Origin of the sequence: Pseudomonas syringae (assembly GCF_021606685.1) — a bacterium.
GTDB lineage: Bacteria > Pseudomonadota > Gammaproteobacteria > Pseudomonadales > Pseudomonadaceae > Aquipseudomonas > Aquipseudomonas syringae_R.
In genome coordinates this window covers 57,672-103,176 of record NZ_WKCB01000012.1, presented here as the reverse complement: position 1 = coordinate 103,176, position 45,505 = coordinate 57,672, and the positions used below count along the sequence as shown (strand labels likewise).

At 61.2% G+C, this 45,505-nt stretch carries 41 protein-coding genes and 1 pseudogene; 22 read left to right on the top strand and 20 right to left on the bottom strand.

Annotation, left to right across the window (positions count from 1 at the left end; translation table 11 throughout):
• The 6 genes from GIW02_RS07690 to GIW02_RS07665 all read right to left on the bottom strand — a co-directional run.
• Positions 1-413 (bottom strand): Hpt domain-containing protein (locus tag GIW02_RS07690; RefSeq protein ID WP_236421814.1); only part of this gene is annotated, 413 nt, incomplete at its 3' end.
• Positions 410-1,111 carry a chemotaxis protein CheW gene (locus GIW02_RS07685; protein ID WP_236413707.1) on the bottom strand — a complete coding sequence of 234 codons (702 nt, stop codon included), beginning with the start codon at positions 1,109-1,111 and terminating at the stop codon, positions 410-412. The genes GIW02_RS07690 and GIW02_RS07685, both read right to left, overlap by 4 nt.
• Positions 1,108-2,385, bottom strand: coding sequence for a CheR family methyltransferase (locus tag GIW02_RS07680; protein ID WP_236413709.1), 1,278 nt, complete (start codon positions 2,383-2,385; stop codon positions 1,108-1,110). The genes GIW02_RS07685 and GIW02_RS07680 overlap by 4 nt, the downstream gene beginning before the upstream one ends.
• Positions 2,382-2,894 carry a chemotaxis protein CheW gene (locus GIW02_RS07675; protein WP_236413712.1) on the bottom strand — a complete coding sequence of 171 codons (513 nt, stop codon included), beginning with the start codon at positions 2,892-2,894 and terminating at the stop codon, positions 2,382-2,384. Before GIW02_RS07675 ends, GIW02_RS07680 begins: the two co-directional genes overlap by 4 nt.
• Positions 2,894-4,516: a HAMP domain-containing methyl-accepting chemotaxis protein gene (locus tag GIW02_RS07670; RefSeq protein WP_236413714.1), complete on the bottom strand. Its 1,623-nt coding sequence runs from the start codon at positions 4,514-4,516 to the stop codon at positions 2,894-2,896. Before GIW02_RS07670 ends, GIW02_RS07675 begins: the two co-directional genes overlap by 1 nt.
• Before the next feature lie 216 nt (positions 4,517-4,732).
• Positions 4,733-5,440 (bottom strand): tellurite resistance TerB family protein, encoded by a 708-nt coding sequence (locus GIW02_RS07665; protein WP_236413716.1) that lies wholly within the window; start codon positions 5,438-5,440, stop codon positions 4,733-4,735.
• 167 nt (positions 5,441-5,607) lie between these two features.
• Here GIW02_RS07665 and GIW02_RS07660 point away from each other — a divergent pair, with 167 nt between their 5' ends.
• The 9 genes from GIW02_RS07660 to GIW02_RS07620 all read left to right on the top strand — a co-directional run bounded on the left by GIW02_RS07660 (position 5,608) and on the right by GIW02_RS07620 (position 17,842).
• Positions 5,608-6,519: a LysR family transcriptional regulator gene (locus tag GIW02_RS07660; RefSeq protein ID WP_012722545.1), complete on the top strand. Its 912-nt coding sequence runs from the start codon at positions 5,608-5,610 to the stop codon at positions 6,517-6,519.
• 133 nt (positions 6,520-6,652) lie between these two features.
• Positions 6,653-8,110 (top strand): gamma-aminobutyraldehyde dehydrogenase, encoded by a 1,458-nt coding sequence (locus GIW02_RS07655; RefSeq protein WP_236413717.1) that lies wholly within the window; start codon positions 6,653-6,655, stop codon positions 8,108-8,110.
• A 71-nt stretch (positions 8,111-8,181) separates the two neighbouring features.
• Complete coding sequence (gene ydcS / locus GIW02_RS07650; protein ID WP_236413719.1) at positions 8,182-9,333, top strand: putative ABC transporter substrate-binding protein YdcS; 1,152 nt, start codon at positions 8,182-8,184, stop codon at positions 9,331-9,333.
• Between the two features lie 199 nt (positions 9,334-9,532).
• Positions 9,533-10,567, top strand: coding sequence for an ABC transporter ATP-binding protein (locus tag GIW02_RS07645; RefSeq protein WP_236413721.1), 1,035 nt, complete (start codon positions 9,533-9,535; stop codon positions 10,565-10,567).
• A gap of 1 nt (position 10,568) precedes the next feature.
• On the top strand, positions 10,569-11,498 hold the full coding sequence (locus tag GIW02_RS07640; RefSeq protein WP_032891733.1) for an ABC transporter permease: 930 nt from the start codon (positions 10,569-10,571) through the stop codon (positions 11,496-11,498).
• Complete coding sequence (locus GIW02_RS07635; protein WP_236413723.1) at positions 11,488-12,297, top strand: ABC transporter permease; 810 nt, start codon at positions 11,488-11,490, stop codon at positions 12,295-12,297. Before GIW02_RS07640 ends, GIW02_RS07635 begins: the two co-directional genes overlap by 11 nt.
• Positions 12,298-12,456: 159 nt before the next feature.
• Complete coding sequence (locus GIW02_RS07630) at positions 12,457-13,881, top strand: gamma-aminobutyraldehyde dehydrogenase (RefSeq protein WP_236413725.1); 1,425 nt, start codon at positions 12,457-12,459, stop codon at positions 13,879-13,881.
• A 135-nt stretch (positions 13,882-14,016) separates the two neighbouring features.
• Positions 14,017-15,879, top strand: a complete 1,863-nt coding sequence (locus GIW02_RS07625; protein ID WP_236413727.1) for an NAD(P)/FAD-dependent oxidoreductase — start codon at positions 14,017-14,019, stop codon at positions 15,877-15,879.
• A gap of 337 nt (positions 15,880-16,216) precedes the next feature.
• Complete coding sequence (locus GIW02_RS07620; protein ID WP_236413729.1) at positions 16,217-17,842, top strand: glucan biosynthesis protein D; 1,626 nt, start codon at positions 16,217-16,219, stop codon at positions 17,840-17,842.
• 67 nt (positions 17,843-17,909) lie between these two features.
• On the opposite strand, the gene GIW02_RS07615 is transcribed toward GIW02_RS07620, so the two are convergent.
• From GIW02_RS07615 to GIW02_RS07605, 3 genes are all read right to left on the bottom strand, one after another.
• Positions 17,910-18,095, bottom strand: a complete 186-nt coding sequence (locus GIW02_RS07615; RefSeq protein ID WP_236413731.1) for a hypothetical protein — start codon at positions 18,093-18,095, stop codon at positions 17,910-17,912.
• Between the two features lie 270 nt (positions 18,096-18,365).
• Entirely contained in the window at positions 18,366-19,472 is a 1,107-nt protein-coding gene (locus GIW02_RS07610; protein WP_236413733.1) for an NADH:flavin oxidoreductase/NADH oxidase, read from the bottom strand.
• A gap of 126 nt (positions 19,473-19,598) precedes the next feature.
• The gene (locus tag GIW02_RS07605) at positions 19,599-21,500 is read right to left on the bottom strand and encodes a potassium transporter Kup (RefSeq protein WP_236421813.1); all 1,902 of its coding nucleotides are present in this window, start codon (positions 21,498-21,500) and stop codon (positions 19,599-19,601) included.
• 289 nt (positions 21,501-21,789) lie between these two features.
• Here GIW02_RS07605 and rimO point away from each other — a divergent pair, with 289 nt between their 5' ends.
• The 5 genes from rimO to tsaA all read left to right on the top strand — a co-directional run bounded on the left by rimO (position 21,790) and on the right by tsaA (position 25,848).
• Positions 21,790-23,130 (top strand): 30S ribosomal protein S12 methylthiotransferase RimO, encoded by a 1,341-nt coding sequence (gene rimO / locus GIW02_RS07600; protein ID WP_003231334.1) that lies wholly within the window; start codon positions 21,790-21,792, stop codon positions 23,128-23,130.
• Positions 23,131-23,235: 105 nt separating this feature from the next.
• Complete coding sequence (locus tag GIW02_RS07595; protein ID WP_236413737.1) at positions 23,236-23,703, top strand: GNAT family N-acetyltransferase; 468 nt, start codon at positions 23,236-23,238, stop codon at positions 23,701-23,703.
• A gap of 206 nt (positions 23,704-23,909) precedes the next feature.
• The gene (locus GIW02_RS07590) at positions 23,910-24,620 is read left to right on the top strand and encodes an rRNA pseudouridine synthase (protein ID WP_078047152.1); all 711 of its coding nucleotides are present in this window, start codon (positions 23,910-23,912) and stop codon (positions 24,618-24,620) included.
• Positions 24,621-24,687: 67 nt separating this feature from the next.
• Positions 24,688-25,149: a YehS family protein gene (locus tag GIW02_RS07585; protein ID WP_032893248.1), complete on the top strand. Its 462-nt coding sequence runs from the start codon at positions 24,688-24,690 to the stop codon at positions 25,147-25,149.
• Between the two features lie 3 nt (positions 25,150-25,152).
• Complete coding sequence (gene tsaA / locus GIW02_RS07580) at positions 25,153-25,848, top strand: tRNA (N6-threonylcarbamoyladenosine(37)-N6)-methyltransferase TrmO (protein ID WP_236413739.1); 696 nt, start codon at positions 25,153-25,155, stop codon at positions 25,846-25,848.
• A 147-nt stretch (positions 25,849-25,995) separates the two neighbouring features.
• Here tsaA and fpr read toward each other — a convergent pair whose 3' ends face one another.
• Positions 25,996-26,775, bottom strand: a complete 780-nt coding sequence (gene fpr / locus GIW02_RS07575; protein WP_003189055.1) for a ferredoxin-NADP reductase — start codon at positions 26,773-26,775, stop codon at positions 25,996-25,998.
• A 124-nt stretch (positions 26,776-26,899) separates the two neighbouring features.
• Here fpr and GIW02_RS07570 point away from each other — a divergent pair, with 124 nt between their 5' ends.
• Positions 26,900-27,826, top strand: a complete 927-nt coding sequence (locus GIW02_RS07570; RefSeq protein WP_236413741.1) for a LysR family transcriptional regulator — start codon at positions 26,900-26,902, stop codon at positions 27,824-27,826.
• Positions 27,827-27,829: 3 nt separating this feature from the next.
• Here GIW02_RS07570 and GIW02_RS07565 read toward each other — a convergent pair whose 3' ends face one another.
• From GIW02_RS07565 to GIW02_RS07555, 3 genes are all read right to left on the bottom strand, one after another.
• Positions 27,830-28,192, bottom strand: a complete 363-nt coding sequence (locus GIW02_RS07565) for a diacylglycerol kinase (RefSeq protein ID WP_034096172.1) — start codon at positions 28,190-28,192, stop codon at positions 27,830-27,832.
• A gap of 75 nt (positions 28,193-28,267) precedes the next feature.
• Positions 28,268-28,918 carry a response regulator transcription factor ErdR gene (gene erdR, locus GIW02_RS07560; protein WP_236419556.1) on the bottom strand — a complete coding sequence of 217 codons (651 nt, stop codon included), beginning with the start codon at positions 28,916-28,918 and terminating at the stop codon, positions 28,268-28,270.
• Positions 28,919-29,170: 252 nt separating this feature from the next.
• Positions 29,171-29,890, bottom strand: coding sequence for a tRNA-uridine aminocarboxypropyltransferase (locus GIW02_RS07555; protein WP_236419557.1), 720 nt, complete (start codon positions 29,888-29,890; stop codon positions 29,171-29,173).
• A 179-nt stretch (positions 29,891-30,069) separates the two neighbouring features.
• On the opposite strand from GIW02_RS07555, the gene GIW02_RS07550 reads away from it, so the two are divergent.
• Both GIW02_RS07550 and GIW02_RS07545 read left to right on the top strand, forming a co-directional pair.
• Positions 30,070-30,510, top strand: a complete 441-nt coding sequence (locus tag GIW02_RS07550) for a PA3611 family quorum-sensing-regulated virulence factor (protein WP_236419559.1) — start codon at positions 30,070-30,072, stop codon at positions 30,508-30,510.
• Positions 30,511-30,884: 374 nt separating this feature from the next.
• On the top strand, positions 30,885-31,997 hold the full coding sequence (locus tag GIW02_RS07545; RefSeq protein ID WP_236419561.1) for an LOG family protein: 1,113 nt from the start codon (positions 30,885-30,887) through the stop codon (positions 31,995-31,997).
• A 139-nt stretch (positions 31,998-32,136) separates the two neighbouring features.
• Here the strand turns inward: GIW02_RS07545 and recX are convergent, their stop codons facing one another.
• From recX to GIW02_RS07515, 6 genes are all read right to left on the bottom strand, one after another.
• Entirely contained in the window at positions 32,137-32,604 is a 468-nt protein-coding gene (recX, locus tag GIW02_RS07540; RefSeq protein ID WP_236419564.1) for a recombination regulator RecX, read from the bottom strand.
• An 8-nt stretch (positions 32,605-32,612) separates the two neighbouring features.
• Positions 32,613-33,671: a recombinase RecA gene (gene recA / locus GIW02_RS07535; RefSeq protein WP_003189042.1), complete on the bottom strand. Its 1,059-nt coding sequence runs from the start codon at positions 33,669-33,671 to the stop codon at positions 32,613-32,615.
• 83 nt (positions 33,672-33,754) lie between these two features.
• On the bottom strand, positions 33,755-34,255 hold the full coding sequence (locus GIW02_RS07530) for a CinA family protein (protein ID WP_236418376.1): 501 nt from the start codon (positions 34,253-34,255) through the stop codon (positions 33,755-33,757).
• Positions 34,256-34,379: 124 nt separating this feature from the next.
• Positions 34,380-34,895, bottom strand: a complete 516-nt coding sequence (locus GIW02_RS07525; protein WP_236418377.1) for a hypothetical protein — start codon at positions 34,893-34,895, stop codon at positions 34,380-34,382.
• 21 nt (positions 34,896-34,916) lie between these two features.
• Positions 34,917-35,261: a phage holin family protein gene (locus tag GIW02_RS07520; RefSeq protein WP_236418378.1), complete on the bottom strand. Its 345-nt coding sequence runs from the start codon at positions 35,259-35,261 to the stop codon at positions 34,917-34,919.
• Between the two features lie 594 nt (positions 35,262-35,855).
• Positions 35,856-36,590, bottom strand: a complete 735-nt coding sequence (locus GIW02_RS07515) for an XRE family transcriptional regulator (RefSeq protein ID WP_268935393.1) — start codon at positions 36,588-36,590, stop codon at positions 35,856-35,858.
• A 197-nt stretch (positions 36,591-36,787) separates the two neighbouring features.
• Here GIW02_RS07515 and mutS point away from each other — a divergent pair, with 197 nt between their 5' ends.
• A complete protein-coding gene (mutS, locus tag GIW02_RS07510) occupies positions 36,788-39,379 on the top strand; it encodes a DNA mismatch repair protein MutS (protein WP_236418379.1) in 2,592 nt (863 codons plus the stop codon).
• Positions 39,380-39,521: 142 nt separating this feature from the next.
• Positions 39,522-39,845 carry a ferredoxin FdxA gene (gene fdxA, locus GIW02_RS07505; protein ID WP_003208688.1) on the top strand — a complete coding sequence of 108 codons (324 nt, stop codon included), beginning with the start codon at positions 39,522-39,524 and terminating at the stop codon, positions 39,843-39,845.
• Positions 39,846-40,339: 494 nt separating this feature from the next.
• On the opposite strand, the gene apbC is transcribed toward fdxA, so the two are convergent.
• Positions 40,340-41,434, bottom strand: coding sequence for an iron-sulfur cluster carrier protein ApbC (gene apbC / locus GIW02_RS07500; RefSeq protein ID WP_236418380.1), 1,095 nt, complete (start codon positions 41,432-41,434; stop codon positions 40,340-40,342).
• A gap of 171 nt (positions 41,435-41,605) precedes the next feature.
• Between apbC and metG the strand changes: the two genes are divergently transcribed.
• The 3 genes and pseudogenes from metG to rsxB all read left to right on the top strand — a co-directional run.
• On the top strand, positions 41,606-43,657 hold the full coding sequence (gene metG / locus GIW02_RS07495; protein WP_236418381.1) for a methionine--tRNA ligase: 2,052 nt from the start codon (positions 41,606-41,608) through the stop codon (positions 43,655-43,657).
• A 413-nt stretch (positions 43,658-44,070) separates the two neighbouring features.
• Positions 44,071-44,643: an Rnf-Nqr domain containing protein gene (locus GIW02_RS07490; protein WP_236415972.1), complete on the top strand. Its 573-nt coding sequence runs from the start codon at positions 44,071-44,073 to the stop codon at positions 44,641-44,643.
• 17 nt (positions 44,644-44,660) lie between these two features.
• Positions 44,661-45,026, top strand: a pseudogene (gene rsxB / locus GIW02_RS27220) (electron transport complex subunit RsxB); the annotation flags it as partial.
• Between the last annotated feature and the right edge of the window lie 479 nt (positions 45,027-45,505).

Genomic DNA, 45,505 nt, shown 5'->3' with positions numbered 1-45,505 from the left:
GGTGCGACTTTGGCAGTCAGTTGCGATGGATCCAGCAGGCGCTCCATCAGCGCCACATAGCCTTCGATATCCGCCGGCCCCACATCATTGCCGGGCGTGGCGATGCGCATCAGCAGGTCTGTGCCTTGCAGCAGCGCGTCGATGTGCTCGGGTTGCAAGTACAGGCGGCCCTCCTGGGCACTGACCAGGCAATCCTCCATGACATGGGACACACTGACCCCGGCGTCCACCCCCACGATGCGCGCCGCGCCCTTGAGCGAGTGCGCCGCGCGCATGCAGGCTTCGAGCTGGTCGGCCTGGGTCGGGTTGCGCTCCAGGGCCAACAGGCCCGCGCTCAATACCTGGGTCTGCGCATCGGCTTCCAGGCTGAACAGTTCCAGCAGCGAGGCATCACGCATCTGGTCGGGGGTCATGTGAGGCTCCGGGTCACGGCGGACAACAATTGCGCCTCGTCCAGCCAGCGCAGGCTGCGGCCTTTCCATTGCAATACACCCTGGGTGAAGCGGGCGCTGGCCTGGGTGCCTGAAACCGACGCAGCCTTGAGGGTGCGTTCATCGATGGCATGGATGCCGTCCACTTCGTCCACCGGTACCACGACCGGCCCGTCCTGCGCGGCGATGATCAACATGCGCGGCATGATGCGCCCGCCCGTAGCGCCATTGCTGGTGCTGTCCAGGCCCAGCAGTTCCACCAGCGACAGGCACGCCACCAGCGCGCCGCGCACATTGGCCACGCCGAGCAGCGCCCGCGAGCGCTGGTGCGGCAGCGAGTGGATCGGCTGCAACGGCGCCACTTCCACCAGGCAACGGGTGGCGATGCCCAGCCATTCCTCGCCCAGACGGAACATCAGCAGCGAGCGGGTGACCACTTCCTCATCCCGCTCGACGGCAGCCTGCGGGTGGCGATCATCCTGCTGCAAGGCGTAGCGGTCCAGCAGGCGCGTGGCTGCAGCGGAGTACACCGAGCAGTTGCGGCAGTGGATGTGGTCCACCAGCAGCGGGCAGGACTTGTCGCCATGGATGCCGATGCGGTTCCAGCAGTCGTCGATGGCGTGGGTGTCGGCCAGGGTCAGGTTAAGGCCTGCGGTGTCGAGCGCGTCTGGGCTACTCATCGTTTGTGCTCACTGTCAGCTCGCTCGCTACGCGCGGCCCGCGCCTGCAAGCGGCGCGCCCCCGCGCTGTCGCCCTGGGACTCAAGCAACGCGGCCAGGTGCATCAAGGCCTGCGAATGCTGGGGCTCCAGGTACAAGGCTTTTCGATAATAACCCTGGGCTTCCAGGGCGCTGCCGGCCACATCGCTGAGCAGCCCCAGCCAGTAAAACACCTGGGCCGCCGGCGGATGGTTGTTCAGGTACTGTTCGCACGCAGCCCGGGCCTCGGCGCTTTTGCCTTCGTTGGCCAGGGCCGCGATGCGGCTGAGTAAGGTATCGGCATCCGAGGCCGGCGCCTGAAGGGGCGCCACCGGCGTGCTGGCCGTGCTGAACGGCCGGGGCTTGAGCGCAATCGGGGCCGCACTGCGTTGCGGCGTCGGCATGGGCATTGGCATTGGTATTGGCATTGGCACAGATACCGGTTCAGGCGGCACCGGTTCTGCATGCCGGCTGAAGGCAAACGACTGCGGCACGCCAATCGAACGCATGCCATGGCGCCCCAACAGGCTGCCCTCGGCGGGGCCGATAAACAGCACACCGTCTACGTGCGTCAGGCCCTTGAGCACATCAAAGACTTGCTTCTGGGTGGGCTGGTCGAAATAGATCAACAGGTTGCGGCAGAACACGAAATCATAGGCTTGCTCATTGGCCAGCAAGCCTGGGTCGAGCAAATTGCCGACTTGCAGGCGCACTTGCTCACGCACGCGGTCGGCGATGTGGAAGCCATCACCGGACTCAGTGAAGTGACGGTCGCGAAAGGCAATGTCGCCGCCGCGAAACGAATTCTTCCCGTACACCCCGCGCCGGGCGCGCTCCACCGAAAGCGGGCTGACGTCCATGCCCTGCACCTTGAACTGGTGCGGCGCGAGGCCGGCGTCCAGCAGCGCCATGGCAATCGAATACGGCTCTTCGCCGGTGGAGCATGGCAGGCTGAGGATGCGCAACGCGCGCATGTGCTTGATCTCGGCCAGACGCGCGATGGCCAGGCGGGCCAGGGTCGCGAAGGATTCGGGGTAACGGAAAAACCAGGTTTCGGGGACGATCACCGCTTCGATCAGCGCCTGCTGCTCGTCATGCGAGCTTTGCAGGTGCTGCCAGTAATCCTGCGCGGTCTGTGCCTTGATGGCCTGGCTGCGCTGGCGCAGGGCGCGCTCGATGATCGCTTCGCCCACCGAGGCGACGTCCAGGCCGATGCGTTCTTTCAAGAAGGCAAAGAAGCGCGGGTCGTGGCTCATAGGCTCAACTCGGCAGAGAACAACAGGGTGCGCACCGGTTCGGTGAGCAGCTCGTTGACGCCGATCCACTGCATCAAACCCAAGGCATCCTCGCGCACCGGCCCCAGGTAGGGCGATTCGCGGTTGTCCAGGCCATAGGCCTTGAACTCTTCAAGGCTGCACCGCAGGGTATCGGTGGCCTGCTCCAGGATCAGCCCCAGCCAGCGCGCCTCGATCCAGGGTTGCGGCTGGTAATTGACCAGCACCAGCCGCGTGCTGGTGCGCGCCTGGGCCGGCGTGCCGAAGGTCAGCGCGCTCAAGTCGATGACCGGCACCAATGCACCACGATGGGCGAAGATCCCCGCCACCCACACGGGCGCATGGGCGATGGGTTTGAGGGGCACGCGCGGCAGCACTTCGGCCACTTCCGTGGCCCTGAGGGCAAAGCGTTCGGTGCCGATGTGAAACACCAGGAACAACGCCTTTTTCGCTGCCGGGACGGCGCCGCGTTTAGCCGCGAGGTCGCTCATCAGACTTTGAAACGCGACACGCCGCTGCGCAGACCGACTGCAACCTGGCTCAGTTCATCGATAGCAAAGCTTGCTTGACGAAGGGACTCCACCGTCTGGCTGCTGGCATCGCCCAACTGCACCAGCGCGTGGTTGATCTGCTCGGCGCCCGTGGCCTGGGCCTGCATGCCTTCGTTGACCATCAACACCCGTGGCGCCAGCGCCTGCACCTGGTGGATGATCTGCGAGAGTTGCTCGCCCACTTGCTGCACTTCGAACATACCGCGACGCACTTCTTCGGAGAACTTGTCCATGCCCATCACACCCGCCGACACGGCTGACTGGATCTCGCGCACCATCTGCTCGATGTCATAAGTGGCCACGGCGGTCTGGTCGGCCAGGCGGCGCACTTCGGTGGCAACCACCGCAAAACCACGCCCATATTCACCGGCCTTTTCGGCCTCGATGGCCGCGTTCAGCGACAGCAGGTTGGTCTGGTCCGCGACCTTGACGATGGTCACCACCACTTGGTTGATGTTGCCCGCCTTCTCATTGAGGATCGCCAGCTTGGCGTTGACCAGGTCGGCGGCGCCCATCACCGAGTGCATGGTTTCTTCCATGCGCGCCAGGCCTTGCTGGCCGGAACCTGCGGCCACCGAGGCCTGATCGGCGGCGGTGGAGACTTCGGTCATGGTGCGCACCAGGTCCTTGGACGTGGCGGCGATTTCCCGCGACGTGGCGCCGATTTCGGTGGTGGTCGCTGCCGTTTCGGTGGCGGTGGCCTGTTGCTGCTTGGAGGTGGCGGCAATCTCGGTGACCGACGTGGTGACCTGCACCGACGACCGCTGAGCCTGGGACACCAGCGCTGTCAGCTCGGTCATCATGTCGTTGAAGCCGGTTTCCACCGCGTTGAATTCGTCCTTGCGCTCCAGGTTCAGGCGCTTGCTGAGGTCGCCGGTGCGCATGGTTTCGAGGATTTCGACGATGCGCTGCATCGGCGCCATGATCGCGCGCATCAACAGCAGGCCACACAGGCCCGCCGCGAAGATGGCCACGGCCAGCGACACGAACATGCTGATTTTGGCGGCGGAAACTGCATCATCGATGGCGTTGGTCGCACGGTCGGCGACGTTCTTGTTTTCGGTGATGATGTCGTTGAGCTTCATGCGGCCTGCGGTCCAGGTCGGCGTCAGCTGTGCATCGAACTCTTTGCGCGCGCCAGCCAGGTCGCCGCGCTGCAGGCTATCCAGCACAGTCGTCAAACTCTTGTTGTAGGCCTGGTGCAGGGCTTCGAATTTGTCGAACTCGGCACGGTCGTTGCTGCCGGCGATGGTTTGTTCGTAGTTATCCATCTGCTTGAGGATGCGTGCTTCGAAGGACTTGAACTCGGCCCTGTCGTTATCGCTGAGCTGCTTGTCTTCACGCAGACCAAGCAATTCGAGGGTTTGCAGGTAACTGTCGACCCACGCGCTGCGGATCATCGAACTGAGGTACACCCCCGGCACCGCGTCATCACGGACCGCGACCTCGCTGGTTTCGATCTTGAGCAACCGTGAATAGGAGACCACAACCATTAACAGCATGATGGCGATAATGACCGCAAAGCTTGCCAAGATCCGTTGGCGCAAGGTCCAGTTCTTCACAGTAATTCCTCGAAGTGCCATTCAAATGAGGGGGAGTATAGCTGAGCAGAAGCCCTCATTTATCAACGAGTTTTGCTGGAATGCTCACAGACTGCAAAAACACCTGTGGGAGGGGGCTTGCTCCCGATAGCGCAGTGTCAGTCAACCTGTCCTTGGCTGATACACCGCTATCGGGAGCAAGCCCCCTCCCACATTGGATGTGCATGAACCTCGTGATTACTGGCTCAGGCGCACTTGTTTTTCCAGTTCGGCTTTCAATCCGGGTTCAAGCTTGAGTTGGCGGGCCAACTCATCCAGATAGGCCTTCTCCATAAAGTTTTCCTCATCCACCAGCATCACGCTGGCGATGTACATCTCGGCAGCCATTTCCGGCGTGCCGGCAGCCCGTGCCACGTCGGCCGGGTCGAGGGGTTTGTTGAGTTCGGCGTGCAGCCAGCTTTGCAGTTCGCGATCGTTGTCCAGCTTGGTGAACTCGCCTTCGATCAATTCGCGCTCGCGCTCGTCCACATGGCCGTCGGCCTTGGCGGCGGCGACCAGCGCCTTGAGGATGCCCTGGCTATGTTGCTCGACCTGCGCCGGGGGCAGACGGTCGATGGTTTGCGGCTCGCCCTGGGGCGCGTTGGCCTGATTGGCCTGCCAGTTACCGTAGGCTTTGTAGGCGATCACGCCCAACGCTGCCAAACCGCCGTAGGTCAGGGCCTTGCCGCCGAATTTGCGCGCCTTTTTATTGCCCAGCAGCAGGCCCATCGCCCCGGCCGCCAGGGCGCCGCCGCCCGCACCACCGAGCAAGCTACCCAGGCCGCCACCGCCGAGCAGGCCGCCAAGGGCGCCCTTTTCATCGGTTTTACGCTGGCCGCCTGCCTTGTTTTGCAGCATGTCCTGGCCGGATTTAAGCAGTTGATCGAGCAATCCACGGGTATTCATTCGTAGCCTCCAGACACTGGGTTCGTAGGACCAATAGGCCTCCAGCGTAAAACTAAGTGCCAAAAAGCCCCGATCTAGAGTGCTTCCAGATGTAACGTCACTGCCCTTCGCTTAAATCGATATACACTCGAACACATCTATAAAAATACCTCACTGGTAACTCCAGCATGATGACCTTGCGTCAAATCCGGCATTTCATCGCCGTTGCCGAGACGGGCTCAATCTCCGCCGCCGCGCAAACCGCGTTCATTTCCCAGTCGACGCTGACCCTGGCGATCCAGCAACTGGAGCAGGAAATCGGCGTCAACCTGTTCAACCGTCACGCCAAGGGCATGACCCTGACCCACCAGGGTCACCAGTTCCTGCGCCAGGCGCACTTGATCCTCGCCACAGTCGACAACGCCAAGCGCAGCCTGCAACAGAGCACCGACCAAGTGGCCGGCCAACTGATCATCGGCGTGACCAGCCTGGTGGCCGGCTATTACCTGGCGGACCTGCTGACGCGCTTCCAGCGCGCCTACCCCAATGTGGAAATCCGCGTGATGGAAGACGAGCGCCCGTATATCGAGCATTTGCTGGTCAGCGGCGAAATCGACGTAGGCGTGCTGATCCTCTCCAACCTCGAAGACCGCCACGCCTTGCAGACCGAAGTCCTCACGCATTCGCCGCATCGCCTGTGGTTGCCAGCGCAACATCCGCTGCTGGAGCACGACAGCATCAACCTGGCCGATGTGGCGCGCGAACCGCTGATCCAGCTGAACGTCGATGAAATGGGCCACAACGCCCAGCGCCTGTGGGCCGGTGCGGGCCTGCAACCGCGCGTGACCTTGCGCACCGCGTCGACCGAAGCAGTGCGCAGCCTGGTGGCCGCGGGCCTTGGCGTATCGATCCAACCGGATATGACCTACCGCCCCTGGTCGCTTGAGGGCGACATTATTGAAGCGCGGCCGATTGCCGACCTCAGCCAGACCCTCGACGTAGGCCTGGCCTGGCGCCGTGGCACCGCACGCCCGGCCTTGGTCGACCCGTTCCTGACCGTGGCCCGCGAACAGCCGCACCCGCGCAAGCCATCTATTTAATCGAATGCTGCATTCAGTATTTAGTATTTGTTGACCTCGCGCCTGACCTCTACTCTCAGTTCATTCCTATAGAGAAGGTCTGGCGCCTCGTAAGAGAACGCCCATGGCCACACAAGAAAAGAGATCGCGAAAAATGTCCGGCGCGCCCACCCCGCTGCTCACTGCGTTGCTGATCGACGGCGAACTGGTCCAGGGCCAGGGGTTTGCCGAGCCGATCCTCAACCCGGCCACCGGTGAAGTGCTCACCCAGATCGCCGAAGCCAGCACCGAGCAAGTCGAAACCGCCATCCTCGCCGCCCACCACGCCTTTGCGGGTTGGTCGCGCACCACGCCGCAACAACGCTCGAACATCCTCTTGGGCATTGCCGATGCCATCGAAAAGCAGGCCGACTACCTGGCCCGCCTGGAAGCGCTGAACTGCGGCAAGCCGCTGCACCTGGCGCGCCAGGATGACTTGAGCGCCACCGTCGATGTGTTCCGCTTCTTCGCCGGCGCGGTGCGTTGCCAGACCGGGCAACTGAGCGGTGAATACCTGCCGGGCTACACCAGCATGGTGCGCCGCGATCCGATTGGCGTGGTGGCCTCGATTGCGCCCTGGAATTACCCGTTGATGATGGCCGCTTGGAAGATCGCACCCGCCCTGGCCGCCGGTAATACGCTGGTGTTCAAACCGTCGGAACACACGCCACTGTCGATCCTGGCCCTCGCCCCGGTGCTTAAAGACCTGTTACCGCGCGGGGTGATCAACATCCTGTGTGGCGGCGGTGAAGGCGTCGGCAGCCACTTGGTCAGCCATGCCAAGGTGCGCATGGTGTCGTTGACCGGCGATATCGTCACCGGGCAGAAAATCCTCCAGGCCGCGTCCAAAACCCTGAAACGCACGCACCTCGAGCTGGGTGGCAAGGCTCCCGTGATCGTGTGCAACGACGCCGACCTGCAGGCGGTGGTCGAGGGCGTGCGCGCCTACGGCTACTACAACGCCGGCCAGGATTGCACCGCCGCGTGCCGCATTTATGCCCAGGCGGGCATCCACGACAAATTGGTCGCCGAGCTGGGCGCGGCAGTCAGCAGCCTGCGCTTTGCCGGCAAGCGCGATGCCGACAACGAACTCGGCCCGCTGATCAGCACACGCCAGCGCGACCGCGTCGCCAGCTTTGTCGAACGCGCCCTCGGCCAGCCGCATATCGAGCGCATCACCGGTGCCGCCGTGCATTCCGGTGCGGGCTTCTATTACCAACCTACCCTGCTCGCCGGCTGCAAACAGAACGACGAAATCGTGCAGCGCGAAGTGTTCGGCCCGGTCGTCACGGTGACCCGCTTCGACGAGTTGGAACAGGCGGTGGACTGGGCCAACGACTCCGAATACGGCCTGGCCTCGTCGGTGTGGACCCAAAACCTGGACAAGGCCATGCAGGTGGCAGCGCGCCTGCAATACGGCTGCACCTGGATCAACAGCCATTTCATGCTGGTCAGCGAAATGCCCCACGGCGGCTTGAAACGCTCGGGGTATGGGAAAGATCTGTCCAGCGATTCGCTACAGGACTACAGCGTGGTGCGACACATCATGGCGCGCCACGGCCAGCATCTTTAAAACAACAACTAAGCTCATGCGTTACGGCTTCACACACTGCCCCGACCATAATTAAAGAAGAGGGAACCCCCATGTCTGCGCACAAGACCGCACTGCTCAGTGCCCTGACCACCGCGCTGCTGGCCAGCGCCAGCCTCCAGGCCGCCGAACCGCTCAAAGCGGTGGGCGCGGGCGAGGGCCAGTTGGATATCGTCGCCTGGCCCGGCTACATCGAACGTGGCGAAAGCGACAAGGCCTACGACTGGGTCAGCGGTTTCGAGAAGGAAACCGGCTGCAAGGTCAACGTGAAAACCGCCGCCACCTCCGACGAAATGGTCAGCCTGATGGCCAAGGGCGGCTACGACCTGGTCACCGCCTCTGGCGATGCGTCGCTGCGGTTGATCGTCGGCAAGCGTGTTCAGCCGATCAACACCGCCTTGATCCCCAACTGGAAGAACATCGACCCGCGCCTAAAAGACGCGCCGTGGTACGTGGTTGGACAGCAAACCTACGGCACCCCGTACCAGTGGGGCCCGAACGTGTTGATGTACAACACCAACGTGTTCAAGACCGCGCCCACCAGCTGGGACGTGCTGTTCAACGCGCAGAACCTGCCCGACGGCAAGCCGAACAAAGGCCGCGTGCAGGCGTATGACGGCCCGATCTACATCGCCGACGCGGCGCTGTACCTCAAGTCGACCAAGCCGGAGTTGGGCATTCAAAGCCCGTACGAACTGACCGAAACCCAGTACAAGGCCGTGCTCGAATTGCTGCGCGCGCAACAGCCGCTGATCCACCGCTACTGGCACGACACCACCGTGCAAATGAGTGACTTCAAGAACGAAGGCGTGGTGGCCTCCAGCGCCTGGCCGTATCAGGTCAACGGTTTGCAGAACGAGAAGCAGCCGATTGCGTCGACAATTCCCAAGGAAGGCGCCACCGGCTGGGCCGACACCACCATGCTGCACACCGAGGCCAAGCACCCCAACTGCGCTTACAAGTGGATGGACTGGTCGCTGCAACCCAAGGTGCAGGGCGATGTCGCCGCCTGGTTCGGCTCGCTGCCGGCCGTACCGGCGGCCTGCAAGGAGAGCGAACTGCTCGGCGCCGAGGGTTGCAAGACCAACGGGTTCGACCAGTTCGAGAAGATCGCCTTCTGGAAAACCCCGCAGGCTGACGGCGGCAAGTTCGTGCCGTACAGCCGCTGGACCCAGGATTACATCGCGATCATGGGCGGCCGCTGAGGCCTTCCAGACGATCTAGGTCCCCTGTGGAAGGGGGCTTGCTCCCGATAGCGGTACATCAGACAAACCTGTGTTGCCTGACACACCGTCATCGGGAGCAAGCCCCCTCCCACCTTGACCGCATTCACAGATGTTTTGTTTTTTCAGAAGTCCAGGCCGGGCCGCTGCGACGACCCGCGCCTTTTCGGAGCACCGCACCATGACGCTTGCAGTCCAATTCACCCACGTTTCCCGTCAGTTCGGCGAAGTGAAAGCCGTTGACCGGGTGTCCATCGATATCCAGGACGGCGAGTTCTTTTCCATGCTCGGCCCTTCCGGCTCGGGCAAAACCACGTGCCTGCGCCTGATTGCCGGTTTCGAGCAGCCGAGCGCAGGCTCGATCCGTATCCATGGCGAAGAAGCCGCCGGCTTGCCGCCGTATCAGCGCGACGTGAACACCGTGTTCCAGGATTACGCGCTGTTTCCCCATATGAATGTGCGTGACAACGTCGCCTATGGCCTCAAGGTCAAGGGCGTGGCCAAGGCCGAACGCCTGAACCGCGCCGAAGAGGCCTTGGCCATGGTCGCCCTCGGCGGTTACGGCGAGCGTAAGCCGGTACAGCTCTCCGGCGGCCAGCGCCAACGGGTGGCCCTAGCCCGCGCGCTGGTCAACCGCCCACGCGTTTTGCTGCTGGATGAGCCGCTGGGCGCGCTCGACCTCAAGCTGCGCGAGCAGATGCAAAGCGAGCTGAAAAAGCTGCAGCGCCAGTTGGGCATCACCTTTATTTTCGTGACCCATGACCAGACTGAAGCGCTGTCGATGTCCGACCGCGTGGCGGTGTTCAACAAGGGCCGCATCGAGCAGGTCGACACGCCGCGCAACCTGTACATGAAGCCCGCCACCGCGTTCGTCGCCGAATTCGTCGGCACCTCCAACGTGATTCGCGGTGAGCTGGCGCAGCGCCTCAGCGGCAGCACACAGGCGTTTTCGATCCGCCCCGAACACGTGCGGTTTGCCGATGGCCCGCTGGGCGCCGGCGAAGTCGAAGTCAGCGGCCTGCTCCACGATATCCAGTACCAGGGCAGCGCCACCCGCTACGAACTGACACTGGAAAACGGCCAGGCGCTGAACATCAGCCAGGCTAACAACCAGTGGCTGGACATCAGCAGCGGCCATGTGGTCGGCCAGCCGATCACCGCCCGCTGGGCACGGGAAGCCATGACCCCGCTGACTGACAGCGCAGGCGAGGTGTGACATGAGCCTGGCCCTTTCCCAACCGCCGATGCGCAGGTTTTCCAACCTGCTGTACCGCAAGCCCAACCTGTACCTGGCGATGCTGCTGATTCCGCCGCTGATCTGGTTCGGCGCGATCTACCTCGGCTCGTTGCTGACCCTGCTGTGGCAAGGTTTCTACACCTTCGACGACTTCACCATGGCGGTCACGCCGGACCTGACCCTGGCCAACTTCGCCGCGCTGTTCCAGCCGTCGAACTTCGACATCATCCTGCGCACCTTGAGCATGGCAATTGTGGTGTCGATCGCCAGCGCCATCGTCGCCTTCCCCATCGCTTACTACATGGCGCGCTACACCACGGGCAAGACCAAGGCCTTCTTCTATATCGCGGTGATGATGCCGATGTGGGCCAGCTATATCGTCAAGGCCTACGCCTGGACCTTGCTGCTGGCCAAGGGCGGCGTGGCGCAGTGGTTCGTGCAGCACCTGGGCCTGGAGCCGGTGTTGCAGTTCGTGCTGGGCATCCCCGGCGTGGGCGGCAGCACCTTGAGCACCTCGCACCTGGGGCGCTTCATGGTCTTCGTTTACATCTGGCTGCCGTTCATGATCCTGCCGATCCAGGCCTCGCTTGAGCGTTTACCGCCGTCGCTGCTGCAAGCCTCCGCCGACCTGGGCGCCAAGCCGCGCCAGACTTTTATGCAGGTGATTTTGCCGCTGTCGATTCCGGGGATTGCCGCCGGTTCGATCTTCACGTTTTCGCTGACCCTGGGCGACTTCATCGTGCCGCAACTGGTGGGCCCGCCGGGCTACTTCGTCGGCGGCATGGTGTACGCGCAGCAAGGCGCCATCGGCAACATGCCCATGGCCGCTGCATTCACCCTGGTGCCGATCGTGCTGATCGCGGTTTACCTGTCCATCGTCAAACGCCTGGGGGCCTTCGATGCACTCTGAAAAAGCCTCACTGAGTTTAAAAATCGCGGCCTGGGGTGGGTTGGTTTTCCTGCACTTCCCGATCCTGATCATCTTCCTTTACGCCTTCAACACCGAAGAAGCCGCGTTCAGCTTCCCGCCCCAGGGCTTTACCCTGAAGTGGTTCAGCGTGGCGTTCGCCCGACCGGACGTGCTGGAAGCGATCAAGCTGTCGCTGCAGATCGCCGCCATCGCCACCCTGATCGCCATGGTGCTCGGTACATTGGCCTCGGCGGCCCTGTATCGCCGCGAGTTCTTTGGCAAGCAAGGCGTGTCGTTGATGCTGATCCTGCCGATTGCGCTGCCGGGGATCATCACCGGTATCGCGCTGCTGGCGACGTTCAAGACCCTGGGGATCGAGCCGGGGATGTTCACCATCATCGTCGGCCACGCGACCTTTTGCGTGGTGATCGTCTACAACAACGTCATCGCGCGTTTGCGTCGCACGTCCCACAGCCTGATCGAAGCCTCGATGGACCTGGACGCCGACGGCTGGCAGACCTTCCGCTACATCATCATGCCCAACCTCGGCTCGGCGCTGCTGGCCGGCGGCATGCTGGCGTTTGCGCTGTCGTTTGACGAAATCATCGTCACCACCTTCACCGCCGGCCACGAGCGCACCCTGCCGCTGTGGCTGCTCAACCAGCTCAGCCGCCCACGCGATGTGCCGGTGACCAACGTGGTGGCGATGCTGGTGATGCTGGTGACGATGTTCCCGATTCTCGGTGCCTATTACCTGACCCGCGGCGGTGAAAGCGTGGCCGGGAGTGGCGGTAAATAACTGACAACACATAGCCACTGTTGAAACACGGTCAATGTGGGAGCTGGCTTGCCTGCGATAGCGGTATCGACTGAACCACCGCTATCGCAGGCAAGCCAGCTCCCACAGTTGAGCCGGTTTCCCCAGAGATAGAACTGTCGTTTTGAGGAGGACTGAACCATGCAAACCAAACTCTTGATCAATGGCCAACTGGTCGAAGGCGAAGGCCCGGCCCAAGCCGTATTCAACCCGGCACTCGGCCGCGTGCTGGTGGAAATCAAGGAGGCCAGCGAAGCCCAGGTGGACGCCGCCGTGCGTGCCGCCGACGCCGCCTTTGAAAGCTGGTCGCAAACCGCGCCCAAGGATCGCTCACTGTTGCTGCTGAAACTCGCGGACGCAATCGAGGCCCATGGCGAAGAGCTGGCCAAGCTGGAATCGGACAACTGCGGCAAGCCCTACAGCGCCGCGCTGAACGACGAGATCCCGGCGATTGCCGACGTGTTCCGCTTCTTCGCCGGCGCCAGCCGCTGCATGAGCGGCTCGGCCGGCGGTGAGTACCTGCCCGGCCACACCTCGATGATCCGCCGCGACCCGGTGGGCGTGATCGCCTCCATCGCGCCGTGGAACTACCCGCTGATGATGGTCGCGTGGAAAATCGCCCCGGCCCTGGCCGCCGGTAATACCGTGGTGCTCAAGCCGTCGGAGCAAACCCCGCTGACCGCGCTGCGCATGGTTGAACTGGCGTCGGAGATCTTCCCGGCCGGTGTACTCAACCTGGTGTTTGGCCGTGGGCCTACCGTGGGCAGCCCGCTGGTGACTCACCCGAAAGTGCGCATGGTGTCGCTGACCGGCTCCATCGCCACGGGTGCGAATATCATCGCCAGCACTGCCGACAGCGTGAAACGCATGCACATGGAGCTGGGCGGCAAGGCCCCGGTAATCATCTTCAACGACGCCGACATCGACGCGGCCGTGGAAGGCATTCGCACCTTCGGCTTCTACAACGCCGGCCAGGATTGCACCGCCGCGTGCCGCATCTATGCGCAAGCGGACATCTACGACGCGTTTGTCGAGAAGCTCGGCGCGGCGGTCGCCAGCATCAAGTACGGCCTGCAGGACGACCCGAGCACCGAGCTGGGCCCGCTGATTACCGCACAACACCGCGACCGCGTGGCCGGGTTTGTCGAGCGCGCCGTGGCACAGCCGCATATCCGCCTGGTCACGGGTGGCAAAGCGGTGGAAGGCAACGGTTTCTTCTTTGAACCGACCGTGTTGGCCGACGCGCAACAGGACGACGAGATTGTGCGGCGCGAGGTGTTTGGCCCCGTGGTGTCGGTGACCAAGTTCACCGATGAGGCGCAGGTATTGGGCTGGGCCAACGATTCGGACTACGGCCTGGCGTCATCCGTATGGACCGCCGACGTAGGCCGCGCTCACCGCCTGGCCGCCCGTTTGCAGTACGGCTGCACCTGGGTGAATACCCACTTCATGCTTGTCAGCGAAATGCCCCACGGCGGTCAGAAACTGTCGGGTTATGGCAAGGACATGTCCATGTACGGGCTGGAGGACTACACCACGGTTCGGCATGTGATGTTCAAGCACTGACGCATTACCCCTTTGGCAGCGGGCTTGCTCGCGAATGCGGTACATCAGACACATCTGTGTCGACCGTATTCGCGAGCAAGCCCGCTCCCACAGGGGATCTCCTTCATAACAACAAAAAATCGTAGGTTCTTCCCCATGGACATCACCCGCCGCGACTTCCTCAACGGCGTCGCCATCACCATTGCCGCCGGCATGACCCCGCTGCAAATTCTGCAGGCCGCGCCCGACGGTCGCTACTACCCGCCCGCCCTCACCGGCCTGCGCGGCAGCCATGTCGGCTCGTTCGAAGTGGCGCACCAGATGGGGTGGGAAAAGAAAGTGTTCGACACCGACAAGCTGCCGATCAGCGAGGACTACGACCTGGTGGTGGTCGGCGGCGGCCTGAGTGGTTTGGCGGCGGCGTGGTTCTACCGCGAGAAGCACCCCAAGGCGAAGATCCTGATCCTGGAAAACCACGACGACTTCGGCGGCCACGCCAAGCGCAACGAGTTCCAGGCCGGTGGCCGCATGATTATCGGCTACGGTGGCAGCGAGGCGTTCCAGTCGCCCAACCATCTGTACAGCAAGCAAGTGAACGGGCTGTTGAAGAAGCTCGGGGTGAATATCAAACGTTTCGAAACGGCCTTCGACCGCCAGTTCTACACGGGCCTGGGGCTGTCGCGTGGGGTGTTTTTCGACAAGGAAAACTTCGGCGAAGACAAACTGGTGACCGGTGACCCGACGCCAATGGTGGCCGACGACATCGCCCCGGACCAACTGCATGCGCGTGCCATCAGTGATTTCATCAATGACTTCCCGCTGCCGCCCGCCGACCGTCAGGCCCTGATCGCGCTGCACACGGCGCCCAAGGATTACCTGCCGGGCAAGAGCGCCGAAGAAAAGGCCGACTACCTGGCCGCCACCAGCTACCGCGATTTTCTGCTAAAGAACGTAGGGTTGTCGGAAGGTGCGGTGAAGTACTTCCAGAGCCGTACCAATGACTTCATGGCCTTGAGCATCGATGCAGTCGCCTCGTCCGATGCCTACAGCGTAGGTTTCCCAGGCTTTGCCGGGATGAACCTGGCGCCGATCAGCGAAGAAGCGGCGGCGGAAATGGAAGAGCCCTACATCTATCACTTCCCGGACGGCAACGCGTCGCTCGCTCGGCTGCTGGTGCGCAGCCTGATCCCGGGTGTGGCACCGGGGCACACCATGGACGATATCGTGCTGGCGGCCTTTGACTACGCCAGGCTTGACCAGCCCAAAGCACCGGTGCGCGTGCGCTTGAACAGCACGGCGGTCAGCGTGCGCAATGTGGGGGATGGCGTGCATATCGGCTACAGCCGGGGTGGGCAACTCGCACAGGTAAGTGGCAAACGCTGCATTCTGGCCTGCTACAACATGATGATCCCCTACCTGCTCAAGGACCTGCCGGCGCCCCAGGCGCATGCCTTGAGCCAGAACGTGAAATTCCCGCTGGTGTACACCAAGGTGGTGATCCGCAATTGGCAGTCATTCCAGAAACTGGGGGTGCACGAGATTTACGCAGCCACCCAGCCGTACAGCCGGATCAAACTGGACTACCCGGTGAGCATGGGCGGCTACGACCACCCGCGCGACCCGACGCAGCCGATCGGCTTGCACATGGTCTACGTGCCCACCAGCCCCAACAGCGGCATGAACGCCCGCGACCAGGCGCGCGCCGGGCGGGGCAAGTTGTATGGCCAGACGTTCGAGCAGTTGGAAGCGCAGTTGCGTGATCAACTGCAACGCATGCTCGGCCCGGGCGGCTTCAACCACCAGACCGACATTCTCGCGATCACGGTGAATCGCTGGTCCCATGGCTACGCGTATTTTTCCAACAGCCTGTTTGATGATGCCGATGAAAGTGAGGCGCTGATGAACCTCGCGCGCAAGCCGCTGGGGCATGTGAGCATCGCCAACTCGGATGCGGCGTGGAGCGCGTATGCGCATGCGGCGATTGATGAGGCGTATCGGGCTGTGGGTGAAGTGGCCTGAAATACGGTTTAAATGTGGGAGGGGGCTTGCTCCCGATGGCGGTGTGTCAGTCACTTAATGGTTGGCTGACATACTGCCATCGGGAGCAAGCCCCCTCCCACATTGGATCTTCATAATGTTCAGGTACAGTGCTCGCACACAGAGCTGGAAATGTCTTGTTTCACATGCAACGCCATCATCCCGCTATCAATCATTTTTCCTACGTCACCGAACCGCTTAATCTATTCGGCGTCTGTTTAATGTCCGTTGCGTTTGGCCGAAGGCATGTCCGAACCGTAATTTCTGATCCAGCACGTGCCAGGAACGGCGCGGGATTTGCTCACGACAGGTTGTCTCTATGCACCGCAGGAATTTGCTCAAAGCGTCCATGGCCATTGCGGCTTACACCGGTTTATCGGCCAGCGGCCTGCTCGCCGCGCAGGCTTGGGCCGGCAACCGTGCCGCCGACGGGAAGGCCGTGGCGTTCGACTTCGAAACGCTCAAGGCCCAAGCCAAGCAGCTCGCCGGGACCGCGTACAAAGACACCAAACAGGTGCTGCCGCCCACGCTGGCGACCATGACACCACAGAATTTCAACGCCATCGGCTACGACGGCAACCATTCGCTGTGGAAGGAACTGAACGGCCAGCTCGACGTGCAGTTCTTCCACGTCGGCATGGGTTTCAAGACGCCGGTGCGCATGCACAGCGTCGACCCCAAGACCCGTGAGGCCCGCGAAGTGCACTTCCGCCCTTCGCTGTTCAACTATGAAAAAACCACGGTCGACACCAAGCAACTGACCGGCGACCTGGGTTTCTCCGGTTTCAAACTGTTCAAGGCGCCGGAACTGGATCGCCATGACGTGCTGTCGTTTCTCGGTGCCAGCTACTTCCGCGCGGTGGATTCCACCGGCCAATACGGCCTTTCCGCACGTGGCCTGGCGATTGACACCTACGCGAAGAAACGCGAAGAGTTCCCCGATTTCACGCAGTTCTGGTTCGAAACCCCGGACAAGAACGCCACCCGCTTTGTGGTCTACGCCCTGCTCGACTCGCCGAGCGCCACCGGCGCCTACCGCTTCGATATCGACTGCCAGGCCAACCAAGTGGTGATGGCCATCGACGCGAATATCAATGCGCGCACCACCATCGAGCAACTCGGCATCGCGCCGATGACCAGCATGTTCAGCTGCGGCACGCACGAGCGTCGCATGTGCGACACCATCCACCCGCAAATCCACGATTCGGACCGCCTGGCGATGTGGCGCGGCAACGGCGAGTGGATCTGCCGCCCGTTGAACAATCCGGCCAAGCTGCAGTTCAACGCGTTTGCCGACACCGACCCGAAAGGCTTCGGTCTGGTGCAGACCGACCACGAATTCGCCAGCTACCAGGACACCGTCGACTGGTACAGCAAGCGCCCGAGCCTGTGGGTAGAACCGACCACCGCCTGGGGCGAAGGCTCGATCGACCTGCTAGAGATCCCCACCACCGGCGAAACCCTCGATAACATCGTGGCCTTCTGGACCCCGAAAAAACCCGTGGCCGCCGGCGACTCGCTCAACTATGGCTACAAGCTCTACTGGAGCGCCCTGCCGCCTGTGAGCACGCCGCTGGCGCAAGTCGATGCGACGCGCTCCGGCATGGGCGGCTTCACCGAAGGTTGGGCACCGGGCGAGCATTACCCAGAGGTCTGGGCGCGCCGCTTTGCCGTGGACTTCAAGGGCGGTGGCCTGGACCGCTTGCCAGCGGGCACCGGGATCGAGCCGGTTGTGACCTGCTCCCACGGTGAAGTGAAAGACTTCAGCGTGCTGGTGCTCGACAACATCAAGGGCTACCGCATCCTGTTCGACTGGTACCCGACCAGCGACAGCGTTGAGCCCGTAGAGCTGCGGCTGTTCATCCGCACCCAGGACCGCACCTTGAGTGAAACCTGGTTGTATCAGTACTTCCCGCCAGCGCCGGAGCTGCGTAAGTACACCTGATAGCCAATCGGGTAGCAGGCTTGTGTGGGAGGGGCACCGCCCCTCCCACATTTGTTCTGCATCGATTCTAGAACCGCGACACACTTTTCATCGCCCCTATCAGATACCGCATCGCCACCTGGTCACTCTCGGTCAGGGCGCGATACTGCGCGAGCAATTCGGCTTCATCCGAACTCAACCTGCTGGCGCGCAAGAACCCTCTGCGCGACAGAAACGACGCCACTGCACCCGCAACACCGTAAGACTTGGCCATGGACTGCTTCTCCTGATAACGATCAAAAACTCCTGGCGCCCATCCCCGCATCCCATGAAGCGCAATGCCTGCGTGGGCAAAAAGACTGACTGCCTGGGCCAGTCGTCAGACTTACCCTAAGCGTAGAAACAATCTCATCACGCGTGGGATTTTTTTAGAGTATTCACTTAAAAAAACGCTTGGGTAACAAATACCTACAGGCATTTCTCACGACTCGCCCAAGAAAAAACCCACCGGTTCAGGGTGGGTTTCGCTGGAGCACACGGCAGATCAATCCCTCAGGTCAGACTCATGAATCGGCTGATCCCGATGGGTCGCGCGTTGGTACTGCGCCGGCCAGGTCGCCTTGCGCCCGCCCAGGTCGTCGTCGGCATGCAGCGGCCAGTACGGGTCGCGCAGCAGCTCGCGGGCCAGGAAGATGATATCGGCCTGGCAGGTGCGCAGGATGTGCTCGGCCTGGGCCGGTTCGGTGATCATGCCGACGGTGCCGGTGGCGATACCCGATTCCTTACGCACCCGTTCGGCGAAACGCGTTTGGTAGCCGGGCCCGGTGGGGATCTCGGCATTGGCGGCGGTGCCGCCGGAGGACACGTCGATCAGGTCCACGCCCAGGCTTTTGAGGCGGCGCGCCAGTTCCACGGTTTCATCGGGGTTCCAGCCGTCTTCCACCCAGTCGGTGGCCGACACCCGCACAAACAGCGGCAGCTCCTGGGGCCAGACTTCGCGCACTGCCTCGGTCACTTGCAGCACCAGACGGATACGGTTTTCAAACGAGCCGCCGTACTGGTCCTGGCGCTGATTGCTGATCGGCGAGAGGAATTGATGCAGCAGGTAACCGTGGGCCGCATGAACTTCCACCACTTCAAAACCGGCGGTGAGTGCGCGCTTGGCGGCGGCGACAAAGTCGGCGATCACCTGTTGGATCTGCCCTTCGTCCAACTGCCGGGGTTGGGTGTGCTGCGGGTCAAAGGCAATCGGCGACGGCCCTACCGGCACCCAGCCGCCGTCTTCTGGCTTGACGCTGCCGTGCTTGCCGATCCACGGGCGATGGGTGCTGGCCTTGCGCCCGGCGTGGGCCAATTGGATGCCCGCCACCGCGCCTTGGGCGGCAATGAACCGGGTGATGCGTTGCAGCGGTTCGATCTGTTCGTCGTTCCACAGCCCCAGGTCTTCGGCAGTGATGCGGCCATCGGCAGTCACGGCGGTGGCTTCAGTGAAAATCAGGCCGGCGCCGCCGACTGCACGGCTGCCGAGGTGGACGAGGTGCCAGTCATTGGCCAGGCCATCGACACTGGAGTATTGGCACATCGGCGACACCGCAATGCGGTTGAGCAGGGTCAATTGGCGCAGGGTATAGGGTTCGAGCAGCTGACTCATGGCGCACCTCTTCTGGGTTCTGTGGGCACTATTCAAACAGTGCTTAGAGCCTAGTCGACAACAACCGATTGCACAGGGTTCAGAAGCAAAGCGGGAGCCGATTGCCGGCCCCCGTGCTGCACAGGTTTACATTTCGACCTGGGTACCCAGCTCGATCACCCGGTTTACCGGGAGCTTGAAGAAGCGCAGGTTACCGTTGGCATTCTTCAACATGAAGGCGAACAAGGCCTCGCGCCAACGGGCCATGCCCTTGATGCGCGAGGCGATCACGGTTTCACGGCTGAGGAAATACGTGGTGCGCATCGGGCTGAAATCCAGGTCATCCAGGTGGCACAACTTCAACGCCTCAGGCACGTCCGGCTCGTCGGTAAAGCCGAAGTGCAGGATCACCCGGAAGAACCCTTCTCCGTAGGAATCCACCTCAAAACGCCGCGCAGCCGGCACACGCGGGATGTCTTCGTACACCACCGTCAGCAGCACCACTTGCTCATGCAGCACCTGGTTATGCAGCAGGTTGTGCAACAACGCATGAGGCACAGCGTCCGGGCGAGCAGTGAGGAACACCGCGGTGCCCTGCACGCGATGGGGCGGCTGCACGCGGATACTGCTGATAAAGATCGGCAGCGGCAGACCGCCTTCGTCGAGGCGCTCCACCAGCAATTGCTTGCCGCGTTTCCAGGTGGTCATCAACACAAACAGCACGATCCCCGCCAATACCGGGAAGGCACCACCCTGGATGATCTTGGGCACGTTGGCCGCAAAGTACAGGCCGTCTACCAACAAGCAGCAGACCAGCACCGGCACGGCCAGCACCGGTGGCCACTTCCACAGCAGCAGCATCACGGCCGACACCAGGATAGTGGTCATCAGCATGGTCCCGGTCACCGCCACGCCGTAGGCCGACGCCAGGGCATTGGAGGACTCGAAGCCCAGCACCAGCAGGATCACACCGACCATCAGCGACCAGTTCACCGCGCCAATGTAGATCTGGCCCTGTTCGGCGCTGGAGGTGTGCTGAATGTGCATGCGCGGGATATAACCCAACTGGATCGCCTGGCGCGTCAACGAGAACGCCCCGGAAATCACCGCCTGGGAGGCAATCACCGTGGCCAGGGTCGACAACACTACCAGGGGGATCAGCGCCCAGCTCGGCGCCAGCAGGTAGAACGGGTTGCGCGCGGCTTCCGGGTCGCCCAGCAGCATGGCGCCCTGGCCGAAATAGTTGAGCACCAGCGCCGGCAGCACCAGGATGAACCAGGCACGCGCGATGGGTTTGCGGCCGAAGTGACCCATGTCGGCATACAGCGCCTCGGCTCCGGTCAACGCCAGCACCACCGCGCCCAGGATGGCCACGCCAATGCCGGGGTGCGCCTCGAAGAAGCGCACGGCCCACATCGGGTTCATCGCCTGGAGCACTTCAGGGTGCAGGGTGATGCCATACACACCGAGGCCGCCCAACACCAGGAACCAGGTGACCATCACCGGCCCGAACAGCTTGCCGATGCGATCGGTGCCGTGTTTCTGGATCAGGAACAGCGCCACCAGCACCACCAGGGCGATGGGCACCACCCATTTTTCCAGGCCGTCGAAGGCCAGTTCCAGGCCTTCCACCGCCGACAACACGGAAATCGCCGGCGTGATCATACTGTCGCCATAGAACAGCGCCGCGCCACACAGGCCGCACACCACCAGAAAACTGCGCAGCTTCCTGCGCTCACCCGCCGCGCGTCGCGCCAGCGCCGTGAGGGCCATGATGCCGCCTTCGCCCTGGTTGTCGGCGCGCAGTACGAACAGCATGTATTTGATCGATACCACCCAGATCAGCGACCAGAAGATCAGCGCCAGGATCCCCAATACCCCGTCATGGTTGACCTGCACCCCATAACCGCCGTTGAACACCTCTTTAAGGGTGTAGAGCGGGCTGGTGCCGATATCGCCATACACCACCCCGACCGCTGCCACCAGCATGCCAATCGGCTTGGCGTTTGACTGCTCGGCACCTGCTGCCTGACTACTCGCGTGACCCATCAACCACTCCTGCCCTTTGACCTGCGGTCTTTTATAAACAACGCGTCTAAGCTGACCCTAGCATGCGCTGTTTTACTTCTCGTAACAGACGTTTTATTGACCCAGGAGTTTTACCCGTGCGCAACGGCGCGAAGCATAGCGCAGCACTCGTCGCATTTCCCTGCATAAAGCTGGTCAAGTGCGTTGCCCGTCGCTAGAATTGCGCACTTTTTGATCAGAGGCGCACCAAGCGCCCGTCCGCAGCCCTGTCGTGCCCGACTGGCGGCGTCATTCAATACCGAGGTTAGACATGTCCACCACCATCGCAAAGGCCAACCCCAAGGTTGGCTTTGTTTCCCTGGGTTGCCCAAAGGCCCTGGTCGACTCCGAACGCATCCTGACCCAACTGCGCATGGAAGGTTATGACGTGGTGTCCACCTACCAGGACGCCGACGTGGTGGTGGTCAACACCTGCGGCTTCATCGACTCGGCCAAGGCGGAGTCGCTGGAAGTGATCGGCGAAGCCATCAAGGAAAACGGCAAGGTCATCGTGACCGGCTGCATGGGCGTGGAAGAAGGCAATATCCGCAACGTGCACCCAAGCGTGCTGGCCGTGACCGGCCCGCAGCAGTACGAGCAGGTGGTCAACGCCGTGCACGAGGTAGTGCCGCCGCGTCAGGACCACAACCCGCTGATCGACCTGGTGCCGCCGCAAGGCATCAAGCTGACCCCGCGCCACTATGCCTACCTGAAGATTTCCGAAGGCTGCAACCACAGCTGCAGCTTCTGCATCATCCCGTCGATGCGCGGCAAACTCGTCAGCCGCCCGGTCGGTGACGTACTGGACGAGGCCCAGCGCCTGGTCAAATCCGGCGTCAAAGAGCTGTTGGTGATCTCCCAGGACACCAGCGCCTACGGCGTCGACGTGAAATACCGCACCGGTTTCTGGAACGGCGCGCCGGTGAAAACCCGCATGACCGAGCTGTGCGAAGCCCTCAGCAGCCTGGGTGTGTGGGTGCGCCTGCACTACGTTTACCCGTACCCGCACGTGGACGAGCTGATCCCGCTGATGGCCGCCGGCAAGATCCTGCCGTACCTGGACATCCCGTTCCAGCACGCCAGCCCAAAAGTGCTCAAGGCCATGAAACGCCCGGCCTTCGAAGACAAGACCCTGGCGCGCATCAAGAACTGGCGCGAGATCTGCCCCGAGCTGATCATCCGCTCCACGTTCATCGTCGGCTTCCCTGGCGAAACCGAAGAAGACTTCCAGTACCTGCTGGACTGGCTGACCGAAGCGCAGCTGGACCGCGTGGGTTGCTTCCAGTACTCGCCGGTGGAAGGTGCTCCGGCCAACCTGCTGGACCTGGCCGTAGTGCCGGACGACGTCAAGCAGGACCGTTGGGAGCGTTTCATGGCGCACCAGCAGGCGATCAGCTCGGCGCGCCTGCAACTGCGCATCGGCAAGGAAATCGAAGTGCTGATCGACGAAGTCGACGAGCAAGGCGCGGTCGGCCGTTGCTTCTTCGATGCGCCGGAAATCGACGGTAACGTGTTTATCGACGATGCCAGCGGCTTGAAGCCGGGCGACAAGGTCTGGTGCACCGTGACCGACGCCGACGAATACGACCTGTGGGCTGAAAAGCGCGACTGATCGGTGTAAAAATTTGAAAAAGCCCTGCTTCTGGACAAGATGCGGGGCTTTTTTAGGTCTATCGTTTTGCTCATCGACGCCAATCATCGGCAAGGGGCAGCGGGCATGCGTCAGCATTCGGTCATCCACACACCTAAAACCAGCGACTACGCCGAACTGGCGCGAATCTGGGAGGCTTCGGTACGCGCCACGCATGATTTTCTGCCGGACAGTTACATTGTGCTGCTGAAAAATCTGGTGCTGACCCGCTACCTGGATGCCGTGATGCTGATCTGCACCAAGGATGCGCGCCAACGTATCACCGGCTTTGCCGGGGTCGCGGCGGGCAAGGTCGAGATGCTGTTCATCGACCCGCAGCACCGCGGCCAGGGCCTGGGCCGCCAATTGCTTGGGTATGCGATCGAACACATGAACGCCGACGCGCTGGACGTCAACGAACAGAATCCGCAGGCGCTGGGCTTTTACTTCAAGCAAGGCTTCGAGGTGATCGGGCGCACCGAGCATGATGGCCTGGGCCAGCCGTACCCGTTATTGCATCTGCGGGTGCGCCAACAGCATCTGCGCAGTGGCTGACACACACCGAACAAATATGGCGCTTGCTCGCGAAGGCGGTGTGTCAGCCACCTGATGGGCTGCCTGGTCTATCGCTTTCGCGAGCAAGCCCGCTCCCACATTTTGAACCCTGTACCTACCGATAAAGCTACGGCACTGAAATGGAGCCGGGATTAACCGGCGCCAGGCAGGTACAATAGCCGCCCCCTTTTGTTACGGCCCTTGTCATGACTGACCCCATACGCCTCTCCAAACGCCTTATCGAACTGGTCGGTTGCTCCCGTCGGGAGGCTGAGCTGTTTATCGAAGGCGGCTGGGTCTCGGTGGACGGTGAAGTGATCGACGAGCCGCAGTTCAAGGTCACCACCCAAAAGGTCGAACTCGACCCCGAGGCCAAGGCCACCGCACCGGAGCCGGTGACCATCCTGCTGCACGCCCCCGCTGGCGTGGACGCCGAGACAGCGATGGCCTCGATCAGCGCCGAAACGCTGTCTGAAGAACACCGCTTCGGCAAGCGCCCGCTCAAGGGCCATTTCCTGCGCCTGACCGCCAGCGCCGACCTGCAAGCCAAGGCCAGCGGCCTGTTGGTGTTCACTCAGGATTGGAAAATCCTGCGCAAGTTGACGGCCGATGCCGCCAAGATCGAGCAGGAATACGTGGTGGAGGTCGAAGGCGACATGGTTGCCCATGGCCTTAACCGCCTGAACCACGGCCTGACCTACAAAGGCAAAGAGCTGCCGGCGGTCAAAGCCAGCTGGCAGAACGAAAACCGCCTGCGCTTTGCGATGAAAAACCCGCAGCCAGGTGTGATCGCGCTGTTCTGCGAAGCGGTCGGCTTGAAAGTCATCGCCATCCGCCGCATCCGCATCGGCGGCGTGTCCATCGGCAAGGTGCCCGTGGGCCAATGGCGTTACCTGTCCGGCAAAGAGAAGTTCTAAGCCGCTCCCCTTTTCTCGACACCGCCTGATGGGCGGTGTCCTCAGTTGAATACCAGGATTGCCCACCATGATTCACAACGACGTACTACGCAGCGTGCGCTACATGCTCGACATCAGCGACAACAAGATGGTCGAGATCATCAAGCTCGGTGGCATGGACGTGACCAAGGACGACCTGCTGACCTACCTCAAGAAAGATGAGGAAGAAGGTTTTGTGTTTTGCCCGGACGAGGTGATGGCGCACTTCCTCGATGGCCTGGTGATCTTCAAGCGCGGCAAGGACGAAAGCCGTCCGCCGCAGCCGATCGAAACCCCGGTGACCAACAACATCATCCTGAAAAAGCTGCGCGTGGCCTTCGAACTCAAGGAAGACGACATGCACGCCATCCTCAAGGCCGCCGAGTTCCCGGTGTCCAAGCCTGAGCTGAGCGCGCTGTTCCGCAAGTTCGGCCACACCAACTACCGCACCTGTGGCGACCAGTTGCTGCGCAACTTCCTCAAGGGCCTGACCCTGCGGGTTCGCGCGTAAGCCATGAGCTACAACGTCTCCCCCGTCGGCTTCGTGCGCTCCTGCTTCAAGGAGAAGTTCGCCATCCCACGCCAACCGCAACTGGCGCCCGCCGCCCGCGGCGTGCTGGAGTTGGTGGCGCCGTTCGACGGGGGTGAGGCGGTGCAGGGTCTGGAACAGGTCAGCCATGTGTGGCTGTTGTTTCTGTTCCATCAGGCGCTGGAAGACAAGCCCCGCCTGAAAGTGCGCCCGCCCCGCCTGGGCGGCAACGCGTCCATGGGCGTATTTGCCACCCGCGCGACCCACCGGCCCAACGGCATCGGCCAGTCAGTAGTGAAGCTGGACAAGGTAGAGCCGGGCCGGCTGTGGATATCCGGGATTGATCTGCTCGATGGCACACCGGTGTTGGATATCAAGCCGTACGTGCCGTATGCCGACATTATCGACACGGCCACCAACAGCATCGCCAGTGGCGCGCCGCAGCTGATTCCGGTGCAGTGGCTCAAGACTGCGCTGCAACAGGCACAAGGCCATGCTCAGCGCCTTGGCGAGCCGTTGGTAGCGTTGATTGATCAGTGCCTGGCACAGGACCCACGGCCGGCGTATCAGACGCCGGGGCCTGAACGCGAATACGGTGCGCAGTTCTGGGATGTGGATGTGCGTTGGCACTATCCCGAGGCCGGGATGATTTGTGTGCTGGAAGTGGTTCCGGCGGGATAAACCGCAAACCAAATGTGGGAGGGGGCTTGCTCCCGATTGCAGTGTGTCAGTCAACAGAGATGTTGAATGTACAACCGCTATCGGGAGCAAGCCCCCTCCCACATTTGGATCTACTGTGTTGCAAAGTCAGCACATGGCCAGACTGTCTTACTTCTCGACGAACGCACGCTCGATCAAGTAATCACCCGGCTCACGCATACGAGGCGAAACTTTCAGACCGAAGCTGTTCAACACTTCGCTGGTTTCGTCCAACATGCTCGGGCTGCCGCACAGCATGGCGCGGTCGTCCTCGGGGTTGATCGGCGGCAGGCCGATGTCGCTGAACAGCTTGCCGCTGCGCATCAGGTCGGTCAGGCGGCCTTCGTTTTCGAACGGCTCGCGGGTCACGGTTGGGTAGTAGATCAACTTGTCACGCAGCGCCTCGCCGAAGAATTCGTTCTGCGGCAGGTGCTCGGTGATGAATTCGCGGTAAGCGACTTCGTTGACGTAACGCACGCCGTGGCACAGGATCACTTTTTCGAAACGCTCGTAGGTTTCCGGGTCCTGGATCACGCTCATGAATGGAGCAAGGCCAGTACCGGTGCTGAGCAGGTACAGATGCTTGCCCGGCTTCAAATCGTCAAGCACCAGGGTGCCTGTCGGTTTTTTGCTGATGATGATCTCGTCGCCTTCCTTCAAGTGCTGCAATTGGGAAGTCAGCGGGCCATCGGGCACCTTGATGCTGAAGAACTCCAGATGCTCTTCCCAGTTCGGGCTGGCAATGGAGTAAGCGCGCATGAGCGGGCGGCCGTTAGGCTGTTGCAGGCCGATCATCACGAACTGACCGTTCTCGAAGCGCAGGCCCGGATCGCGGGTGCACTTGAAGCTGAACAGAGTGTCGTTCCAGTGATGAACACTGAGGACACGCTCGTGGTTCATGTTGCTCATGTACGGGGGACTCCTGGAAATGGGTCTGCGCCAAAGATGAGGTGCGCAATTGCACAGCATTCTAATGGCGGCGACAATATCTGTTAACTGGATTATTAAGATAAGGGTTATCGGTTATATCGATATGCGATTTACTCTCCGTCAACTGCAAGTATTCGTCGCCGTCGCCCAGCAGGAAAGCGTCTCGCGCGCTGCTGGCCTTCTGGCCTTATCTCAATCCGCCGCCAGCACCTCGATCACCGAGCTGGAGCGCCAATCCAGCTGCCAATTGTTCGACCGAGCCGGTAAACGCCTGAGCCTCAACGCCCTTGGTCACCAGCTGTTGCCCCAGGCGGTGGCGCTGTTGGACCAGGCCAAGGAAATCGAAGACCTGCTCAACGGCAAGTCTGGCTTCGGCTCCCTGGCGGTCGGCGCCACCCTGACCATCGGCAACTACCTGGCCACCCTGCTGATCGGCAGCTTCATGCAGCAGCACCCCGAGAGCCAGGTGAAACTGCATGTGCAGAACACGGCGAATATCGTGCACCAGGTTGCGCATTACGAAATTGACCTGGGTCTAATCGAAGGCGACTGCAGCCACCCGGACATCGAGGTACAAACCTGGGTCGAAGACGAACTGGTGGTGTTCTGCGCGCCGCAGCATCACCTGGCCAAGCGCGGCGTGGCCACCCTGGAAGAGCTGACCCATGAAGCGTGGATCCTGCGCGAGCAAGGCTCCGGCACCCGCCTGACCTTTGATCAGGCCATGCGCCATCACCGCAGCTCGCTGAACATTCGCCTGGAGCTTGAACACACCGAGGCGATCAAGCGGGCGGTGGAGTCGGGGCTGGGGATTGGCTGTATTTCCCGGCTGGCGCTGCGCGACGCGTTCCGCCGTGGCAGCCTGGTGCCGGTGGAAACCCCGGACCTGGACCTGGCCCGGCAGTTCTATTTCATCTGGCATAAACAGAAGTACCAGACCTCGGCCATGCGCGAGTTCCTGGAACTGTGCCGCACCTTCACCGCCGGGGTTCAGCGCAGCGACGAAATCGTGCTGCCGAGCATCGCCTGAGCCTTAGATCAGGATCACGGCCCACACCAGGGTGATCATGGTCAGCGCCACAAATTGAGCGGCGCTGCCCATGTCCTTGGCATTCTTGGACAGTGGGTGACGGTCCAGGGAAATACGGTCGATGGCCGCTTCTACCGCCGAATTGAGCAACTCGACGATCAACGCCAGCAGGCACACGGCGATCAGCAACGCACGCTCGACCCGGCTGACACTCAGGAAAAAGCTCAGCGGGATCAGGATAACGTTGAGCAACACCAACTGACGGAACGCCGCCTCGCCCGTGAACGCCGCGCGCAAGCCATCCAGGGAGTAACCCCCTGCATTGAAGATACGTTTGATACCGGTTTGACCCTTGAAAGGCGACATAGACGTAGTCAACTGAACTGAAAGAGTGGGAAAACTAGATCACGCAAAGTCAAAAAAGCGTGAACAGGTAACAGCTTAATGCTGGGAAATTGACTCAAGTTGTTGCAACAACAGCGCGGCCTGGGTGCGCGTGCGCACGCCCAGCTTGCGGAAGATCGCCGTCACGTGGGCCTTGATGGTCGCTTCCGACACGCTCAGCTCGTAGGCAATCTGCTTGTTCAGCAACCCTTCGCACACCATGGTCAGCACCCGGAACTGCTGGGGTGTCAGGCTGGCCAGGCCATCACGCGCAGCCTTGGCTTCGTCGGAGACGTTGACTTCTTCAAACGCTTGCGGCGGCCAGGACACGTCACCATCCAGCACGGTGCGCACCGCCTTCTGGATATCTTCCATCGCGCTGGACTTGGGAATGAAGCCACTGGCGCCAAACTCCTTGGAGCGCACCACCACGTCGGCTTCTTCCTGGGCCGAAACCATCACCACGGGGATCTGTGGGTACTGCCCGCGCAGCAAAACCAGGCCCGAAAAACCATAGGCACCCGGCATGTTCAGGTCGAGCAGCACCAGGTCCCAGTCGGATTTTTCGGTAAGACGGGCTTCCAACTCGGCAATGCTGGCCACTTCGACCAGCCGCACGTCCGGGCCGAGGCCCAGGGTTACCGCTTGATGCAGCGCACTGCGAAACAGCGGATGGTCGTCGGCTATCAGGATTTCGTATGTGGCCATCGATTAAATGATCCTGTTTTTTATGGCAGCCCTGATGGGTTCAGGGTTCGCCAATACACAAGGCAACGGCCAGGCAGCCATCACCACAGGGTACGCTCAACGCCAAAAGCACTGGAAACGACGTCGAAAATTCACGCTTGCACCCCAATCGGCGCCCAGCATGCCCAGCGTAGCCTGGGGGGTCAAGCACTACGCCCGTGGGCATTTTAGCGAGTTGCCAGTGTTGGGTGCCATCATGCAAACGTCGTCTGGCTATACCGCCGCTATATAGGGCGCAAGACGAGTATGGACGATGTCTGTCGAGGCCAGCGGCAACTGGAACTTGGCAGCCAGATAATGGGTGCTGAATACATCAAGGTAGGCGTCCAGCACTTCACTGGCCGCGCCATCGTCGGCCAACTCCAGGCACAGCGCCGCGACTTCGGCGGTGCAGAAATGGTCATCGCGTTTGGAGCGGCGCAGTTTGTAGCGCGAGAGCTGCTCGGGCGCCAGGCTCAAGACCGGCAAGTGCTCAAGATAGGGGCTTTTGCGGAACATCTTGCGCGCTTCACTCCAGGTGCCGTCCAGCAGGATGAACAACGGGCGCTTGCCCTCATTCACCGTCACTTCGCTGACCACGCGCTCGGGCGCAACGAATTCACCGGGGAACACGATGTAAGGCTGCCACTGCGGGTCGGCCAGCAAGGTGAGCAAGTCCGGGTCGACCTCGGTACGCGACCAGGCAAAGGCCGTGGTGTCGTCGATCACATCGGCGATCAGCCAGCCGGTGTTGCTGGGTTTCATCGGCTCGACGTCATGCATCAGCAGGCACATGGCAGACCTGGCCTCGACCTGAGGGCGCCAGGCACACAGGCAATACTCAGGGATCACGCGGCAGCCAGGGCAGCGTTCGGCACGCGAGCCCCGATTGAGAAAGGGCCGCACGGCGCGAGCCAAACGTTGGGTACGCAGGCGGGAAACGGCGTGGCTCATCGGAGGCGCCGCAGGGAGAGGTAACTCGACACGTAAAAAACTCGTGGAAGGCTGAAGTGGCCGCAGTTTACCAGCGATACGCCTGGCTGTAGTGGCAAGCCGTCACCTATAATCGCGCGCCACTGAACGCACAGCGCAGTGGCTGGTCTATGCACCAGTAACCGAATCAGGAGAGTTTCATGCTGCGTTCCATGCTGCGCCTTGCTGCCCCATCCGTCGCCCTTGCGCTGGTTCTGCCCGTGGGCGCCCAGGCGGCCTCGCTGCTGGAGGCTCAAATGAACAAGAAGCTGCAAAGCGTCGCGGCGGAAAGCAACAAGGACCTGCCACGTGAAATCGACGAAAAAACCCTGGAAGTTGCTTACACCGTTGAGGGCATGCAACTGATCGATCACCTGAGCGTCATGTCCGACCGCGCCGAACAGATGCGCGCCAACCCCAAGGCTGTGTATTTCCAGCTGGGTCAGAGCGTGTGCCTGAACAAAGGTTACCGCGAGCTGATGGCCAAGGGCGCAGTGATGCGTTACGAAATCACCGAGAACAAGACCAACCGCCCGGTGGCGTCGGTCAAGTTTGTCGAAGCGGACTGCCCGGCACCGGCTGCGGCGAAGAAGAAAAAGTAAGCACCGTTTGACCTCCGCGCGCTGCTGCCCAGTGGCGCGCCCTCCCCCCGCTTCAATTACCCCTGCTGCTGATCGCCGTGTCGCATGACCAATAAGCGGTTGCCAGCCAAGGGTTTTTCGGCCCATGATCAGCTCATCCCAACCTCGCGTTCACAACGGTTTCCACGCCGTTCTGTAACAATTTCAGGGCAAAAGAGGGTTGCCCTCCTGCGAGTTGCAGTGCAATGGTTTTTTAAATCACAAGGAACATACAGAGCGCGCTTTGCCGCCTGGCAACCAGGTGCTATGCCTTGGGCATGCAACGACACATGCAGTGTCGTGGCCGAACGAATCTCTCGCCGTCGGCCCAGCCTCTGTGAAGAAGGAGACGTTGAATGCCTTACGAACCGAATGACAGCCTGCTCCAGCATTTTGAAAAAGACGGCGCCGACCTCACGCAAGAGGTCGAAGCCCAACTCCAGCTGATCGCCCCTGACAGCCCGAATATCCCCCTGTATCGCGACATGATCCTCACCGTGCTACGCATGGCCCAGGACGACCGTAACCGTTGGAACGCCAAGATTACCTTGCAGGCCATCCGCGAACTGGACCACGCGTTCCGTGTGTTGGAGCAATTCAAGGGCCGACGCAAAGTCACGGTATTTGGCTCTGCACGTACGCCCGTGGAAAGCCCGCTGTATGCACTGGCCCGTGAAGTGGGCGCCGCCCTGGCGCGCTCGGACCTGATGGTGATCACCGGCGGCGGCGGCGGCATCATGGCAGCGGCGCACGAAGGCGCGGGCCTGGAACACAGCCTGGGCTTCAACATTACCCTGCCATTTGAACAGCATGCCAACCCGACCATTGATGGCACCGAGAACCTGCTGTCTTTCCATTTTTTCTTCACTCGCAAGCTGTTTTTCGTCAAAGAAGCCGATGCGCTAGTGTTGTGCCCCGGCGGTTTCGGCACCCTGGATGAAGCACTGGAAGTGCTGACCCTGATCCAGACCGGCAAGAGTCCGCTGGTACCCGTGGTATTGCTGGATGCGCCAGGGGGTGGTTTCTGGCAAGGCGCACTAGACTTCATTCGCAGCCAGCTGGAGGCCAATCGCTACATATTGCCCACCGACCTCAAGCTCGTGCGGCTGGTGTACAGCGCTGAAGAAGCGGTGGAGGAGATCAACCAGTTTTATGCCAACTTCCATTCCACGCGCTGGTTGAAACGCCAGTTTGTGGTGCGCATGAATCACCCGCTCAGTGATCGCGCTCTGGCCCACTTGCAAGTCGAATTTGCCAGCCTGCGGCTGAGTGGGGAGTTCCAGCAACTCGCCTATACGGGGGAGGAGCATGATGAGCCGAGGTTCAGCCATTTGACGCGCTTGGTGTTCAACTTCAATGGCCGGGATCAAGGCCGACTGCGGGAATTGGTGGACTACATCAACTTGCCCGAGAACTGGGCACAGGCTCAGGGCAAAGCACAGCAGCGCGTGGCGCCGGAACCGGCGTGAATTTTTAGGTAAAAAAAAAGCCCCACTATTTTCATAGTGGGGCTTTTTTGTGGTGTTGCGGTAGACCGGTGCTAACACGATTGGGCCGCTACTCAGCCCAGCGGAAGCCAGCTCTCTCGCCGCATTAGCGCGCGCCTGCTCAGTCGTCCATGCTCCGACCACTCAATAGGCGACTGATCATCTCCATCGAAAACCCGCGATAGCTCAGAAAGCGGCCTTGCTTCGCACGTTCCCTGGCATCAATGGGTAGATGGCCAGCAAACTTGCGCCGCCAAGTGTCTTCCAACTGCGCCTGCCAACTGATACCACACTCTCGCAAGGCAAGGTCAATATCGGCGCGTTGCAGGCCGCGCTGGCTCAGCTCTTCACGAATCCGCGCCGGGCCATAGCCCGAGCGGGCTCGGTAGGACACAAAACTTTCGAGATAACGGGACTCCGACAGCAACCCTTCTTCCGTCAAACGGTCAAGGGCAGTGTCGATCATCTCGGGGTCCGCACCGCGCTGACGCAGTTTACGCGTCAGCTCGACTCGACCATGCTCGCGGCGAGCGAGCAAGTCCATCGCAGTGCGCCGAACGGCGACGAGTGTATCCAGTACAACAGTCATCGCTTGGTTCAGATATCAGTGTCGGCTTCTTCTACTTCTTCAACCGGCTCGCGGTTGGCAGCAGCCTTCACGTCTGGTGCTGCGGTCAGCAGCTTGTCGCGAATCTGCTTCTCAAGCGTAGCGGCGATATCCGGGTTGTCCGCCAGGAACTTGGCCGAGTTGGCCTTACCTTGGCCGATCTTGCTGCCGTTGTAGGCATACCAGGCACCGGACTTCTCGACGAAACCGTGCAACACGCCCAGGTCGATCATCTCGCCGTTCAGGTAGATACCCTTGCCGTAGAGAATCTGGAATTCGGCCTGACGGAAAGGCGGAGCTACTTTGTTCTTCACGACTTTAACGCGGGTTTCGCTACCAACCACCTCGTCGCCTTCCTTCACCGCGCCGGTACGGCGGATGTCGAGACGGACCGACGCGTAAAACTTGAGCGCGTTACCACCGGTGGTGGTTTCCGGGCTGCCGAACATCACGCCGATCTTCATACGGATCTGGTTGATGAAGATCACCAGGCAGTTCGCGTTCTTGATGTTACCGGTGATTTTACGCAGCGCCTGGGACATCAGACGGGCTTGCAGGCCCACGTGCATGTCACCCATTTCGCCTTCGATTTCAGCCTTGGGTACCAGGGCAGCCACGGAGTCGACCACGATCACATCGATGGCGTTGGAACGCACCAGCATGTCGGTGATTTCCAGGGCTTGCTCACCGGTGTCCGGCTGGGAAACCAGCAGGTCGTCAACGTTGACACCCAGTTTGCCGGCGTATTCAGGGTCGAGGGCGTGCTCGGCGTCGACGAACGCGCAGGTGGCGCCCATTTTTTGCGCCTGGGCAATCACCGACAGGGTCAGGGTGGTTTTACCGGAAGATTCAGGACCGTAGATTTCAACGATACGGCCTTTTGGCAGGCCGCCAATGCCGAGTGCGATGTCCAGACCCAGAGAGCCAGTGGAAATAGCCGGGATCGCCTGACGGTCGTGATCGCCCATACGCATTACGGCACCCTTGCCGAATTGACGTTCGATCTGACCCAGGGCCGCAGCCAAGGCTTTCTTCTTGTTGTCGTCCATTAAAGTCCTCACGTAATCAATAAGGCCTGACGGCCAACACCTGTATAAGTAGACAGTATTGTTCCACAAAGATCGGAGATCGCCTACCCCTGATTGTCTATTTCTGCTGCAGCTCGTCGCAACAACCCCTCCAGCGCAGCCTTCACCGTTTGTCGACGGACCTCGTCGCGGTTGCCGGTGAAGTGCTGTAACTCCGCCGTGACCTCGTCGCCTACGCCAAAGGCCAACCATACAGTGCCCACCGGCTTGTCCGGCGAACCGCCATCGGGGCCTGCCACGCCGCTGACCGCCACGGCAAAGCGCGCCAGGCTTTTTTCCTGCGCGCCGCGAACCATGGCTTCCACTACTTCCTGGCTGACAGCGCCGACTTTTGGAAACAACGCCTGCGGCACATTCAACTGCCGGGTCTTCTGGCGATTGGAATAGGTGACATACCCCGCCTCGAACCAGGCAGAACTCCCCGGAATCCGCGTGATGGCTTCGGCGATACCGCCGCCGGTGCAGGATTCGGCAGTGGTGACGTGCGCATTGAGCACCTGCAAGCGGCGGCCCAGATCAGCGGCAAGTTGAGTGATTTCCTTCACGGTCATCTCCAGATAGGGGCGGGGGTTTGCCTACCCTACAGGAGCAAATCGCGCATGCAAGCGACAGACTGGCACAAGAGGTTAACGGCCCCAATTACAGGTGTAACGGTGCATCCAACATGGACTACTCCTGCAACGGGCGATATTGGCCGGCGTCGTCGATATTCGACACTCCCCAAGCGCAGGCAAACAGCGGCATGCCTGTGGGACGTTCGAACAGCGACGGTCTTAGAAAGAAGTTTTGAATGAAGGAAACAGTCCAAATGTCGTAGTCCGTTTCCGCCCCAATGGGCGCGCAAGGTGCCGCGACGATCATCGTCGGCCGGCCGCACTGGTCAGGCGCCAGGCCCCAGCGGTTATCCAGGGCTAGGTCCATCATCTGGCTGGCAAGGCCGCAGGCATTAAAGGGCGCTGAGCCGCTGGCAACCATGGCCTTGAGCGAAACCGACCAGGCATGCGCTTTGCCCCCTGCAAGGGAGCGAACGCCTGGACCACTGCGCTCGACGCTGACCGAGATTCCGGTGTTATCACCCATGCCCGGGAAGTCATGGTGATTGCCTACGCGCAGGTGTGGGAACGCGCTCTTCAGCGCGTCCGCAATCGCCACCTGCAGTTGGGAAGGTTTTTCGAGAAGGGCCATGTGCTTGCATCCTTGCAGCGGTTACTGCTGGTCCGGGCGAGAGGTCGGGGGGTCGTTGACCCCGATACGCTTGGCCGCCCAGCGTTCATAAAGGCCGATTGCCACGTCCGCGCCGGCCATGGCCGTGAGGCAGCCGATGGCGCCCGCGGTCCAGATCGACATGCCGGCGGCGTAGCACAGCATCAATGCCGAGACGCCGCAGACCATGCACGCGCCGGACCGCAGCGCCAGGCGCCGTACCAGCGACCAACCGCGGGCGCCCTCCTTGTCGGCGCGCCACATTTCCCCAGACACCCCACCGATCAGGGCCAGTACGATCACCAGCCAGATAGGCAGTTCCGCTAACGCTTGCTGCTCGTTTGTCATGTCACGCCTCCTGGCTGAGCACTGCCGGCGAAGGGCCGGCTCTTGGGTGAATCCATGGGTAGGTAGGCATTCCAAAAAGCCCGATTGCCCGGGCTTTTCAGTAATGATGTCCTCGGTCTTTCGGCGCTACTGGCGCGGTACGGACCTTTCCTCGATGTTTTTCCGACCACGATCCTTGTCTGCCGGATAACTGCTTGTGGTGTTTTACGCTGCACACCCGGGTCAGTTGCCAACCCTCTGAACCGTTATCAGGCCGGTTCATTGCTGCCTTTTTTGAAGCATTGAAACTAAAGAGCGTCGGCATCCTTGCCGGTGTTGCCTGGCTTCCCTGCCATCGCTCTGATGGCGTCCTTGCCGATGTCGCGTGCCTTCCTTGTCTTCCTAAGCAGCATCCTTGCCGCCTCCACCCGCCTTGTTTGGCTGGCTTGAGATGAAGAATATGCATGTATGCATATACAGTCAATGCATCAATGCATTTATTTTCCACCAACAAATGCATTTATGCATTTTACTCCTTGCGGGTCAGGGGTTTACCGATTTTCCACAGGCGAAAAAAAGCCCGCGCATTGGCGGGCTTTGTCTTACGCGGGGAGGTTAACGAGCGTACATGCCCCACCAGAACACATGACCGAGGATGCTGATCTGCTCGTCCTGGATATCCTGGAAGCTGTAGTCCTCGTCCGGGTGCTCATCGCGGTTGAAACTGCGCAGGCGAATCCCGGAAGGCAGGCGATAGAGCTGTTTAACGCGCAGCTGGCCATTGTGATTGATGGCATATAAATCACCATCCACGATGTCACCGATCCCACTCTTGCCCGCATTCACCCCGACCGTCGCGCCATCACGCAGCACCGGCAACATACTGTTGCCGCGCACCGTCACACACTTGGCCTGGTCGAACTGCACACCGTTATGTCGCAGGCTGCGCTTGCCGAAACGCAAGCTGGCCTTTTCGCTTTCCTCGATGACGAATCTTCCTGATCCAGCAGCCAATTCAACCTCGCGCAGAAAGGGGATCGACACCTCGTCATCATTAACGGGCGTGTCGTCGTCCCACAGGCTTATGTCCTTGAGTTCCGAATGCATCGGGTCGCGCCCGTCATCGCGCAAAGCGCCCAGCGCCGCGCGTCCGCGCAACTGGTCGGTGCTCACGCGGAAATACTCGGCTATGCGCGAGATGTGCTTGTCCGACGGATCAACGATCTTGCCGCCGAGGATCCGCGACAGCGTGGATTGAGGCACGCCGGTACGCCGGTGAAGCTCCGTGGGGGAGATCCGGTCGCGGTCCAGCAGCTCTCTTAATACGATAGAAACGTTGCGTTTTTGCATAACGGCGATAGTGACGGCAGTTTTTGGGGTTGGCAAATGCTAATTTGCATATTTTATGCATTTGCCATGCCCTGTACCTATCCGTTTGCGACCTGCGAACCCCCGACCTCGCGTGTTAACCTTGCCGCCATCGCAAAAAATGCTGGGCCAAGCGCCCCCTTTGCCCCATCACTTTCAACGAATTTGCCTACTATCCAATGAGTAAAAACACGTCCGATCTGTCCTCCCACACGCCGATGATGCAGCAGTACTGGCGCCTGAAAAACCAGCACCCTGATCAGTTGATGTTCTATCGCATGGGCGACTTCTACGAGATCTTCTACGAAGACGCGAAGAAGGCCGCCAAGTTGCTCGACATCACCCTGACCGCGCGCGGGCAGTCGGCGGGGCAGTCGATTCCGATGTGTGGGATTCCTTACCATTCGTTGGAAGGTTATCTGGTCAAGCTGGTGAAGCTGGGCGAGTCGGTGGTGATCTGCGAGCAGATCGGTGACCCGGCGACGAGCAAAGGCCCAGTGGAGCGCCAGGTGGTGCGCATTATCACGCCGGGCACGGTGAGTGATGAGGCGTTGCTCGATGAGCGCCGCGATAACCTGATCGCCGCGGTGCTGGGCGATGAGCGTTTGTTCGGCCTGTCGGTACTGGATATCACCAGCGGCAATTTCAGCGTGCTGGAGATCAAGGGCTGGGAGAATCTGCTCGCGGAGCTGGAGCGCATCAATCCGGTGGAGCTGTTGATTCCGGATGATTGGCCCAAAGATCTGCCGGCGGAAAAACGCCGTGGGACCAAACGTCGCGCGCCGTGGGATTTCGAACGTGACTCGGCGCTGAAAAGTCTGTGCCAGCAGTTTTCGGTGCAGGACCTCAAAGGCTTTGGTTGCGAAACCCTGACCCTGGCCATCGGCGCCGCCGGTTGTTTGCTTGGCTATGCCAAGGAAACCCAGCGCACCGCCCTGCCGCACTTGCGCAGCCTGCGCCATGAGCGCCTGGACGACACCGTGGTGCTCGATGGCGCCAGCCGTCGCAACCTGGAGTTGGACACCAACCTGGCCGGCGGCCGTGACAACACCTTGCAGTCGGTGGTCGACCGTTGCCAGACCGCCATGGGCAGCCGTTTGCTGACGCGTTGGCTGAACCGTCCATTGCGCGACTTGACGGTGCTGCAAGCGCGTCAGACGTCCATCACGTGCCTGCTGGATGGCTATCGCTTTGAAAAGCTGCAACCGCAGCTCAAGGAAATCGGCGATATCGAACGCATCCTGGCGCGAATCGGCCTGCGCAACGCGCGGCCGCGTGACCTCGCGCGCCTGCGCGATGCACTTGGCGCCCTGCCGCAGTTGCAAACCGCGATGACCGAACTGGACACGCCGCACCTGCAGCAGCTGGCCGTGACTGCCGGGACCTACCCGGAACTGGCAGCGCTGCTGGAAAAAGCCATCATCGACAACCCGCCCGCGATCATCCGTGACGGCGGCGTGCTGAAGACCGGTTACGACAGCGAACTGGATGAGCTGCAGTCCCTGAGCGAAAACGCCGGGCAGTTCCTGATCGATCTGGAAGCCCGCGAAAAAGCGCGCACCGGCCTGGCCAACCTCAAGGTCGGCTACAACCGTGTACATGGCTACTTTATTGAGCTGCCGAGCAAGCAGGCGGAGTCGGCACCGATTGATTATCAGCGTCGTCAAACCCTTAAAGGTGCCGAGCGCTTTATCACGCCTGAGCTGAAAGAGTTCGAAGACAAGGCGCTATCGGCCAAAAGCCGCGCCCTGGCGCGGGAAAAAATGCTCTACGAGGCCTTGCTCGAAGACCTGATCAGCCAATTGGCGCCGCTGCAGGACACCGCCGGCGCCCTGGCCGAGCTGGATGTACTGAGCAACCTCGCCGAGCGTGCGCTGAACCTTGACCTGAACTGCCCGCGCTTTGTCAGCGAGCCGTGCATGCGCATCGTGCAGGGTCGCCACCCAGTGGTAGAACAAGTGTTGACCACACCGTTCGTCGCCAACGACCTGTCGCTGGATGACGATACCCGCATGTTGGTGATCACCGGTCCGAACATGGGCGGTAAATCCACCTACATGCGGCAGACCGCATTGATCGTATTGCTGGCGCATATCGGCAGCTTTGTGCCGGCGGCCAGCTGCGAGCTGTCCCTGGTAGACCGGATTTTCACGCGGATCGGTTCCAGCGATGACCTGGCCGGTGGCCGTTCGACCTTTATGGTGGAAATGAGCGAAACCGCGAACATCCTGCACAATGCCACCGAGCGCAGCCTGGTGCTGATGGACGAAGTGGGCCGCGGTACCAGCACCTTCGACGGCCTGTCCCTGGCGTGGGCAGCGGCCGAGCGTCTGGCGCAATTGCGTGCCTACACGCTGTTTGCCACCCACTACTTCGAGCTCACCGTACTACCGGAAAACGAGCCGCTGGTGGCCAACGTGCACCTGAATGCCACCGAGCACAACGAGCGCATCGTGTTCCTGCACCACGTGCTGCCGGGGCCGGCCAGCCAGAGTTATGGCCTGGCCGTGGCACAACTGGCCGGCGTGCCGAACGAGGTGATCAGCCGCGCCCGCGAGCACCTCAGCCGCTTGGAAACCACCGCCCTGCCCCACGAAACCGTGGTCGCCAGGCCGGCCAAAGCCAGCAGCAAACCCGCCGCGCCGCACCAGAGCGACCTGTTCGCCAGCCTGCCCCATCCGGTGCTGGATGAGTTGGCGAAGCTTGACCTGGACGGCTTGACCCCGCGTAAAGCGTTAGAAATGTTATATGCACTGCAAGTTCGGATATAACGCACAGGCGTGCAAGCTGGTAGACTCTCGCGCGGTTTGGGATGCTGCAGGCTTTTAGCCTGGCCTGCAGACTATCGCTCCCGAACCTCGCGAGCCCTGCCACAAAGGGTTTCGCTGCCGCCGCCTGAGGAGAAAATTAGAAATGACCTTCGTCGTTACCGACAACTGCATCAAGTGCAAGTACACCGACTGCGTCGAAGTGTGTCCGGTGGACTGCTTCTACGAAGGCCCGAATTTCCTGGTAATCCACCCGGATGAGTGCATCGACTGCGCCCTGTGTGAGCCGGAATGCCCGGCCGTCGCTATTTTCTCCGAGGACGAAGTCCCGGCAGAGATGCAGGAATTTATTCAGTTGAACGTCGAGCTGGCGGAAATCTGGCCGAATATCACTGAGCGCAAAGACCCGATGCCGGACGCAGCGGAGTGGGATGGCAAAAAAGGTAAGATTGCAGACCTCGAACGCTGATAGCGTCGCTTCCCAAAAGGCCCCTTGCGGGCCTTTTTGCGTTTCTGGATGGCCGGTTTCACTTTTCTACAGGCAAAAAAAAGGGGCGGTATGACCCGCCCACATTTTTTCCCTAGTCCCTGTATTCCTTTTCATCGTCCTGATGAATCGCATCCTGCGACGTTCCTTCAAACCATCGTTCCTTGATGGCCGTGCCAATCCGTGGACACAGGGCTGATGTTAAAGAGTTCCCGGGGAACTTCAATGGGATCCAACCAGACTCAAAACAGATACCGAAGCTAAAACCGATATAAATAATTGTTATATTTCAATCGGTTATAAATTTCTCTCAACAGTTCGAGACGACCCCGCCGGGTAAAAAACCCAAACACTTACGAAAAAGTAAGCGAATGCTTACACGCGCAATTACGTAAAAGCGTAACCGGGCCCCGTCGAGCGCCCTTGCGGCAAAAAAAAGCCCCGACACGGTCGAGGCTTTTCTTAGGCGGAGCCGCTCAGTCGTCGCTGACCGTGATGGTCGGCATCGCCGGGGCAGCGGCTTCCTGCAGGACGATCCGCGCACCGACATGGCGGGCCAGCTCCTGATAGATCATGGCAATCTGGCCATCCGGCTCGGCTGCCACTGTGGGCTTGCCGCCGTCGGCCTGCTCGCGGATCACCATGGACAGCGGCAACGAGGCCAGCAGTTCAACGCCGTATTGGGTCGCCAACTTTTCGCCACCACCTTCGCCAAACAGGTGCTCGGCGTGGCCGCAGTTGGAGCAGATGTGCACCGCCATGTTTTCGACCACACCCAGCACCGGGATATTGACCTTGCGGAACATCTCCACGCCTTTCTTCGCGTCGAGCAGCGCCAGGTCCTGGGGCGTGGTCACGATCACGGAACCGGCCACCGGGACTTTCTGTGCCAGGGTCAGTTGGATGTCACCGGTGCCGGGCGGCATATCGATGACCAGGTAATCCAGGTCGCCCCAGGCGGTCTGGGTGACCAGTTGCAGCAACGCGCCCGAGACCATCGGGCCGCGCCAGACCATCGGCGTGTTGTCGTCGGTAAGGAAGGCCATGGACATCACCTCCACACCCATCGACTCGATCGGCACGAACCACTTCTGGTCCTTGACCTTGGGCCGCGTGCCCTCGGCAATGCCAAACATCACACCTTGGCTCGGGCCGTAGATATCAGCGTCGAGGATACCGACCCGCGCGCCTTCACGCGCCAGGGCCAGGGCCAGGTTGGCGGCAGTCGTGGATTTACCCACGCCGCCCTTGCCGGACGCCACCGCCACCACGTTCTTGACGTTGGCCAGGCCCGGGATCTGCGCCTGGGCCTTGTGCGGCGCGATCACGCACTGAATGTCGACCTTGGCCGAGGCCACGCCGTCGAGGCCTTCAATGGCCATTTGCAGCATCTGCGCCCAACCACTTTTGAACAGACCTGCGGCATAGCCCAGCTCCATGTGGACCGACACCTGATCACCCTGGATCTCGATGGCGCGTACACAACCGGCACTGACCGGGTCCTGGTTCAAATAGGGGTCGGTGTACTGGCGAAGAACGGCTTCCACCGCTGCGCGATTGACGGCGCTCATGGGCTACTCCCGAAAAAGACTGACTAAAACAGGCGGCTATCCTAACCGTTCCAGCGGTATAGCGGCATGCTTTCGCAGATCGGGAAGGTTCTGAAACAACGCCACGGGGTGAAATAAATTCCCCGGCGCTTTATAGTGGCCGACCTCCGTTTCATCAAGTAGCCGAGCCCCATGTCCGAGCCACGCAAGATCCTCGTCACCAGCGCCCTGCCCTATGCCAATGGTTCTATCCATCTTGGCCATATGCTTGAGTACATCCAGACCGATATGTGGGTGCGCTTCCAGAAGCATCGCGGCAACCAATGCATTTATGTCTGCGCGGACGACGCCCACGGTTCGGCCATCATGCTGCGTGCCGAAAAGGAAGGGATCACTCCGGAACAACTGATCGCCAATGTGCAGGCTGAACACAGCGCCGACTTTGCCGAGTTCCTGGTGGATTTCGACAACTTCCATTCGACCCACTCCGACGAAAACCGTGAGCTGTCGAGCCAGATCTACCTGCGGTTGAAGGACGCCGGGCACATCGCCACGCGTTCGATCACCCAATATTTCGACCCGGAAAAGAAAATGTTCCTGGCCGACCGCTTCATCAAGGGCACCTGCCCGAAATGCGGCACCGAAGACCAATACGGCGACAACTGCGAGAAATGCGGTGCTACCTACGCACCGACTGACTTGAAGGACCCCAAGTCGGCAATCTCCGGCGCCACCCCGGTGCTCAAGGATTCCCAGCACTTCTTCTTCAAGCTCCCGGACTTCCAGCAGATGCTGCAGACCTGGACCCGCAGCGGCACCCTGCAGGACGCCGTGGCCAACAAGATCGCCGAATGGCTAGACGCCGGCCTGCAGCAGTGGGACATCTCCCGCGATGCGCCGTACTTCGGCTTCGAGATCCCCGGCGAGCCGGGCAAGTACTTCTATGTGTGGCTGGACGCGCCGATCGGCTACATGGCCAGCTTCAAGAACCTCTGTGACCGCACACCTGAGCTGGACTTCGACGCGTTCTGGGCCAAGGATTCCACCGCCGAGCTGTACCACTTCATCGGCAAGGACATCGTCAACTTCCACGCCCTGTTCTGGCCGGCCATGCTCGAAGGTTCGGGCTACCGCAAGCCAACCGGCATCGCGGTGCACGGCTACCTGACGGTCAACGGCCAGAAAATGTCCAAGTCCCGTGGCACCTTCATCAAGGCGCGCACCTACCTGGACCATCTGTCGCCGGAATACCTGCGCTACTACTACGCCTCCAAGCTGGGCCGTGGTGTCGATGACCTCGACCTGAACCTGGAAGACTTCGTACAGAAGGTCAACTCGGACCTCGTGGGCAAAGTCGTCAACATCGCCAGCCGTTGCGCCGGGTTCATCCACAAGGGCAATGCCGGTGTGCTGGTGGCCGAGAATGCCGCGCCGGAACTGACTGAAGCCTTCCTGGCCGCCGCGCCAAGCATCGCCGATGCCTATGAAGCCCGTGACTTTGCCCGCGCCATGCGCGAGATCATGGGCCTGGCCGACCGCGCTAACGCCTGGATCGCCGACAAGGCACCGTGGTCGCTGAACAAGCAGGAAGGCAAGGAGGCTGAAGTCCAGGCGATCTGCGCCACGGGCGTCAACCTGTTCCGCCAGTTGGTGATCTTCCTCAAGCCGGTGCTGCCATTGCTGGCCGCCGATGCCGAGGCATTCCTCAACGTTGCGCCGCTGACCTGGAACGACCACGCGACGCTGCTCAGCAACCATCAGTTGAATGCGTTCAAGCCGCTGATGACGCGCATCGACCCGGTAAAAGTCCAGGCCATGACCGACGCTTCGAAAGAAGACCTCGCCGCCAGCCAGACCGACACCGGCTCGGCTGCGCCAGCCGGCAACGGTGAGCTGGCCAAGGACCCGATCTCTGCGGAGATCGATTTCGACGCCTTTGCCGCCGTGGACCTGCGCGTTGCGCTGATCGTCAAGGCCGAAGCCGTTGAGGGCGCAGACAAGCTGCTGCGCCTGACCCTGGACCTCGGCGGCGAGCAACGTAATGTGTTCTCCGGGATCAAGAGCGCGTATCCGGACCCGTCCAAGCTCGACGGTCGCCTGACCATGATGATCGCCAACCTCAAGCCACGGAAAATGAAATTCGGCATTTCCGAAGGCATGGTGATGGCGGCCGGCCCTGGTGGCGAAGAAATCTACCTGCTGAGCCCTGACAGCGGCGCCAAGCCGGGTCAACGCATCAAGTAAGCGACAGGCTGTGGTGGCCCGGCGGGTAATGCCGAGCGGGCTTGTTGGCAACCAGGCTTGTCGTGGCTAGCCGGTTTGTTTGTGGCCAATGGGGTTGTTGTGGCCAGTAGGCTTGTTGTGGCCAATGGGGCTGTTGTGGCGAGCGGGCTTGCCCGCGTTGGGGCGCGCAGCGCCCCCAAACCAGACACCCCGCTCCAACTGTAAAAACTGCGGTGGCCCTATTGGGGCCGCTACGCAGCCCAGCGCGGGCAAGCCCGCTCGCCACACAAAGCTGGCAACAAACTGGCAATGGCTGGCAAATAGCTGGTAATGCGCTGGTAAAGCGCTGGCAAAACGCCAGATCACTACCGCAGGCCGGGGCATTGCAACAAGCCCACCCCTTACAAAATACCGTTCGCTCAGCCGGCATACCCATGACCGATATGCTCTTCACCCTCCTCAGCGCTGCTCTCATCAGCAACCTCGTGTTGCAGATGCCGCTGGCGGTCGACCCGGTGTTGGCCCCGCTTGCTCGCCAACAGGTGCACGCCCTGGGGCTCGCCACCACGCTGCTGATGCTACTGAGTGGAGTGCTGGGCTATCTGCTGGACCACTATTTATTGCAACCACTGGCGCTGACCGCCCTGCGGCTGTTCGTGTTCCTGCCGCTCACCGCCTTGTTGATCAGCCCCGTACTTCGCCTGCTTGCCCGCCTGCGACCGTCCATGCAGTGGGAAGGCCTGTGGTTTTTGCTGCTGGGCAACGCAGGCCTATTGGACGTGGTGCTGCTGGCTACTCAGGATGATCAGGGCTTGATCCACATGACCGCACTGAGCCTTGGCAGCGGGCTGGGTTTTTGGCTGCTATTGAGCCTGTACAGCGACTTGCACGAACGCATCGCCGACAATGACATCCCCCTGCCCTTTCGCGGCCTGCCGGTGGAGCTGATCAGCGCCGGGCTGATGGCGGTGGCTTTCCTCGGTTTCAACGCAATGATCAAAGCATGAACCTGATTCAACGTATCGACGCACTGCTACCGCAGACCCAATGCGGCAAATGCGGGCACCCGGGCTGCAGACCTTACGCTGAGGGCATCGCCCAGGGCGAGGCGATCAACAAGTGCCCGCCGGGCGGGCAGGAAACCCTCGATGGATTGGCGCACTTGCTGAACGTGCCGGTGTTGGCTCTGGACACCACCCGGGGCGAGGCGCCTGCGCAGGTTGCGTATATCCGCGAGGCCGAGTGCATCGGCTGCACCAAATGCATCCAGGCGTGCCCGGTGGATGCGATTGTCGGGGCCGCCAAGTTGATGCACACGGTGATCGTCGACGAATGCACGGGCTGCGACCTCTGCGTCGCACCGTGCCCGGTCGACTGCATCGAGATGCGCCCGCCGACCACGGTAGTGCCGATAGTCGGCGGCCTGGCGGCCAATGATGCCGAGCGCCGCGCGCGCGACCTCAAACGTGACCGCGCACGGCGGCGCTTTGAACAACGCCACGCGCGCCTGCAACGCGAAGAGGAACACAAGATCGCCGAACGGCTAGCGCGGGCCAAGCGCACAGCCGCGGTCGAAGCGGCACCGCAGGATAGCCAACAGGCAGCCCTGGATGCGGCGATCAAGAAAGCCAAAATCAACCTGGCGATGAGTCGCGCGCAGTTACACAAATCCTTGAAGGCGTTTGGTCATCCCCCCACGTTCGAGCAACAGTCGCAACTGATCATCCTGCAACAGCAGTTCGAGGCGGCCGAGCAAGCGCTTGGCGCCCTGGAGGCCAACAGCGTCGCCGTGGCCGCGCCGCCCGCGAGCACGCTGGCCGACCTCAAGCGCGCCAAGATCCAATTGGCCATGCGTCGCGCCGAACTGAA

What these genes read in the sequence shown, in the direction of transcription:
- GIW02_RS07685 (WP_236413707.1), bottom strand. Translation starts at nt 1,111, where the DNA reads ATGAGTAGCCCAGACGCGCTCGACACCGCAGGCCTTAACCTGACCCTG.
- GIW02_RS07680 (WP_236413709.1), bottom strand. Translation starts at nt 2,385, where the DNA reads ATGAGCCACGACCCGCGCTTCTTTGCCTTCTTGAAAGAACGCATCGGC.
- GIW02_RS07675 (WP_236413712.1), bottom strand. Translation starts at nt 2,894, where the DNA reads ATGAGCGACCTCGCGGCTAAACGCGGCGCCGTCCCGGCAGCGAAAAAG.
- GIW02_RS07665 (WP_236413716.1), bottom strand. Translation starts at nt 5,440, where the DNA reads ATGAATACCCGTGGATTGCTCGATCAACTGCTTAAATCCGGCCAGGAC.
- GIW02_RS07660 (WP_012722545.1), top strand. Translation starts at nt 5,608, where the DNA reads ATGATGACCTTGCGTCAAATCCGGCATTTCATCGCCGTTGCCGAGACG.
- GIW02_RS07655 (WP_236413717.1), top strand. Translation starts at nt 6,653, where the DNA reads ATGTCCGGCGCGCCCACCCCGCTGCTCACTGCGTTGCTGATCGACGGC.
- ydcS (WP_236413719.1), top strand. Translation starts at nt 8,182, where the DNA reads ATGTCTGCGCACAAGACCGCACTGCTCAGTGCCCTGACCACCGCGCTG.
- GIW02_RS07645 (WP_236413721.1), top strand. Translation starts at nt 9,533, where the DNA reads ATGACGCTTGCAGTCCAATTCACCCACGTTTCCCGTCAGTTCGGCGAA.
- GIW02_RS07640 (WP_032891733.1), top strand. Translation starts at nt 10,569, where the DNA reads ATGAGCCTGGCCCTTTCCCAACCGCCGATGCGCAGGTTTTCCAACCTG.
- GIW02_RS07635 (WP_236413723.1), top strand. Translation starts at nt 11,488, where the DNA reads ATGCACTCTGAAAAAGCCTCACTGAGTTTAAAAATCGCGGCCTGGGGT.
- GIW02_RS07630 (WP_236413725.1), top strand. Translation starts at nt 12,457, where the DNA reads ATGCAAACCAAACTCTTGATCAATGGCCAACTGGTCGAAGGCGAAGGC.
- GIW02_RS07625 (WP_236413727.1), top strand. Translation starts at nt 14,017, where the DNA reads ATGGACATCACCCGCCGCGACTTCCTCAACGGCGTCGCCATCACCATT.
- GIW02_RS07620 (WP_236413729.1), top strand. Translation starts at nt 16,217, where the DNA reads ATGCACCGCAGGAATTTGCTCAAAGCGTCCATGGCCATTGCGGCTTAC.
- GIW02_RS07615 (WP_236413731.1), bottom strand. Translation starts at nt 18,095, where the DNA reads ATGGCCAAGTCTTACGGTGTTGCGGGTGCAGTGGCGTCGTTTCTGTCG.
- GIW02_RS07610 (WP_236413733.1), bottom strand. Translation starts at nt 19,472, where the DNA reads ATGAGTCAGCTGCTCGAACCCTATACCCTGCGCCAATTGACCCTGCTC.
- GIW02_RS07605 (WP_236421813.1), bottom strand. Translation starts at nt 21,500, where the DNA reads ATGGGTCACGCGAGTAGTCAGGCAGCAGGTGCCGAGCAGTCAAACGCC.
- rimO (WP_003231334.1), top strand. Translation starts at nt 21,790, where the DNA reads ATGTCCACCACCATCGCAAAGGCCAACCCCAAGGTTGGCTTTGTTTCC.
- GIW02_RS07595 (WP_236413737.1), top strand. Translation starts at nt 23,236, where the DNA reads ATGCGTCAGCATTCGGTCATCCACACACCTAAAACCAGCGACTACGCC.
- GIW02_RS07590 (WP_078047152.1), top strand. Translation starts at nt 23,910, where the DNA reads ATGACTGACCCCATACGCCTCTCCAAACGCCTTATCGAACTGGTCGGT.
- GIW02_RS07585 (WP_032893248.1), top strand. Translation starts at nt 24,688, where the DNA reads ATGATTCACAACGACGTACTACGCAGCGTGCGCTACATGCTCGACATC.
- tsaA (WP_236413739.1), top strand. Translation starts at nt 25,153, where the DNA reads ATGAGCTACAACGTCTCCCCCGTCGGCTTCGTGCGCTCCTGCTTCAAG.
- fpr (WP_003189055.1), bottom strand. Translation starts at nt 26,775, where the DNA reads ATGAGCAACATGAACCACGAGCGTGTCCTCAGTGTTCATCACTGGAAC.
- GIW02_RS07570 (WP_236413741.1), top strand. Translation starts at nt 26,900, where the DNA reads ATGCGATTTACTCTCCGTCAACTGCAAGTATTCGTCGCCGTCGCCCAG.
- GIW02_RS07565 (WP_034096172.1), bottom strand. Translation starts at nt 28,192, where the DNA reads ATGTCGCCTTTCAAGGGTCAAACCGGTATCAAACGTATCTTCAATGCA.
- erdR (WP_236419556.1), bottom strand. Translation starts at nt 28,918, where the DNA reads ATGGCCACATACGAAATCCTGATAGCCGACGACCATCCGCTGTTTCGC.
- GIW02_RS07555 (WP_236419557.1), bottom strand. Translation starts at nt 29,890, where the DNA reads ATGAGCCACGCCGTTTCCCGCCTGCGTACCCAACGTTTGGCTCGCGCC.
- GIW02_RS07550 (WP_236419559.1), top strand. Translation starts at nt 30,070, where the DNA reads ATGCTGCGTTCCATGCTGCGCCTTGCTGCCCCATCCGTCGCCCTTGCG.
- GIW02_RS07545 (WP_236419561.1), top strand. Translation starts at nt 30,885, where the DNA reads ATGCCTTACGAACCGAATGACAGCCTGCTCCAGCATTTTGAAAAAGAC.
- recX (WP_236419564.1), bottom strand. Translation starts at nt 32,604, where the DNA reads ATGACTGTTGTACTGGATACACTCGTCGCCGTTCGGCGCACTGCGATG.
- recA (WP_003189042.1), bottom strand. Translation starts at nt 33,671, where the DNA reads ATGGACGACAACAAGAAGAAAGCCTTGGCTGCGGCCCTGGGTCAGATC.
- GIW02_RS07525 (WP_236418377.1), bottom strand. Translation starts at nt 34,895, where the DNA reads ATGGCCCTTCTCGAAAAACCTTCCCAACTGCAGGTGGCGATTGCGGAC.
- GIW02_RS07520 (WP_236418378.1), bottom strand. Translation starts at nt 35,261, where the DNA reads ATGACAAACGAGCAGCAAGCGTTAGCGGAACTGCCTATCTGGCTGGTG.
- GIW02_RS07515 (WP_268935393.1), bottom strand. Translation starts at nt 36,590, where the DNA reads ATGCAAAAACGCAACGTTTCTATCGTATTAAGAGAGCTGCTGGACCGC.
- mutS (WP_236418379.1), top strand. Translation starts at nt 36,788, where the DNA reads ATGAGTAAAAACACGTCCGATCTGTCCTCCCACACGCCGATGATGCAG.
- fdxA (WP_003208688.1), top strand. Translation starts at nt 39,522, where the DNA reads ATGACCTTCGTCGTTACCGACAACTGCATCAAGTGCAAGTACACCGAC.
- apbC (WP_236418380.1), bottom strand. Translation starts at nt 41,434, where the DNA reads ATGAGCGCCGTCAATCGCGCAGCGGTGGAAGCCGTTCTTCGCCAGTAC.
- metG (WP_236418381.1), top strand. Translation starts at nt 41,606, where the DNA reads ATGTCCGAGCCACGCAAGATCCTCGTCACCAGCGCCCTGCCCTATGCC.
- GIW02_RS07490 (WP_236415972.1), top strand. Translation starts at nt 44,071, where the DNA reads ATGACCGATATGCTCTTCACCCTCCTCAGCGCTGCTCTCATCAGCAAC.